A 56796-nucleotide genomic window follows, 5' to 3' on the forward strand; every position below is an offset into this window, starting at 1 on the left:
CCTTATCAGTCACGATCGCCACATGGTCGAACTGACTGCGGATCGGCTGATCCTTGTCGATAGCGGCACTGCGACCGAGTACGCTGGAAGCATGCAGGACTACATCGATTTCGTTCTGGGTCGGAACCAGCCCAAGGGAGATCGGCGCAGTGGCGGCGGAAAATCGCGCGGCTCGCGCGGGAATAAAACCGCGGCTCAGTCCCGCGAGGCCAAGTCCGAACTGGCCAAAGCGGAAAAAACCATGGAGCGGCTCACAGCGGAAGTCGAAAAACTCGACCGTTCGATCCTCGAAGGCAGCGCGAAGACATCCAACTTGGATGGTGTGTCGATAGAGAAGCTGTTGAGGAAACGAGCCGACGCGGTCGATTCCTTGGCGGTAGCAGAAGAAGCATGGCTGGCAGCCGGGGCCGCTCTCGAAGCGATCGGGCAGGTTTAGGGCCGTCCATTCCGGACGTCTTTTTCGAAACTTAAAGTGCGGTGCTTGAGCTGCGCGTTCCTGGATTGGCGATATGTAAGATTTTCGTGGTCACACGTAGAACGAGAGCAAGTCCGGCCGTATGGATCTGCCAATCGCCTAAAATGGGTTACTTGGGCGGCATTCTTATCGCCCCGTCGAGCCTGAACTGGTGACCGTTGATATAGCTGTTGCGGGCGATTTCGCAGATTAGCGAAGCGAATTCTTCCGGGTGACCGAGGCGTTTGGGGAAGGGAACGCTCGCATTAAGCTGGTCCCACATCTGCGGATTACGTTCTCTCATACCAAGCATCAGCGGGGTGGCGAAGATGCCAGGCATCACGGAGTTCACGCGAATGCCGATGTCCATCAAATCGCGTGCCATCGGCAGGACGAGCCCGTTGACGCCGGCCTTGCAGCTACCGTAAATCACTTGGCCGATTTGCCCGTCCTGCGCCGCCACGCTGGCCGTTAGGATGATGCAACCCCGCTCGCCATCTTCGTTGAGCGGCTCGGAGTTTGCCATGCCCAGCGCGGACAGGCTGGCAATACGATAGGATGACACGAGGATGCCTTCGGCGCCAAAGGCATAGTCCTCCGTTTCCAGTCGCTTGTACCGACATGCGTCCTTGTCCCAGCCCAGCGTTTTCCCGCGCCGGCTGGTCATTGCGCAATGTACGGTGACGCGTTCCTGCCCATAGGTCGCACGGGCCTTTGCCAAGCCATTTACGACCGATTGCTCATCGGTGATGTCCACCAGCACGAAGTTTCCACCGATCGCTTCGGCGTGGTCTTCGCCCGCCTTTTCGTTCACATCGAAGATTGTGACTTTCAAGCCAGCGTCCGCCAGTGCCTGTGCGCTCGCCTTGCCGAGCCCCGAAGCGCCGCCTGTGACCACTGCCGCCATGCCGTCTGCGAGTTCCACATCGCTCTCCTGTTCGTTTTTCTGTGTGCCGTGCTATCGCAAGCCTGGACGCTTAGGAAGATGGACGGGAGCGAGGATGACGGCACTGCTATTCGCCATGGTTGCCAGCTTCGTGGCCGCGATTGGTGCGCGCGACCAGCTGCTGGTGTCGCGCCTTGCGGGTGCTCTGGGTGCGGCGAATGGCTTGCTCGTGGTGGCATTGACGAGTTCTACTGTGACCGCGATTACCGCGGCTTGGTTGGGAAGCCTTCTCGCGAGAACCATGTCTGGAAGTGCGGCAACCATGTTCGTGGCCCTCGCGCTTCTGCTGGCCGCCTTCGAGTGCGCCTGGCCCAATCGGGAGCGAGTGCCGCGGGAACCGACACGTTCGCTGGGGGCTGCGTTCATCGTCTTGTGCTTCAGGCAAATGACCGACGCCTCGCGCTTCCTGGTAGCGGCGATGGCCGTAGTTTTCGCCTACTGGCCGCTGGCGGGATTAGGCGGCGCGATCGGGGGAGGGGCTGCAGTCACTATGGGATGGCTTTCCGGCACAGCACTGGAAGCGAGACTGCCGCTACGGCGGTTGAGGATCGGCCTGGCTGTCCTGCTTTTCGGCCTTGGCGTGATTACCGGGCTCAACGCGAGAGGGATCATCGCCTGACCCGATCACAGCAACCGCCGTTAATCGGGAAACCGGAGTGGCGGAGGGCCGTTGATGAGGTGAACTTCAAAACGACGAAAGGGGTAAATACCATGGCAGAATTGGGCAACAACGCGAAAGCCGGACTGGTAAGCGCTCTCAACGGCGCACTGGCCGATACCATGGCGCTATATTTCAAAACCAAGAACTTTCACTGGCATGTGGCGGGGCCGCGTTTTCGCGACCTGCATCTGCTCTTTGACGAGCAGGCAGCGCAACTTGTTGGCACAGTGGATGCTATTGGCGAGCGCGTCCGCAAAAATGACGAGTTCACGCTCACATCGATCGGCAGCATCGCCAAGCAGACAAAGATTGCCGATCAGGATGATGTGACAATCACTGCCGACGCGATGGTGGCAGAATTGCGTGATGATAACCGCAAGCTGCACACACGGCTCAATGAGGTAAAAGACGCCGCGGAAGAAGTGGGTGACAACGCCACCAGCGGTATCGTCGACGATTGGATCGATCAGTGCGAAGAACGCGTCTGGTTCCTTAATCAGACTACCAAGTAAGCACATACCTATTCGTGTGCGCCTATGCCGCCTTTCCCCTTGGGGACGGGCGGCATTGGTGTATCAATACAGTATGGAAAATTTGACTATCATCGAGGGTCAGGGCGATGCGGCCATTGCCGAATGGCTGGCGTCCCAGCTGCGCGAACGGATGGATCAATCCGATGGGCCGGTGACGATCACGGTTCCCGGGGGATCCACTCCCTTCCCGATCATGGATCAATTGCTTGGCCACGACCTGGACTGGACGCGGCTGGTTGTGTGGCCGGGGGACGACCGTATCGTTTCCGAAGATCATGCCGCATCGAATACGGGGAAGCTGCGCAAACTGTTCGAGCCTGCGGGGGCTGAAGTCGTCACTCTGAACGAGATGGAAGCCGTGCCGCCTTTCTCTCTTGCCTGGCTTGGCATGGGCGCAGACGGGCATGTCGCTTCGCTATTTCCGAATACGGATCCCAAGGTCGACGACGCGCGACCGGTCGTGCGTTTGACGCCCGATCCGCTGCCTCCCGAAGCTCCGTTCGATCGGATCAGCTTGACCATGCCATCGCTTCTCGCAAGCGACCGGTTGGTCTTCGTTCTTCGCGGTGCGGAGAAACGCAGCGTACTCGATCAGGCTATTGCAGGTAATAACGATCTTCCGATTGCGCGATTGCTCGCTGCGGCCCGGCAACCGGTGACATGTTTCACCTGATCCCCAGGCGGCTCCACCGAGTGGCACTGAAGGTTGCGCACCGGTTGCGCCATCACTGGCGCAAATTAAGCGGGATCACGGCAGAGGGTGTCACTATCATTGCGTCCAATCCGCAGGGTGAAATCCTTTTGGTGCGGCATAGTTACGGTCCGCAAGGGTGGTATTTTCCGGGCGGTGGTATCGGGCGGAAAGAAACGCCGGAGCACGCGGCGCGGCGGGAAATGCGCGAAGAAACAGGCTGCCGCGTGACCGATCTGAAACTTGTCGGCATATTGAACGAGGAAATTTCGGGCGCACCGCACTGCGCTCATATTTTCAGCACTGTCGTGGATGCGGCACCGGAACCGGACGGGCGAGAAATCGTGGAAGCGCGTTTCTTTGCGATACGCCTGCTTCCCGAAGCAATGAGCGCACTCACCAGAAGGCGGCTGGAATTATGGCAGTCCTGCGTAAACTAGAGCAGCGATAACTGCGCATCGGGTCGCGGTTGCTGGTCACTGTTCCCCTCCAGTTTCGAAAGCGTCAGTCCCATTAGGCGGATCGGCATGGGCAGGGGGAGGACCTCCTCCAGCAGGGCGCGGCCGATTGCCGCAAATTCCTCTTTGTTCGCGATTGGCCGATCCATCGTCCTGGCGCGGCTGAAAATCTGAAAATCGGTGAATTTCATTTTGAGTGTGACGGTGCGACCTTCTGCTTCCGCGCGCTCGATATAGCCCCAGACGATATCGATGATGTCCTCCATTGTGTCGCGCAACTCGCTACCCGACGAAAGGTCGCGGCTGAACGTCCTCTCGCCGCCAACGGATTTACGGATACGGCTTGATCGAACGGGCCGCAAATCGATGCCTCTCGAAGCGCGATAGAGATAATCGGCGAAGCTGCCGAAATGAGCGCGCAGCCATTCGATGTCCTTTTCCGCCAGATCGCCACCGGTCTCGATGCCGAGCCGCGCCATTTTTTCGGCGCCCTTGGGACCGACGCCGTGGAAGCGCCTGATCGGTAGGTCGGCGACAAAGGCGGCCCCTTCGCCGGGACGGATCACGCACAGGCCATCGGGCTTGTTCTGGTCGCTCGCGATCTTGGCGAGAAACTTGTTGTAGCTGACCCCTGCGCTGGCGGTCAGTTTCGTCTTGGCGCGGATTTCCTGGCGGATCAGTTCCGCTATCCGGGTGGCGCTGCCAATGCCCAGCTTGTCTTCGGTGACATCCAGATATGCCTCATCAAGGCTGAGCGGTTCGACCAGGTCGGTGTGGTGACGAAAGATTGCGCGGATTTGCTGACTGACCTCGCGATAGACGTCGAAGCGGCTCTTGCAAAAGATAAGGTCGGGGCATTTGCGCTTGGCCGTGACAGAGGGCATGGCGCTGCGCACACCGAACTTGCGCGCCTCGTAGCTGGCAGCAGCGACAACGCCGCGCCCGCTCGATCCACCCACGGCAACGGGCTTGCCGCGCAATTCTGGATGGTCGCGCTGCTCGACGCTGGCGAAAAACGCATCCATGTCGACGTGAATGATCTTCCGCAGCCCATCGGCTTCGCTGTCATCCGCATCGGTACGCACTTCGCCATCGTTCATGAGAGAATAGATAGCGACGCGGGTTGCAAATCGGAACCTTGTCGGCCAACTGCCATTTTGTGCAGATGCGAAGCGAACAGTTGGCCGGCGGCGAGCGCCCGATTTCGAGCGCTGCGCGCGGCAAGAGCATCGGCGAGCGCGAACTGATCTGGATGATGGCTCTGCTGATGGCGTGCAACGCCTTCGGTATCGATGCAATTCTTCCTGCGCTCGATGCCCTGGCCAGCGATCTCGGCGTGGAAGGCAACAACCGTCAGTTCGTGGTCGGCGCGTATCTGCTCGCCGCGGGCATCGGTACGCTCATTCCTGGGGCTTTCGCCGACAGGTTCGGCCGACGCCCGGTGCTTTTCACGGCCTTGTTCTTCTACATCGCCCTGTCGATTGCCTGCGCCTTGGCGACGAGCTTCGATATGCTGATCGCTCTACGCGCAGCGCAGGGTTTCTTTGCTGCAGGGATCATCGCTCTGCCGCCCGCCATCATTCGTGACCGTGTGGGCGGCGATAAAATGGCCCGCATGATGAGCCTGATTTTCGTGATTTTCCTGCTGGTTCCGGCGGTCGCACCGAGCATCGGGCAGGGCGTCTTGATGCTAATGGGCGACTGGCGCTGGATTTTCGGCGTCATGGCCCTGGCGGGTGTTGCGATGACGGCCTGGGTATACGTGCGCTTGCCGGAAACCCTGCATGAATCGGACAAGCAGCAGATTCACCTGCCCACGATCACGCGCAATATGGCAAGTGCCGTGACCTTGCGTGAAACCATCGGTTATACCCTTGGCAGTGCGCTGGTTTTTGGCGGCTTGTTCGGTTTCATCAATTCCAGCCAGCAGCTCATCGGCGAAGCCTTCGGCGCGGGCGACAAATTCCCCATGATCTTTGCCATTTGCGCTGGTTGCATGGCGATTTCAAACTGGTCGAACAGCCGCATCGTCGAGCGGTTCGGTGCACGGCGTGTCAGCCATGTGGCGCTGTTCGCTTTCATCGCCGTGGCCGCTGCGCAGTACTGGTTTGCGAGCCAGCCGGATGAGAGCCTGTGGACGTTCGTACCTCTGATGGCCGCGAATATGAGCCTGCTCGGCTTCATCGGTGCGAATTTCGGGTCCATCGCTCTCCAGCCTTTCAAGCATATCGCCGGTGCAGCTTCGTCGGCGCAGGGCTTCTTGCGCATGACGAGCGGAGCGGCGCTGGGGGCTTATATCGGCTATCTTTACGACGGGACGGCGCGGCCGCTCGCAATCGCTCTTCTGGGTACGGCGGTGCTGAGTCTCGTGTTCGTGCTGATCAGCGAGCGCGGCACGCTCTTCGGGCCGCCCGAGCCGGAAGAAGACTAGGCTTCGGCGTACAGCTTGCGCCACGCAAGATCGGCGAATTCGCATAAGAGCGGGCGGGTGTCGCGTGGAGCGATTATATCTTCGACGTTGAAGCGTTCCGCGCTGCGGAAGGGCGAGGTGACCTTGTCCAAGCGCTCGCGGATCGCTTCGAGTTCCGCTGCCGGGTCGTCGGCGGCTTCGAGATCCGATTTGTAGGCGACCTCCAGCCCGCCCGCGATGGGGAGCGACCCCCAGTCGCCCGAGGGCCAGCAATAGCGATACTGGAAATTCTCGGCGTTACTCATCGCGCTGCCGGCGATGCCGTAGGCGCGGCGTAAAACCACGGAGGCGAGGGGCACGCTTGCCTTGTAAATCGCGGTCATGGCCTGGACGCCGTAGCGGATGGTGCCGGCCATTTCCGCTTCGCGACCGATCATGAAGCCGGGGTTGTCGACCAGGTGGACGATGGGCAGGCGGAACCGATCTGCAAGCTTCACGAAGCGTTCCACTTTTTCACTGGTCTTCGCTTCCCACGAGCCGCCCAGGTAGGACGGGTCGCTGGCCAAAACCATCACGGGCCAGCCGTCGAGGCGGGCAAGAGCGGTGATGCAGGCGCGCCCCCACATGCGACCAATCTCGAAAACCGTGCCCTGATCGAAGACCATGTCGAGGCAGCGGCGCATGGAATAAACCTGCTTCGGATCGCGAGGCACAAGTGAATCAAGCGTATGATCGCGCCGCCGAACAGGGTCCGAACAGTCTGTCCGGCGGGCAAGCTGGCCAACATGTTCGGGCATGAACGATAGGAAATGCCGCGCGCGGGCGAATGCTTCGGCTTCGCTCCCCACTTCGTCATCGACCACGCCGTTGCGCGTATGAATCGCACTGCCGCCGAGATCTTCCTTGGCCTGCTGGTGATCGGTCGAGCCGCGATAGCTGTCGCCAAGGCCATCGACCACGGCAGGCCCGGCGGCGAAGAGCTGGCTGAGACCCTTCACCATGATCGAATAATGGCTGGCGACGGTGCGGGCGGCGCCGAGACCGGCGGTCGGGCCGAGCGCCAGTGCGACCACCGGTACCGTGTCTAGATTCTTCACCACGTCCGACCAGCCGGGCACGGCGGGGATGTATGTGGCGCCGATCTGTTCCAGCGTCTTGACGCTGCCGCCGCCGCCAGTGCCGTCGATCATGCGGATGATGGGGAGCTTGAGCTCGTGCGCCATCTTTTCCGCCTGCACCATCTTGCGGCTGATCCCGGCATCGGCCGCGCCGCCGCGAATGGTGAAATCGTCCGCCGTGGCGACGACGGGGCGGCCGTTTATCTCCGCCTTGCCGAAGAGGAAAGGAGCCGGAAGAATATGTTCGAAATTGCCGTCCTGGTCATAGGAAGCCTTGCCCGCGATCTTGCCGATTTCGCGAAAACTGCCGGGATCGACCAGTGCGGCGAGCCGGGCGCGAGCGTCCATCTTGCCGCGCGCATGCTGACGCGCGACTTTTTCCTCGCCGCCCATCTGCTCGGCCAGTCTTTCGCGGTGGCGGAGTTCCTCAAGTTCCTTGTCCCAGCTCATTCGTGCCCTCTCTCTTCGAGGGACACGCTCGCAATGAGGAGAGGTTTTGTGAAGCCTTATTCTTCTTTCGGCTCGACAACTGCCAGAACGGCTTCGACCTGCACCTGCCCGCCCTCGCTGGCGGCCAGTTCGGTTACGGTGCCGTCGAAGGGCGCGGTGAGGGCGTGTTCCATCTTCATCGCTTCGAGTACCATGAGGCGCTGGCCCGCGGTGACCGTATCGCCTTCGGCAACATCGACCGCGATGACTTTGCCCGGCATGGGGGCAAGGATGGCGCCGTCTCCCGCTGCTGCGGCACCCGATCCACGGGACTGACGTTCGAAAACGAAGCTCTGCCCATCGGCAAAGACCACGGCCCTGGCGGGATCGACAAAGCCCGTCGCGAAGCTTTCCGTGCCGGCACGAGCGGCGGAGACGGTGCGGGTTTCGCCCTTGTGCGTGAGCGTTGCCGACAGCACGCCGGGGGCATTGAGGCGCAGGCCGATGGGCAGGTCCTCATGGTCTTCGGTTTCGGCCAGAGCGATGAAATCGGCCGCGCTCTGCCAGATATCGTCGTCTGCTTCGTCGGACGACACGAGATCGTCGAGCTTGGTTTCGATGAAGCCGGTGTCGAGATTGGCCTGTTCGAAATTCTCGTCGCGAAGGCAGTTCGCGATGAACGCGGCATTGGTCTTTACCGGCCAGATTTCGACATTTTCCGCAATCCCGGCGAGCTGGTCGATAGCATCGCCGCGGGTTTCGCCCCAAACGACCAGCTTGGCCACCATGGGATCGTAGAAAGGCGAAATCCGATCGCCTTCCTCGACGCCGGTTTCGATGCGGCCTTCAACGCCGAGGTCGAAGTGATCGAGCGCGCCGGTCGAAGGGAGGAAGCCACCAGCCGGATCTTCTGCGTAAAGGCGCGCTTCGATGGCATGACCGTCGATGAAAAGATCCTCCTGCGAGAGCGGGATTGGCTCCCCACTTGCGACGCGCAGCTGCCATTCGACCAGATCGACGCCGGTGATTTCTTCGGTCACGGGGTGTTCGACCTGAAGGCGCGTATTCATTTCCATGAAGAAGATGCGGTCGGCGCGCAGGCCTTCGCTGGCATCGGCGATGAATTCGATCGTACCTGCGCCTTCGTAATCGACCGCCTTGGCCGCGCGCACGGCAGCCGCGCAGATATCCTCGCGCGTTGTATCGTCCATTCCGGGAGCGGGTGCTTCCTCGATGACCTTCTGGTGACGGCGCTGCAGCGAGCAGTCGCGTTCGAACAGGTGGACGACGTTGCCATGGCTATCGCCGAACACCTGCACTTCGATATGCCGGGGCGAGGTGATCCATTTTTCCAGCAGCACCTCGTCATTGGAGAAGCTGGCCTTGGCTTCGCGGCGGCAGCTTTCCAGCATCGCTTCGAAATCGGCTGCAGCATCGACCTTGCGCATTCCCTTGCCCCCGCCGCCGGCGACGGCCTTGATGAGTACGGGGTAACCGATGGCGTCGGCTTCCTGCTTGAGGCGTTCGACCGACTGATCCTCGCCCTCGTAGCCTGGAGTCACCGGCACGCCTGCTGCGCGCATCAGCTTCTTCGCGGCATCTTTCAGACCCATCGCTTCGATGGAAGAAGGCTTAGGCCCGACCCAGATCAGCCCGGCATCGATGACGGCCTGCGCAAAGCCTGCATTTTCGCTGAGGAAGCCGTAGCCCGGATGGATCGCTTCCGCCCCGGTCTGCTGCGCCGCGGCGATGATCTTTTCGCCCAGCAGATAGCTTTCGGCAGCAGGCGAAGGGCCGATATGGACCGCTTCATCGGCCTGACGGACATGGAGCGCCCGGGCATCGGCATCGGAGTAGACAGCGACCGTGGCGATCCCCATTTCGCGCGCGGTGCGGATGATACGGCAGGCGATTTCGCCGCGATTGGCGATGAGAAGCTTCTGGATCATGGGCGGGGCGCTAACCCATTTTTCAAGTCATTGCGAGCGGTAGGCGAAGCAAACCAACGTCAGCCCTGTCGGCGCCACAGGAAGCTGCGTCATGGATTGGCGCGACGGCCCATGGGGCTTTCTTGCAATGACTGCTGCGACAGCCCCGGGCCTTACCAGCCGGTGACCGGCCTGAAATCGTGGCGGCTCCACAGGATCGGCTCCGACGGACCCTGCGGCCGGTTCACGATCGCTTCGAAGAAGGCGGCCGTCATGTGCCACAGTTTTTCCGGGCCACTGACCCTGGTGCGGCTGTCCCATGCGAGCTGCCCGCGGGTAAGCACCTTGCGCCCGATGGCGCCATATATGCGGGCGGCGGCCAGCACGGCCCAACGCTGACGGAAACGCAGGCGCCTGGCGCCGAGCTTCGACGCGGCTTCGTATTTTTCCATCATGCCGATGAGGCGCGGCATCAGGCTGGCCAGGCGGAAACGGTTTTCGGGCAATGCGTGATCGCCCTGTTCCCAGCCCATTTCGTCGAGCCAGGTGCGGGGCAGATAGCAGCGCCCGGCCTGCGCATCTTCGACGATATCGCGCGCAATATTGGCGAGCTGGAAAGCCAGCCCCAGATCGCAGGCGCGGTCGAGCGTTTCGCCATCGTCGGGATGAACCCCCATGATACGCGCCATCATGATGCCAACGGCACCGGCGACATGGTAGCAATAGCGCATCATGTCGGTTTCTGTCTTCGGGCTCCACCCGGTGGCGTCGAGCGCGAAACCGGCAATCACGTCGTTCGCTTCTTCCAGCGTCAGGCCGCATTCGTCCGCGACAAGGCCAAACGCATCGAAGGCGGCATCCGCCGTCGGCTGTTCTTCGAACGCACGGCGGGTCAGCACGCGGATCGCCTGGACGCGGTCTTCCGCATCCTTTGGCGTGCCCTGATCGCCCAAGGGGCCGCCCTTGTCCTGGTTATCGGCAATATCGTCGCACCGGCGACACCAGGCATAGAGCAGCCAGCTGCGTTCGCGCGTCGTGCGATCGAACAGCTTCGAAGCCGCGGCAAAACTGTGCGAACCCTCTTCGATCGATTCGAGCGAGCGATCGACGAGCACGGCACGATCGCGCCCGCCGCCAGCCCTTGCGGGGGTGGGGCGCAAATAGCGCGACTGCACGAGGGTACGGGGCTTGTTCAGAGGTCGTCGGCCTTCATCTGGAAGATGGGGGTATGGGGTTCGTATGCTTCCATACGGTTAAGCAGCCCATCCAGAGTTGTATCATGGACCAGGATATTCTGGTGCACGGGCCGCACGAAGCCGACTTCGGCCATGTGGCGATTGAATGCGATCAGGTGATCGTAGAAGCCGAAGGCGTTGAGCAGGCCCACCGGGTTATCGTGATAGCCAAGCTGCGCCCAGCTCATCGCTTCCCACAGTTCATCCATGGTGCCGACGCCGCCCGGAATGGTGACGAAGCCGTCACTCAGGTCGGTGAAGCGCTGCTTGCGTTCGTGCATCCCGCCGACCGTGTAGAGTTCGGTGCAGTCGTGATTGGCGACTTCGCTATTGGCCAGTGCATCGGGGATAACGCCGATAACTTCGCCGCCCGCTTCCAGCGCGCCGCGGGCCGTGGCGCCCATCAGGCCCAGTCGTCCGCCGCCATAGACCACCCCGATGCCGCGCTGCGCCAGCCCCTTGCCCACATCGTAGGCAAGCTGGATGAACCGCGGATCCTGCGGCGAGGCGGAGCCGCAGTAGACGGCCAGACGGTTCATAGTTCGGGTCATGCCAAATCCTCCAGCATAAGTCCGGCAGTCGCCTTGGCGCTGCCGACCACGCCGGGGATGCCGGCGCCGGGGTGGGTCCCTGCCCCGACGAGATAGAAATTGTCCAGCACGTCATCCCGGTTGTGCCCGCGGAAATAGGCGCTTTGCGTGAGGACGGGTTCAAGGCTGAAGGCGCTGCCCATATGCGCGTTGAGATCGGTGGCGAAATCGCTGGGCGCATAATGGAATTTGGTGACGATCCGATCGTGCAGGCCGGGAATGAGGCGGCGTTCGAGTTCGTCGAGAATGCTCTTTTCGAGCATCGGCCCCATTTCTTCCCAGTCCACCGCCAGCTTGCCCATATGGGCCACCGGAACGAGGGCGTAGAACGTGCTCATCCCCTCGGGCGCCATGGACGGATCGGTGACGGTCGGGTGGTGCAGATAGATCGAGAAGTCCTGCGGCAGCACGCCGTGATCGTAAATGTCTTCCAGCAGGCCTTTGTACCGCGGGCCGAACAGGATCATGTGATGGGGGATGCCGGGCCAGCCCCCCTCGATCCCGAAGTGGACCACGAACAGGCTGGGGCTGAAGCTCTTGCGTGACAGCCGCTTGGCGTAATCGGCACCGCGCTTCGCGCCAGCGAGCAGATCCTTGTAACTGTGCATGATGTCGGCATTGCTGGCGATGGCATCGAAGCGCTGTTTCCAGGCCGATCGCGTTTCCACCTCGGTCACCTGTTTGCCGAGCGTGTGGATCTGGACCACCGGATCGTTCAGCCGGACGGTGCCGCCAAGACGTTCCAGATGAGTGACCATGCCCGCGATCAGGCGATTGGTGCCGCCCCTGGCCCACCACACGCCGCCGTCGATTTCGAGCTTGTGGATCAGCGCGTAAATGCTGCTGGTCTTCATCGGATTGCCGCCGACCAGAAGCGTGTGGAAGCTCAGCGCTTCGCGCAGCTTTTCATTATCGACATAGCTGGAAACGACCGAATAGACGCTGCGCCACGCCTGCTGTTTCGCGAGCGCCGGAGCAGCCTTGATCATCGACTTGAAGTCGAGGAAGGGCACGTGGCCGAGCTTTACATAGCCTTCCTGATAGACCGCTTCGGAATATTCGAGGAAGCGCTGGTAGCCGGCGACATCGGCCGGGTTGAGCTGCGCGATTTCGCGGAACAGCTGCTCTTCATCGTTGGAATAATCGAACTGCGTTCCGTCCGGCCAGGCGAGCCGGTAGAAGGGCATGACCGGCATCAGATCGACATCTTCGGAAATGTCGTGGCCGGACAGTGCCCATAGTTCCTTCAGGCAGTTCGGATCGGTGATGACGGTGGGACCCGCATCGAAGGTGAAACCGTCTTTCTGCCAGTGGTAGGCGCGGCCGCCGGGCTTGTCGCGCCCCTCCACCACGGTGGTAGCGATGCCGGCAGATTGCAGCCGGATGGCGAGAGCGAGCCCGCCGAAGCCCGCGCCGATGACGCAGGCGGTGCGGCCCGGCGGAACGGGCGCTGGGGTTTGGGCCGCCTGGGGGGCAGGGCTTGTCTGTGCGGTCATTGGGGCTTCTCATGGACGAGCGGGCTGCCCTTGCCAAGCAGCGCGCGGACGGCATCGGTCACGGGGACGGGGGGCTTGCCGGAAAGGATGCGCAACTTGTCCCCATATGTCGGGGCTCCGGCATAGAAGCGTTCGATCAGCGGTTCACGCAGGCGATAGAACCGTTCGAAGATGCGATAGCGTTCGTCCGGGCGGGCGGCGTCGAACAGCATCCGGCCAAGCCGGCGGAAGAACCGCATTGTCCGCCAGTGAGCATGCGCGCGTTTTTCGAACAGGGCGGCAAGCTGTTCGCCCGGCAACATGGCCTCGCGGGCCAGCACCAGCGCATTGGCAACGGCAAATGGCAGCGTGTAGCTTGTGAGGGGATGCGTAAATCCGCCGCGCGCGCCGATCTGCACCACGTCCGGTTCGCGCAGGTCGCGCCGGTATGCGGCAAAATCGCCACCGGTAATGACGGGCAGGACGCCCGTTTCGCCGCCGAGGATATCGCCATGCCAGCCCATGGCGGCGCAATAGCGGTCGATCCGCCCCGAAAGCGCGTTGCGGTCCAGCACGGGGCTGTCTGCGTAATAGGTGTCTTCGACGAACAGCTCTTCGGCGCCGAGCGGTAGCGTGTAGACGAAGCGATAGGCATCGTGCTGCGCAACGCGCGCATCCATCACGATCGGCCGGGCAAGGCCATGCGGCGTATCGGTGCGCAGGTGGCGGCCCATGAAGACCTGCCAGCCTCCGAGCAGATGGGGCGAAGGTTGGAAATCCCGGCAATCGACCACTGTCCGGGCGGAAATATGCTCGCCATTATCGAGCGTGATGAAGTTTGCTGCCAGTGCGACCACACGGGACCGGGTGCGGATCGCTTCCTGCGGCAGCTCGCGCCGCAGCGCAGCGTCGAAGTCCGGGCTGGCGAGCGAGCGATAGGCCGAGCCCAACGTCCGGCTGTGGGCGGGGAAGGCGACGTCGTAGCCGCCGGGCCATTCGGTCTTTCGAAAGGGTGCGAGCAAATCGGTGCCGGCGGCATCCAGATCGCTGGCAAACCAGCTCCAGCGGTGATTCCCGCCGAAAACCTCCCCCGCTTCGAACAGGGCAAGGCGCAATTGCGGATGTGCTCGGTGGACTGCCAGCGCGGTAAGCCCGCCTGCAAGCCCACCTCCGACGATTGCGATATCGAACATGCGCTCAGTCATCGCCAAAAGGCTTAGAGGCGAAGCGCACAGGGGACAATCGTCTTGACGATGCTGGCGGGAACAGGAGCGCGAACCGGGTGTTTCAATGCAAACAGGGAACCTCGAGGGAAATCACATGAAAGCCATTCTTGCCGCTGCGGGCGCTGCCGTCGCCCTGTGCGCATCACCTGCCGCCGCCCAGGAGGCGGACGAAATCTCTGCGGCTAGCGGCAATGCCGAGCCCACGGTGTTCGACGGCGACTGGCTGAGCGTCGGCGCCGGCGTGATCTATGGGCCGAGCTACAGAGGTTCGGACGACTACGTCTTTTCCCCGATCCCTGTGGTTCAGGGCAATCTGGGCGGGGTCGGCATCAGTCCGAGAGCCGGCGGCATCGCGCTCGATTTCATTCCCGACCGGGACGGCGAAGTGTCCTTTTCCGCCGGCATCGCTGCAAAGCTGAGCCGCAACCGCGCTGCCCAGATCAAGGATCCGGTGGTGAGGAGCTATGGCGAGCTGGAAACGGCGATCGAAGTGGGACCGAGCGCAGGCGTCAGCGTTCCGGCGCTGCTCAACCCCTATGACAGCCTGAGCTTCAACATCGATGCGGTGTGGGACGTGGCCGGCGCGCATAACGGCATGTCGGTCAACCCTTCCATTACCTATTTCACGCCGCTGAGCCGCGGTATCGCCGTATCGCTGTCCGTCAGCGCAAAGCATATCGACGATGACTTCGCAGACTATTATTACTCCGTCCCGGCTGGTGGGCCGCTGCCCGAGTTTCAGGCGGAAGGCGGTTTCGAAAGCGCCGGGGTCAACCTGCTGGGTGTCTTCGACCTCGATGGCGACGTGACCAATGGCGGGCTCGCCCTGATCGCATTGGGCGGTTATTCGCGCATGCTTGGCGACGCGAAACGCACGCCTTTCACTTCGATCCGCGGCGATGCCGACCAATGGATGGGGGCGGTAGGCGTAGGCTATACGTTCTGACACCTGCTTTTGCTTGCCCTCGCCGATGAGGGCAGGCATCCCCTTGCGCCAAAGGGGAGAAACATATGAGAATCGCCGCACTGCTTGCGCTCGGCGCAGCAATCATTGCAACGCCTGCGCTGGCGGACACGACGGTCATCCATGCCGGTGCGGTCGTGGTGGATGCCGACAGCCAGCCGCGGGGGCAATCGACCGTTACGGTCACAGACGGGCGGATCGTCAGCATAGAGGACGGTTTCGCCGATGCTCCGACAGGAGCGACGGTGGTCGACCTCAGGAACAAGACTGTGGCGCCCGGCCTGGTCGACCTGCACGTTCATTTGACCGGTGATCCTGGGGGCGACTTCTGGAAAGAAGCCGTCGAACCCGACGAATGGGGCGTGGTCGTGGGCGCCAAGAATGCCCGACTGACGGCATTGGCCGGGTTCACGACCGTGCGCGAGGCAGGCAGCGGCCGCGAATCCGCTTTCGCCCTGCGGCGCGGCACCGAAGAAGGCTTCATCGCCGGACCGCGTATCGTGGCGGCGGGCCCCCCACTGGCGATTGTCGGCGGACATGGCGATGTCAGCGGCTTCCGTCCCGAAGTGAACGAGGTTCTCGACACGGGGTTCACCTGTACCGGCGCAGTGGAATGCGCCGAGAAAGTGCGCCTCGCCAGCCAGAACGGTGCCGATGTCATCAAGATCACCGCCACCGGTGGGGTGTTAAGCCAGCAGGGGCGCGGGCTGGAAGCGCATTTCAGCGATGCCGAAATGAAAAGCATCGCGGATACCGCTCATTCGCTGGGTCTGCAGGTCATGGCACACGCCCACGGTGCCCGCGGTGTGGAGGCCGCGAGCCGAGCGGGCATCGATACGATCGAACATGGTACGTATCTGGACGAAGCGGCTGCCAACGAAATGAAGAAAAACGGCACGGTGCTGATCCCCACGCTCATGGCTTTCCAGGGTGTGACTGAGCGGCTGGGCAAAGGAATTTACACCCCCGTTGTCGAAGAGAAAATCCGGGCAGTTGCCGAAACGGCGCGGGTATTCATGGGCAAGGCGATGCGTTGGGGCGTGCCAATCGCTTTCGGGACCGATGCCGGCGTTTTCGGCCATGGACGCAATGCCGGCGAATTCGCGCTCATGGTGGCGCAGGGTATGGGCCACCGCGAAGCCTTCGCCACGGCGACGACAAATGCCGCCAAGGTGCTCGGCATGGAAAATGAAATCGGTCGGATCGCGCCGGGATATTCCGCCGACCTGATTGCGATCGATGGCAACCCGCTGGAAGACACGGCTACGCTCGAAAATGTGGGTTGGGTAATGGTTCGCGGGCGCGTGATCGACTGACCTACGCGTCGGGGGACACCGACGCCGGCGTTCGGCCGATGCGTTTACGCCATCGGTCGCAAACCCTGCTTGTCCGCCATATCAAACCAGTGTTGTAACGGAACTCAGAGGTTTCAGGGGAATTGCGATGAAATACGTCAGCCATGCATTCGCTTCAGGTGCAGCTTTTGCGCTCGCGCTCTCGGCAGTTCCGTCCATCGCACAGGACCGGCAGGATGATGCTGCGGTTGCCGCCGAGGCTGGCGAACATGATAAACTGTTCGCGCTTTTCGCCGATGCGGACGAGCGCGAACTGAAGTTGAACCCTGTCGGCGCCCTGTTTCGTGGCGATATGCGGTATGCCGACCGGCTGGGCGATTACCTGACCGACGAATTTCTCGCTGCGAGCAAGGCGGATAATGCGAAGAACATCGCCATGCTGGCAGAAATCGACCGCAGCAAGCTTTCGGCCACGGACCAGCTTGCTTATGACGTGTTCGCCTACAATCAGCAAAGAACGCTGGCAGGCTTCGCCCCGGAAATCCTGGCTGTTACACAGGTGCGCCCGATCAATCATTTTTCGGGTTTCCACACGTTCTACCCGAACTTTGCCAGTGGACAGAGCGCGGCTCCGTTCAAGACAGTTACGGATTACGAAAACAATCTCAAACGGCACAAGGACTATATCGCGATCACCGACCGGGCGATCGACAGGTTTCGCGAGGGAATGGAAACCGGCGTTTTAGAAACGAAACTGACCATCGGCAATGTCGTCAGCCAGCTTGACACGCAACTGGCCATGCCGGTGGAAGAATCGCCCTTCTTCATGCCGGTGAAGAATTTCCCCGAAGATTTTTCAGATGAAGACAAGGCCCGGCTGACCGAGGAATACAGAGCCGGGACCGCTGAAATCTATGCAGTTCACGCTCGCCTTCGCGATTTCCTGCGGGACGAATATATGCCTGTCGCGCGCGACACGGTGGGCCTGTCGCAGATGAAGGGTGGAGCTGAACTCTATAGACAGCTTATCGAAGATACGACCACGCTGCCCCTGGAGCCGGACTATCTGCACAATCTCGGTCTGACCGAAGTCGCGCGGATCAAGAACGGGATGGAAGAAATCAAGCGAGAGGTCGGTTTCGCAGGCACGCTCAACCAGTTTTTCGACTACGTTCGCACCGACGCGAAGTTCAAGCCGGAAAGCCGCGAGGCGCTGACGCAGCCTTACTACGATATCGGCAAGCAGGTTGATGCGAAGATCGGCGACTATTTCTCGCTCGTTCCCAAGACACCGCTCGAGATCAAGCCATACGAAGAGTATCGTGAAAAGTTCGAAGCAGGCGGATCGTACAATTCCGGCGCCCCGGATGGATCGCGCCCGGGCACGTTCTATTTCAACGCCTATGATTTGCCGAGCCGCCTGACGACCGGCAATGTCACGGTGTATCTGCACGAAGGCGCGCCTGGCCACCATTTCCAGATCAGCCTTGCGCAGGAAAATACCGATCTGCCCGCCTTCATGCGGTTCGGCGGTAACACGGCCTATGTCGAAGGCTGGGCGCTCTATGCCGAAACACTGGGCTACCCGATGGGCTTCTTCGACGATCCCTGGAATCGCTATGGCACCCTGCAGGACGAACAATTGCGCGCCATGCGGCTGGTCGTCGATACCGGCCTGCATGCGAAAGGCTGGACCCGGCAGCAGGCAATCGATTTCATGCTCGAGAACAGTGGCATGACCGAAACCGAGGTGGTGGCGGAAGTGGAACGCTATATTGCGATCCCCAGCCAGGCGCTCGCCTACAAGGTCGGAGCGCTGAAAATTCAGGAACTGCGCAAGCGCGCGGAGGAACAGTTGGGTGACAAATTCGACATCCGCGATTTCCACGCCGAAGTGCTAGGCACCGGCAGCCTCCCCATGCCGGTACTGGAAGCGAAGATCGACCGCTGGATCGCAGCCAAAGCCGGATAGGCGAAAGTGGATTGGCTGCGCAAAGCCGAATGGCTCACCGGGGACCGGGTGCGCGGCTATGCGTGGCTGGTTGCGCTGGCGGGCCTTGCACTGGTGGGTCACGCATACCTTCAGGCAATGGGCCCTGTCGGTACGGATTTTCTGGCATTCTGGGGTGCGGGCCATGTGACGGCCGCCGGCGATCCGGCGGCGGCATACGATCTCGCGGTTCAGGAGCAAGTGCAGATTGCCACCGGCAGCGATGGGTGGTTCGCGTTCGTTAATCCACCCCCGTTCCTTTTCGCGGCGGTGCCATTCGGGGCACTGCCGTTTCCGATCGCATGGATCGCCTGGGTCGCCGCGACATGGGGACTATGGGCATGGGCAAGCCTGCGGGCATTTCCTCGCCTGTGGCCGCTGGTAATCGCGTATCCCGGTGCAGTGATTGCGGCAACGCATGCGCAGACGGGGCTGCTCACTGGCGCCCTGTTGGTTTTTGGCGCCCATGAACTGGGCAAGCGTTCGGCATTGTCCGGAGCAGCGATCGGAGCGCTGGTAATCAAGCCGCATTTAGCGGTGCTTGCCCCGATCTGGTTTGCTGCCGGTGGGCGGTGGCGCGCCTTCCTGTCGGCAGGGGCGGTGACACTGGCATTGCTTGCCTCTTCCGTGCTGGTTTTCGGAAAGGGCATCCTTGGCGATTACGCCACGAGCTGGCGCGCGAGCCGGGCGCTAATGGAAGTTGTCGAGGTCGATTTCCTCCTGCGGATGGCGACGTTCTTCTCACAAGTACGGCTTTGGGCGGGGGATTTAGCCGCGAGTATTGCCGGGCTGGCATCTGGCGGCCTGGCTGTCGCCTCGGCGATATTCGCATGGCGGCGGTTCGATGGCGATGCCAGGGCAACGGGCGCGGTCGTGCTGGCGGCGACCGCTCTCGCGTCGCCTTATCTCTTCAACTACGATTTGCCATTTCTGGTCTTTCCCACGCTGTGGCTGGTCACTCAAGGTCTGGAACGAGGATTCCGGCCATTTGAAAAGCTTGCATTGGTCATCCTTTACTTCGCGCCCTTCGCCACACGGGCTCTGGCATTCCCGCTGGGTGTAAACCTGATGCCGCTCGCAGCGCTGGCGTTGCTGGCGCTGGTCTGGAGCCGCGGAAGCCGCCCACCGGGAACAAGCGTGCAACCCTAGGGTTTTTACTCATCAGGACGGTGGGAGAGATTTCATGGAGGTTTGCCATGTCAAGTTTGTCCTTCCACAGCAGTAGCCCGGATCGCTGGGCCAAGCCGAAACCCTATAGCGACAGCTCGCTGCGTTATCAGATGCACGGCAAGATCCTGCCCATGGAGGAGCCAGGTTTGATGGCTCGCCTGTTCGGGCTGCGCTGAGGGTTCAGTCGTACCAAGGACGAGGGGCCGGAGGTCTTTTGACCCCCGGCCCCTTTTTCGTGCCAGTCTAACGACCGTCAGTATTCTTCCGGTTCTTCCGGCGTGTCTTCCGTATGGGTAGGTCCTGCGTCACGCTCGCCCTTGGCAAGCTTGAACACGACGCCGCTCAGCAGTGCGAGAGCCAGCAGGTTGGGCAGGGCCATTGCCGCATTGGAGATATCGCCCAGACGCCAGACGAGCTGCGAAGGTTGGGTCGCCCCGACGAAAATGCCGATGCACCAGATTACTCGCCAGATGATGTGCAGGATCTTCTCGCCGCCGCGGGTGGATCCCGGAATACGGTCGTAAAGGAAGGTAATCGCCCGCTCGCCGTAATAACTCCACGTCAGCAACGTGGTGAAGACGAACAGGATCAGTGCCACCGAGGCCACGAGCGTGCCGAGCGGTATGCCGGCGATGAGCGTTGGAAACGCCGCGGCGAATGCCCCGGAGGTGGTAACGAAGCCCGACATCTGCGTCGTGCCGAGATCCGATTGCCAGACATGCTGCACTGCCTGCCCCTGATAGGTGAAATCGCCTTCCACCGTCAGGATCACGAGTGCTGTCATGGTGCAGATGACGATCGTGTCGATGAACGTGCCCAGCATTGCCATGCGGCCTTGCTGCTCGGGATCATTCGTCTGCGCGACTGCGTGTGCAATGGCAGTCGAACCCTGACCTGCTTCGTTGGAGAATAGGCCGCGAGCAACGCCAGCACGGATTGCGATAATGATCATCGCCCCGGCGAAGCCGCCGCTTGCGCTCTGCATGTTGAATGCACCGCCGAAGATACGGCCGAACGTTTCGGGCAAGTCCTGGAAGTTCAGGATCAGCGCGATCAACGCCATCGCGATGTAGGTTGCGGCCATGAAAGGCACGACTTTTTCGGCAACGTTGCCGATCGACTTGATGCCGCCGATAATGACGATGAAGACCAGAATGGCGACGATCAGACCGCCCATCCAGCGTTCGATCCCGAACAGTTCGTTGAGGCCACTGGCCACTTCGTTCGACTGGATCGAATTACCGGTTACCAATGCGGAAAACAGCGTGCCGAGGCAGAAAAGCACGGCGAGCCATGTCCATTTCTTGCCAAGACCCATCATGATGTAGGTCATCGGGCCGCCGCGCAGCACGCCATCACTCGTCTTTTCGCGGTAGCGGATGGCAAGGCTGCCTTCCGCAAACCCGAGCGCCATGCCGAACAGGGCGGTAATCCACATCCAGAAGATCGCACCGGGTCCGCCGAGTGCGATGGCCGTCGCCACACCGGCAAGATTACCGGTTCCGACCTGGCCCGAAAGCGCCGTCGACAGGGCCGCAAATGGCGAGATTTCGCCCGCACCCGCGCTTTTCCTGCCTTTGAAAAGGCCGGCAAATGCGTTGCCGAGATTGCGGATGGGGTAGAATTTCAGTCCGACCATGATCCACAGGCCGATGCCGAGCAGTACGATCGTCATGGGTGGGAAGGGCAGTACCTCCGCGCCGTTCCATGTGCCCACCCAGATAAAATCGGAAATGTTGGTGACCGGCTCGATCAGCCGCTCGCCCAGACTTGCCGTCTGGCCTGTTGCCATGTCGTAAATTCCCCTCATGCGTCCCGTTAACTGGAAAGCGGGCAGGCTAGTCGCGCTTGCCACGCTTGCAAAGGGGGGCTTTGAACTTCAGTCCCCGGCTTGCCTTTTTGCGCGCGGCAAACTAGACGCTGCACCGTCTTCCGACATTGGGATCGATAAAAGCCCCTCCCGGACTTGAACCGGGGCGGCGAGAGACCCTACCTGAAAGGGACGTGGCGGAAGGCGGCACGATTTTTACGCGAGAGACGTGAGCGATGGCAGACGAAAAGAAAACCAGCCCGGCGGAATTCCTCCGGCAGGTCCAGGCCGAAGGGCGCAAGGTCGTATGGCCGACGCGCGAGGAAACGGTACGCACGGCGATTTTCGTCTTCATTATGATGGTCATTCTCTCGGTCTTCTTCCTCGGCGTCGATTCGCTGTTCAGCGCCGTGGTGCGCTGGCTGCTGACAGTCGCCTGAGCAGTAATTCGACAGGGTAGTTAGGAACACATGGCACGCTGGTACATCATCCACGCTTATTCCGGATTCGAGAACAAGGTCCGCGATTCGATCATCGCCGAGGCCGAGCGTCTGGGCCTGTCGGAAGGCGTCGAAGAAGTTGAGGTTCCCACCGAGACCGTCACCGAAGTGAAGCGCGGCAAGAAGGTCCAGATTGAGCGCAAGTTCATGCCCGGCTACGTGCTGGCCAAGCTGAACATGACCGACGATATCTACCACCTCGTCAAGAATACGCCCAAGGTCACCGGTTTCCTCGGCAACAACAACAAGCCGCAGGCGATCTCCGAGAAGGAAGCCGCGCGCTATTTCGGCGGTGTGGAAGAAGCGAAGTCGGCACCCAAGAAGGACATCAGCGTCGATTACGAGATCGGCGATCAGGTCAAGGTTCTCGACGGACCTTTCGCCAGCTTCAACGGCCTTGTCGAGGAGCTCGATTTCGACAAGCAGAAGGTCAAGGTTTCGGTTTCGATCTTCGGTCGCGCCACGCCGGTCGAACTCGACTTCGAACAGGTCGAACTGGTCAAGTAAGACGGCTGACAAACGCGTTTGAAAGGCCCCGTCCGGATCTGCCGGGCGGGGCCTTTCCGTTTGCGCTGTCCGGTTCCGTGGCTGCCGCCGGAATTAGCGTTTTGCCTTGGCGAACAGATCGATCAGTTCGCCGAATTTCTGTCGTTGCTCGTCCGCATCGCCAGATGCGATAGCTTCGGCCACACAGTGCGAGGCGTGATTCTTCAAAATTTCGTCCTCTGCGCGGGCCAGAGCGGACTTCACCGCTTGCAACTGATGCAGGATGTCGATGCAATAACGATCGTCTTCCACCATCTGCGAAATCCCGCGCACCTGACCCTCTACCCTGCGAAGCCGGTCGACGATCCGGTGCTGTGCTGACTTTTCCGGCATGGGAATTCCTGCTTGTGTGATACCCCCTGGGGGTATAGCTGCGCTGCAAGACGAGAGTTTGCAACGGTAATGAGCGCATTATTTACTACCCGCCGGGCGATGCTCAAGGGCGCAGTTGGTCTTGGGGGTCTTGCAGCAATTCCTGCGTGGGCCCGGGCGATGCCGCATGGACCAATCCGGCAAGGCTTCGACGAAGTATCCGGCAGAGTGATCGACCTTGCGGTTGGACAGGGGACAATCGAGGTTGCCGGGCGAAGTGGGCACACTTTTGCTGTGAACGGCAGCGTGCCTGGCCCGCTGGTGCGGCTGAAGGAAGGCGAAGCCGTTACCCTGCGCGTGGCCAATCATCTCGCGCAGGACACGTCCATACATTGGCATGGCCTGCTCCTCCCGTTTCAGTTCGACGGTGTGCCCGGGGTAAGCTTTCCGGGCATCAAGCCCGGCGAAACCTTTGTCTACGAACTGCCGGTGCTACGCCAGTCGGGCACCTACTGGTGGCATAGCCATTCGGATCTCCAGGAACAGGCGGGCCATTACGGCCCGATCATTATCGATCCTGCGGGTCCCGATCCGGTGCAGGCCGATCGCGACTATGTGCTGCTGTTGAGCGAGTTCAGCCCGCTTCACCCGCATACGATCATGGCAAAGCTCAAGAAGGGCGAGGAGTATTTCAACCGTCAGAAGACCAGCTGGACGGACGATTATCGCCTGAGCGGCAGCGATCGCAGGATGTGGGCGGGTATGCGAATGATGCCAACCGACATCGCCGATGTGACCGGATCGACATACACTTATCTCATCAACGGCCATGCGCCCGAAGACAGCCTCGAATATCTTTTCAGTCCGGGCGAACGCGTTCGACTGCGCATCATCAATGGCAGTGCGATGAGTTTCTTCAACATCCGCATTCCCGGGGTGCGGATGAGCGTGGTTCAGGCGGACGGGAAGAACGTGCGTCCGATAGAGGTGGACGAGTTTCAGATCGGAACGGCAGAGACTTATGACATCGTCGTCGACCCGACGGCCGAAGCGCATACTATCGTTGCCGAGGCAATGGATCGGTCAGGCATGGCTGTCGCCACGCTCGCATCGCGGGCCGGTGCGCGGGCACCGGTGCCATCGCTGCGGGATCCGGTTCTGTTGACCATGACGGACATGGGTCACGGCGGGATGGACCATTCGGGTGGCGATCATTTGAACATGGGCCATGCCCTATCGACCGGGCGAATGGACCATGGCTCGACGAAAATGCGCGATACATCCAGCCTGCCGCCGGACGTGGCTGTCGGCCCTGGGGTCGACATGGTCAGCGCAAATCCTGCCGACCGGATGGGCGACCCGGGTCTCGGGCTCGACAATGTCGGACACAAGGTGCTGACGTACCGCGATCTCACCGCGCTGGAACCCAACGACGATCCGCGCAAACCCAGTCGCCACATGCAAATCCATCTCACCGGAAACATGGAACGGTATATGTGGTCGTTCGATGGACGGAAGTTCAACGCTGTCGCCGACCAGCCCATTCGTTTTGCCTATAATGAGCGGATCCGTGTGAAGCTGGTGAATGACACGATGATGGCCCACCCCATCCATCTGCACGGCCATTTTTTCGAACTGGTCAACGGCGCTGATCGCATGCACCAGCCGCAAAAGCACACGGTGATCGTCCAACCCGGCGGCAGCGCGACATTCGATCTCACTGCTGACGAGCCGGGGGACTGGGCGTTTCACTGCCATTTGCTCTATCACATGCATGCCGGCATGTTTCAGGTAGTTACGGTTGCTTCGCCGGATGGCGAGGCATGAGATACGCGCTTATCCTTGCGCTCGCCTGCGCCAATGTCGGCACTGCAGTTTTCGCCCAGCACGAAGGGCATTCCGACCATTCCGAACCTAAACATGTGCAGCCGGTAGATCGTGAGCAAGTGGACCATTCCGAAATGGACCATGGCCACCAGCATTCGCAAAACGCGGCCGAGCCGAAAATGCTGGCGCGGCCCCCTGATTCGGCTGGCAATGGGCCTCCGCAGGCCGCAGATGCGATCTGGGGAGCGGACGCAATGCAAGATAGCCGCGCAGCGCTCGCCCGTGAGCATGGTGGCATGCAGTTGCTCTGGGTACAGGGCGACCGGCTGGAATTGCGGACACGCGAGGGGCGAGACGGATTTCTGTGGGACCTGCAGGGCTGGTATGGCGGCGACATCGACAAAATATGGGTCAAAAGCGAAGGGGAGGGTGAATGGGGCCGCCCGCTGGAACAGGCCGAAGTGCAGGCACTCTGGTCGCACGCCATTGGCCCCTGGTTCGATTTTCAGGCAGGCGTCCGGCAGGATCTGAATAGTCCAGCGCGAACTCACGCAGTGATCGGCGTGCAAGGGCTGGCACCATATCTCTTTGAATTGGACGCCGCAGCCTTCGTTTCGAACAAAGGGGACGTAACCGCGAGAGTCGAGGCGGAACTCGACCAGCGTATTACACAGCGACTAATTCTGCAGCCTCGCACAGAATTTGCGCTGTCGGCGCAGGACATTCCCGAACTGGGTGTGGGAGCCGGCATCGATCATATCGAAACGGGCCTTCGTCTGCGCTATGAATTCGTCCCGGAATTCGCGCCTTATGTCGGTGTCGAACAGGAATGGAAGGTTGGCAGGGGTGCCGATTTTTCGCGTGCGGATGGCCGGGATGTATCGGTCACCAGCGTTGTATTCGGACTTCGCTTCTGGTTCTGACTAGCGGGCGCAGGCGCTTTCCTCGGTCGTGCTGATCCGTGTTGCCCGCGCAGATCGAAGAATGGTGCTGGTCTGTCGGCATTTACGCAATTGAAAGCGGACCTTCCTGTCCTTGAAGTCGAGCGACACGCGGCGGAAGCTCTCCATCAGATCCATACCGAGCAGCAGTGCGGGCTTCTTTTCGAGACCGAAGACGGCGAACGGCGGGATGTCGGCGAAGGCGATCGGCACATTCTGCAGAGTTGTCGGGCCGAGCTTCAAAGTCGGAATGACTGCGAATTCGATTTCGATTTCTTGCCCTGTTACACCGAACACCTTGATGGTGGCGAACGCCTTTTTGCGCTTGCGCAGGAGCTTGTCCCGCAAGGCAAGATTACCGATCGTGACCTCTGAACCCGTGTCGACGACCGCTTCGACTTTCTGACGACCGGCCGTGACCTGCGTAAGAATGAGCTGGCCGCGCCGAAGCCGGCCTGTCACGACGATTACTCCGTCCCTGATCTCCCCCAAATCGACCTTGTCATCGACCGTGATGGTGCGCTCTTCCAAGTCGATCATCAGCCGTTGGTTAACGAGGGCGTCCAGGCCGACCATGCCATCGCCGCCCATTGCCCGTTCGTCGAGTATCGGCACTTCCAGTCCGGTGGTAACCGTAGGCCCCAACTGCAGTTCGTCTATGACCACCCGATCGACGTAGCTGCTACCCGTTACACTGTGCAACAAGGCGCGATCGGTTGCTGGAAGAGCCAGCTTGCCCGCCAGGGCCGATCCTATCGCAGAACTGTCGGCACCGCTGTCGACCACGAACTCGTAAGGACCTTCGCCGTTGATCTTCACCTCGACAGTCATTCGGTTGCGTAGCTTGCTTGCCGCAATTTCCTCGCCGCCGATCTCAAGCGCTTCGTCGATGACGGCCGTGGGAGGTTTTGGGAGACTGCCGGAAGGCGCTGCCGAATTCTGCGCAAACCCAGGCGAAGCTGCGCTCACAAGGGCAGCCATTATCGCTGAGTTTGCAGATCGTTTCATCCCAGTTCACACTATACCGGCGAAATGTGGCACGCGATGGGCTTTCGACAAAGGCCGGACGCGAAACGACTGCTTGCATTGAGACGCGAAAACGCTATGTGCGCGCCTTCCCAAGTCATCTTCGGGAATCGTGCGGGAGGCTTGCAACAGCAGGCCGCTGACCGCTTACCATGAGCCTTGGTTCGAAAGTGTCGGGGCGACAGTGAGAAAGGAGGCCAGTTATGGCCAAGAAGATCGACGGCTATATCAAGCTGCAGGTGCCTGCGGGCACCGCCAATCCCTCGCCGCCCATCGGCCCTGCGCTGGGTCAGCGCGGCGTGAACATCATGGAATTCTGCAAGGCGTTCAACGCAGCGACCGACAGCCTTGAAAAGGGCATGCCGATCCCGACGACGATCACCGTCTATGCGGACCGTTCGTTCACCTTCGTCACCAAGAGCCCGCCGGCCAGCTTCCTCATCAAGAAGGCCGCCAAGCTCAAGTCGGGCTCGAAAGAGCCGGGCAAGGTTTCGGCCGGATCGATCAAGCGTTCGGCGCTGAGCGAAATCGCCGAACAGAAAATGGCCGACCTGAACGCGAACGACATCGAACAGGCTACCAAGATCATCGAAGGCAGCGCGCGGTCGATGGGCCTCGACGTGGTGGAGGGCTAAGATCATGGCAAAGCAGACCAAGAAGCAGCAGATCGTCGCCAAGCTCGACGCTGAAAAGCTCTATAGCGTTGACGAAGCTCTCGCCACGCTGCGTGAACACAAGGCAAAGTTCGACGAAACCGTCGAAGTCGCGATGAACCTTGGTGTCGATCCGCGCCACGCCGACCAGATGGTCCGCGGCATGGTTTCGCTTCCGAGCGGTACCGGCAAGGACGTCAAGGTTGCCGTGTTCGCCAAGGGCGACAATGCCGAGAAGGCCCTGGCCGCAGGTGCGGACAAGGTCGGTGCCGAAGATCTCATGGAAGACATGCAGAACGGCAATCTCGACTACGATCGCGTGATCGCAACGCCCGACATGATGGGCGTCGTCGGCCGCCTCGGTAAGGTGCTGGGCCCCAAGGGCCTGATGCCGAACCCGAAGCTGGGTACGGTTACGCCGAACGTGGAGCAGGCCGTTAAGGACGCCAAGGGCGGCCAGGTCGAATTCCGCGTCGAGAAGCAGGGCATCATCCACTCCGGCATCGGCAAGCTGTCGTTCAAGGATGAAGACCTGAAGACGAACTTCAAGGCTCTGACCGATGCGATCGTGAAGGCGAAGCCTTCCGGCGCCAAGGGTAAGTATGTCCGCAAGGTAACGCTGACCTCGTCGATGGGGCCTGGCCTCAAGGTCGACCTCGAGGAAATCGAAGGCGCGTAATTCCCGCGTTGACGGATCGCCGATCAAGGTCGGCGGAGACAGATCAGAAAGGGCCGGCGGGTGCGAACCTTCCGGCCCTTTTCTTATGTGCGTAGAGCGCGGCGCAGGAGGTGCTCGGCCCCGGTTCGCGCTGCCAGTGATCGCGCATTTCCCACCGCCGCGTCGAAGGCCTTGAGGCTCGACAGCAATGCACGGTTCGCCAAGGTGGGGCGCAACAGAAGAAAGCTTGCGCAAGTTGCGCTGTGAGTGCCGAACAGGCTCTTGTGTGCCCCCTCTCCTTCGGTGAAGTCGAAGTAGCGGTAGCGTTGCTCTGCAAACAGGCTTTGGAGTGCTGCCATTTGCAACACAGTTCCGGGCGAAAGGTTGGCGTGGGCCGGATCGTAGCCGAGATAGGCATAGACGAGAGTTTCGCCGATCACCGGTAGATAGAGATAGGCAACTGGCTCGCCATTCAGGAAGAGCAGAAAGGCGCGGACGCGATCTTGCCAGGCGAGCTCGCGCATTTCGGCGCGGGCTATCTCGCTTTCGGGCAATCCTGCGTCGAGCAGGCGTGCCTGATAGGTAAGCCGCGATAGCGGAACGGCATGGTGGACGAACTCGTCCATTTCCTCAGGTCGGGAATAGAGGCGCAGGTCGAGCGATCCGCCGCTTTCACTTTCCATCTTGCGTCGTTTGCGCCGCAAGGTCGATCGGGTCTTTCCCGAAAAGCGTGCCAGGTAATCATCGTAACTACCGGTCATGTCGATGTAATGGCGCTCGTAATCTTCCCGCCCGCCTATGAGAAATCCCGGCATGGCGTCGCGCAGTTTTGCTTCTGCTGCCGGCGGCGCGGAGAGAATCCGGAACCCATCAGCATGAGTAATGGATGGGATCGTAGGAATCCTGCCTGCAAGCACATCCGCAAGCGAAAAGGCAACTGGGACGACATTGCGTCCGACTGTGATCAGGCGACGCGAACCGATGGTATAGGAAATCCGGTGCGGTGCAGCCTGCGGCTGCGAACCAGTCACGAGGCCCCGTAGATAGCGTTCGATACAAGTTGTTCGGCAACGCGCGCGGCACTGCGAAGTTCGCTCTGCGGCAAGCAGGCCGCACCTGTCGTTTCGCCGATACGCGGCGGCTTGCTGGCGAAGGTGGCCCCTTTGGCGCCGGGCGTTTCGGCGATGGTTCGACAGAACCTCTCGAACCGTGCGCGAACGATGGCGTTGGCGCGCTTGCGTTTGCGGCACATCAGTTCGAAGCTGTGGCACACGATGTTGAAGAGGGGATAGTCCTTGCGCAGGCAATGGTTGAGTGCGGCAGCCATCTCCCAATGGGAAAGGGCGGTAATCTGCGCATGACGCCTGCCGCGAAAGCTTCGAATGGCTCCGACGGGCACTTCGATGGTTCCTTGATGTTCGACCACGCGCTGGTCGGTTTCCCTTAGCGAGATGCGGCATTCGGACCGGCTGATCCCCGGGACATGACTGCTGTCATAGCGGATGCCCACGCGTGCCAGCGCGCGAAGGGTGGCATCGTTAGCGCCGTAATTGCCTGCCCGAAATGCGGTAGGGGCGGGCGCCCCGGCACGCATGAGGTGGTCACGCGCGATCTCGAGCAGTTCGACCTGCTCTTCTTCGGTAAACTGATGCATGTTGCGGCCCGTCCGGCCGGGCAGGGGATTGGCGTCTCCTGCGATTTTCAACCATTCGGGATGCAGGTGGAGTTGGATTTCGTGACCGCGCTTCAGGATCGGCTCGACAACGGCTGCGATGGCTGACGTGCCCCAGACAAGTGCCGGCATTGGATCGACGAAGAAGATTCCCTTCATGCCGTACTCTTCCATCACGTCCATCTGGTAACCGATGCCTACGTCGCCGAAGTCCGTCACGCAGGTAATCGAGCGTTCGAAGACTTCCTGACGCGCGTGCAGGCCCAGGCGCGTGGCAAGTCGCGCGGAGTATTCGGTATCGATCGTCATGTAGACTGCAGTCATTCTCGATACCTACAACAGGGGAGTTAACAGTTACTCCAGACCGGTAAGTTCTTAAATTCCGCCTGGAGTAAAATCAAACCCCGCCATCGCGAGGCCATCGCAGAGGCTGTCGACGCAGCTTTTCAGTTCTTGTGCGCTGGTCGAACGAACCACGAAATTGGCACCCACACGCCCATCGCGGAAGAAGGGGTAGCTGCCGATCTGGCAATGTTCGTGCGCCTTCTCGACCTGCCGGAGAATGTCTGCGACTTCGCTTTCGGGGGTCCAGCAACCCACCGTTTCCGACAGGAGCGGGGCGCCGCCTTCCAGCGTTCCGGTAAGAGCATCGAGCATGCCTGCAGTGATGTGCGGGACGCCGGCCATCAGGTGGACATTGCCGATCTTGATGCCGGGCGCCCCCGACATCCGGTTCGGTATCAGGTCCGCTCCTTCGGGCACGCGCGCCATGCGCAGGCGCGCATCCGTCAAACCGCCGGGCTTGTCGGCATAGTACTTTTCCAGGATCGCGCGTGCCTGCGGATGGACGACCACGTTTACACCGAGTGCTTGGGCCACGGCATCGACGGTAATATCGTCATGGGTGGGGCCGATGCCGCCCGTGGTGAACAGGTAATCGTTGCCTTCGCGCAGCGCGTTCACAGCTTCGACGATCCGTTCCATCACATCCGGCACGACGCGCACTTCGGCGAGCCTGATGCCCTGGACCTGAAGCCAGCTTGCGATCTGGGCGATATTCTTGTCGTGCGTTCGGCCCGATAGGATTTCATCACCGATGATGACAAGTCCTGCGGTAAAGATGCGTTCGGTCATGGGAAGGGCGTAACGCGGTCGGCGGGCGAATGCTACTCTGCAGCTTCCAGTTGCTGATCGGCAAATTTCGCATTCGCCCCGTGACGACGGAATTCGAGCAACCCGTCATCGACCGGGTCCTGCTTCATACGCTTGCGGTCCAGCACATATTCCTGATTGAGGCGCCAGGGATAGGCCACTGCGTTCCGCGGCATGATATGCTTGCTGCGCTGGATGTAGCCCGATGAGAAATCGAAAATATCGTCTTCTTCGATCGCGGCTTCCGCTTGCGGCGTGAGTATCGGTTCGGCCACGTCGACACCCTGTTTGCGCGTTTCGTTCAGAACACGGCAGATGAAATCCGAATTGATGTCAGCGCGCAGCGTCCAGCTGGCGTTGAGATAGCCGAAGACCACTGCAAGGTTCGGCACGTTCGAGAACATGCAGCCCTTGTAGTAGAAGTGCTGGGCGAGATCGATCGGCTGACCTTCTTTCGAAAGCGCGATCTTGCCCGCGACAGCCAGCTTCAACCCTGTCGCCGTAACGACGATGTCGGCGGGTAGGAAGCGATCGTCCTTCAGGCGCACGCCTCCCTTTTCGAAAGCCTTGATGTGGCCCGTCACAACTTCGGCTTTCCCGTTCTTCATCGCCTGGAACAGATCGTCGTCCGGAACGAGACAAAGCCGTTGGTCCCACGGATTGTAGGGCGGGGTGAACGGCGCCAGATCGTAATCCTCGCCCATGGATTTGCGAATGCGCTTGTGCAGCCCTTCCTTCACCTTCTCCGGCTTGTTGCGCGCCATCTTGAAGGCGAAATCCTGCATCGTGATGTTTTTCCACCGGGTCAGCCGGTAAGCCAGTTTCTCGGGCAGGATCCTCCGCAGGAAATTCGCAAGGGCATCCTTCGCCGGACGGCTGAACATCCAGGTCGGGGTGCGCTGAAGCATGGTGACCTTCGCCGCCTTGTCCGCCATCGATGGAACGATGGTGACGGCAGTCGCGCCCGAGCCCACGACGACGACATCCTTATTCGAATAATCGAGATCATCCGGCCAGAACTGGGGGTGGAGAACCTGCCCTTCGAACCCGCCCAGATCGAACCCCGGATCGTAAGGTTCGTCGTAATCGTAATAGCCCGAACCGAGATACAGCCAGTTGGCGGTCAGATGCTTGCGCTCGCCTTCACCGGTTTCCAGCGTGACATGCCAGCGTGCATCGCTTTCGCGCCAGTCGGCGGCAAGGACCTTGTGTTCCAACCGGATATGGTCACGGATTTTACGCTCATCCACGATCCGTTCGAGATATTCGAGAATCGCGGGACCGTCCGCGATCGATTTTTCATGGCGCCACGGTTCGAAATCGAAGCCAAGCGTGTGCATGTCGCTATCGGAGCGGATGCCGGGATACCGAAAGAGGTCCCAAGTCCCGCCGAGACTTTCGCGGCGTTCCACGATGACGAAACTGTGGTCGGGCGCCTTCTCTTTCATGTGCGCAGCCATACCGATGCCGGAAATGCCCGCACCGACGATCAAAACATCGAAATCGGTCGCCGTGTTCTTCATGTCACTCTCCCAAGTGTGGAAGAGCCTAACCCAGACTTCGCTTCAGCGCCAGCCTCGGTTGCAGTGAGAAACCTAAATGCTTCCCGGTCGCCCACGCGGATGTGCCGGGACGATGCGAGAACATTGGGACGCCAGAGGTCTATTCTTCGCCCTGATCCATTTCGCGGATGATATGTTCGAGCACGCTGGGATGCAGCGGCTGTTCGAATTCCGCGCCGACGACATGACCCTTGCGCCATTTCACGTCAGCCGGGATCGGCCCGACGTTCCCGACTTTGACGAGGATTCCGGCTTCCGTCTGAAGAACCGAGAACTTGTCGAAAAACCGGCAGCCATATTCGGAGATGTCCTTGATCCAGACATCGCGCGCGCCGCCTTGCCGCGCACGATAGCGCCCTGCAACAGTGACGGTATGCCGCGTTTCTCTACGATACTCCTTGGACATTTCCGATTCTCGTAGTGACCCTTTTTTCCACGATAGCGACAGCAGAAGTATTTAGACAAGAAATGCTTCGCTATCGCTTTCGTGAAGCGGCTGCGTTAGGGCATCGATCATAGGGGAGAGCCGGTTAACAATGAATAATAACGACAAACCCCCTTTACGTAGAGTGACATCGATCGATGTTGCCGAGCGGGCCGGGGTCAGCCAATCGACCGTCAGCCGTGCCTTGTCGGGCAGCGAGACGATCACCGAAGCGACCCGCCGCCGTGTCGAACTGGCAGCCGAGCAATTGGGATATCATGTCAACGCGCGCGCTGCCGGTCTGAGGCGCGGGGAAACCGGAACGATCGCCATTGTGGTGATCGGCCGCGAAGGGCAGGGGCCGGCGGCAATCAATCCGTTCTATTACAGCCTGCTGGGCAGTACCTGTGCCGCCGCAGCGGAGCGGGGATACGAGGCGCTGGTATCGTTTCAGGCGCGACCGGAGGAATTCTTCGGCCATTATGTGGCCCGCAGGCAGGCGGACGGCGTGGTGGTCATCGGGACCGCGACCAACGAGGCGGCATGGGATTATTTCCGCACCTGCGCCGAGCAATCGGAAGGCATGGCCTTTTGGGGATCACCTTTCGACGACAGCGTCTGGGTACGTTCCGACAATCGGGAGGCCGGGCGCCTGGCGGTCGAGCGGCTGGCGCGTAGCGGGGCGGAGCGGATCGTTTTCGTCGGCGATACGGCGTCATCGCAGCGTCAGTTCCGGGAACGGTACGAAGGGTATCGCGACGCCATGGAGCAGGCTGGCTTGTCGCCGGTCGAGCCGGTGATCAGCGACGGCGAGGATCGCGTGTCCCAAGGACGCAACGCGATCAAGCAGATGGCTGACAGCGGCGCAGGGTTCGACGGGCTATTTTTCGCCTGCGATGCCATGGCGCTCGGTGCGCTGGAGGAACTGGCCTCGCTGGGGATCGCAGTGCCCGATCAGGTCGGCGTGATCGGATTCGACGGACTGGGATCCGGCGAATTCAGCGCTCCCCCGCTCACCACCGTACAACCCGATTTCGCTCAGGCCGGCATGACGCTGGTCGATACGGCTCTCGCATCCGGGGAAGATCGCCCCGAACGACGTGTCAAGGTTCACCTCGTCGAACGCGCCAGTGTGCGTTGATCGTCGCATTCGCTTTCAGGGGAATATCATGAAGACAAGTATTGCTTCCGTTCTTGCCGTCCTATTCGCGGGACAGGCTGCGTATGCCCAGGATTCCGAACCGAGTCCCAATCCCGTCGAGGAGCAGGAGGTCGAGGCGTCTTCGCAGGATGGACCCGCAGAAGGCAGCGGCCAGACAGTCCAGGCGGCCGCGGCGACCGCCAACCCTGCAGCCGAGCGCACGGATGAAGCGAAGTGGGACGTCACTGCGCCACGCGGCGCCAATATCCGCCAGGTGCCGATCCGTACCGACGAGGGTACGTGGATGGATGTCGATGTGTCCCCCGATGGCCGAACACTGGCATTCGCACTGCTGGGCGACATCTACACCATGCCAGTCACGGGCGGAACGCCAACCCGTGTGGCGGAAGGTCTGGCATGGGAAGTGCAGCCGCGGTTTTCACCCGATGGCCGCCGCATCGCCTTCACCTCCGACAGGGGCGGCGGCGACAACATCTGGATCATGAATGTCGATGGTTCGGACAAGCGCCAGCTGACCAAGGAGGATTTCCGCCTCATCAATCAAGCAAGCTGGTCGCCCGACGGCAATTACATCGTCGCCAAGAAGCATTTCACCACCCAGCGTTCGCTCGGCACAGGCGAGATCTGGATCTACCATGTTTCGGGTGGGGGCGGTGTCCAGCTGGTGAAGCGGGCGAGCGACACCTTGCAAAAGGAACTAGGCGAGCCCGTCTATTCGCCCAATGGCGATGCGGTATATTATTCGCGCAACGTCACATCCGGGCCGATTTTCGAATATGCGCAGGATTCCACGCAGGGAACCTTCGCCATCGAGCGTTACGATCTGGCGACCGGCGAAGTGACGACGGCCGTCAGCGGATATGGCGGCGCGGTTCGCCCGCAGCCTTCGCCCGATGGCAAGAACATCGCCTTTATCCGCCGGGACAAGGACAAGACCGAGCTCTGGGTCAAGGATCTGGCGAGCGGTCAGCAGCGCATGATCTATGGAGACCTCGACATGGACATGCAGGAAACCTGGGCCGTGCATGGCTTCTATCCCTTGATGGACTGGATGCCGGACGGCAATTCCATCGTGCTGTGGGCAGGCGGCAAGTTACAGCGCGTCTCCGCCGATGGCAGCGGCGCCAGCGTTATTCCCTTTACCATCGACGATACGCGCGGCGTTGCCGATGCACCCCACCCGGTAATCCCGGTTTCGCCCGACAGCTTTACGGCCAAGATCCCGCGGTTCACGAGCGTATCGCCCGACGGACGAACAGTGGTGTTCGAAAGCCTGGGCAAGCTGTATTCGAAGCCGGTGGCGGGCGGAACGGCGCGGCGAGTGACGTCCGCCGATGACGATGCACTCGAACTGTGGCCGTCATGGTCCCGCGACGGGCGGCGGCTTACTTATGTGCGCTGGACCGATGCGGGCCTCGGGCAAATCATGACCGCCAATGCCAATGGATCCAATGCGCGCGTGGTCACCAGCATGCAGGGCCACTATGCGCAGCCCAGCTTTTCGCCGGATGGCAGCACGATCGTTTTCGAAAAACGTTCGGGAGGCTATTTAACCTCGCCAGAGTTTTCGGAGAATGCCGGGGTTTACCGCGTCAGCGCGAGCGGCGGCGTACCGGAACTGATCGCGCGGGATACGACCAATCCCCAGTTCGGTGCCCAGAACGACAGAGTGTTCATGCTTGGCAGGCAGGACGGCAAGCTCCAGCTTCTGTCTGCCGATCTCGATGGCGATGCGAGGCAGGTCCATGCCGAAGGCGAACTGGCGACGGAATATCACGTCAGTCCGCGCGGCGATTTCGTGGCCTTCCGGGAGAATTACGAAGCATTCGCCATGCCGCTGCTGCCGGGCGGACAGGCGGTTACGGTCGGCGAGGAAGCAAGCTCGCTACCGGTCGTGCGCGCATCCAAAGGCGGAGCGGATTATATCGGGTGGACCGAAGGCGGCGATATGCTGACCTGGTCGATGGGACCCGTGCTCTATCGCGCCAGCCTGGCATCGATGTTCGCCAGCGCACCGAAGGACAAGGACGCACCTAAGTTCGTGCCGCCGACCTCTGGCACGTCGCTGGAGCGTACGGTCAGCGCGGACAAGCCGCGCGCAACCGTGGCGATCACGGGTGCGAAGATCCTCACGATGACGGGCGACGGTGCGGGCGAGATTGCCGATGGCACCATCGTCATCGTCGGCGACAGGATTGCCGCGGTAGGTCCAGCCTCGTCCGTCCAGATACCGCAGGGCGCGACGATGATCGACGCTGCGGGCAAGACCATCATGCCGGGGCTGGTGGATGCCCATGCGCATGGTCCGCAAGGTGTGGGCGACCTGGTGCCGCAGCAGAACTGGTCGCTCGTCCAGAACCTGGCGATGGGTACGACCACCATCCACGATCCGTCTTCCAGCGCCAGCATGATCTTCTCCGCCTCGGAGCGGCAGCAGGCCGGCAACATGCTGGCACCGCGTATCTTTTCGACTGCGGAAGTCGTGTACGGGGCCAAGGCCCCCGGCGTTTATGCCCGCATCGACAGTTACGAGGATGCGCTGGCGCACATCCAGCGGATCAAGGCGCAGGGCGGTATTTCGATCAAGAACTACAATCAGCCGCGGCGTGAACAGCGCCAGCAGGTCGTCGCCGCTGCCCGTGCGGAAAACATGCTGGTGGTGGCAGAGGGCGGTTCGCTTTTCGGCATGGACATGAACCTCATCGCCGATGGCAATTCGACCATCGAACATAATGTCCCGGGCGAAGTCTTTTACGAAGACGTGCTGCAGTATTGGGCCGGATCGCAGTCCAATTACACGCCCACACTGGTCGTCACCTATGGCGGGCTGGCGGCCGACCCCTACTGGCGTCAGGCGACCGATGTGTTCGATAATCCCCTGATGGTCCACACCCCGCCGCGGCAGCTGATTGCGGAAACCGCGCGCAGGGTGACGGCCCCCGAATGGGCCTTCGTCGATGACGAGGCGGCGCGCGAAGCCAAAAAGCTGGCGCAGCGCGGGGTGAAGGTGAGCATCGGGGCCCATGGCCAGCAGGCCGGTGTCGGCTCGCACTGGGAGCTGTGGAGCTTCGTGCGCGGCGGCATGACACCCGTCGAATCGCTACGCGCAGGGACGATCGAATCCGCACGATCGCTGGGCATGGACCGCGATATCGGCAGTCTCGAGGCAGGCAAGCTGGCCGACCTGATCGTACTCGATGCCGATCCGAGCGAGAACATTCGCAATTCGGACAAGATCGAGCGCGTGATGATCGGCGGGCGGCTGTACGATGCCCGGACCATGAACGAGGTCGAGACGGGCGACGCGCGGCGCCTGCCGTATTGGTGGGAGTGAGATATCAGGGGCGGCGCGCAGCTAGCTACGCGCCGCTCTGCTTCAGGCTGCGCGGATCTGGCCGAGAAACGAGTCGACGCGGCTCTTGAGAGCGCCAGCCTGCTCTTCCAGCTCGCTTGCGGAATTGAGGACCTGGCTCGCGGCGGTTCCGGTCGCAAGGCTGGTCTCGCGGACCTGTCCGATGTGAGACGAAACTTCGTCGGTCGAACGTGCGGCAAGATCGATGCTGCGTGCCAGGTCCTGGCCTGCCACGGATTGCTGATCGACGGCACTGGCGATCGAGATGGCGGTCGATTCCAGTTCCTTGATCTGCCCGGCGATCGAACGCAGGGCGCCGACACTCGCTCCGGTGGATTGCTGCATGGCACGGATCTGCTCGGCGACTTCCTCGGTCGCGCGGCTCGTCTGGGCGGCCAGTTCTTTCACTTCGCTGGCAACGACTGCAAAGCCGCGGCCGGCCTCCCCGCCGCGTGCAGCCTCGATTGAGGCATTCAGCGCGAGAAGGTTCGTCCGCTGCGCGATCGACTGGATAAGCTCGACGATCTTTCCGACTTGTTCAGCCGAAGAGGCCAAGGCGGAAATGGTTTCGTCCGCCCCGTTGGCAGTATCGGTCGCTCGCCGTGCAAGGTCTGCGGAATGTGAGGCCTGGCGGCTTATTTCGCCAATCGACATGGCAAATTCGTCGGACGCGGCAGCGGCAGCAGTGGCGCCGTTGTTGGCCTGCTCCATGAGCGAGGTGACCAGTTGCGATTTACTCGAGGCTTGTTCCGCCGATGTGGCCATGCCCGATGCGGTAGCATTGAGCTGGCTCGCGGCGGCGGCGACACCGCCTACAACGTCGCCGATGCCATTTTCGAATTCCTTCGCCATGCGCATCAGTTCTTGCTTGCGGGCTTCCGCGTTTGCCTTGCGGCCGGCAAAGAGTTCGTCGAGTTTGTGACCAGACCTGAGAAAGACCGCGAACGTGCGGGCAAGATCGCCAATCTCGTCCGGGCGATGGGTATTGGATACGGTGAAATCGCGATCGCCGTTCGCGAGGCGGGACATGTCCGCGGAGATTTGCAGATAAGGTTCGATGACATGCCTGAGCACGAACCGGACGCTGGCAATTCCACTGACGAATGCCGCACTCAATATAGCGATCATGAGTATCTGTGCGGTTGCCGCAAAGGACGGCACGCAAAATCCAGCCAGGGCGAGGGCGGTGATTACCGTCATGCCGCCGAGCGAGAAGGTCGCTGCAAGCTTCGCCTTATTTGCAAGCGGCTGTTCCATCAGCCAGCGGCTCCATCCACGCATTGCGCGGACGTCCGCGGCGTTCACGATCTCGACATCTGCGATTTCGCGCGCGAGTTCCTCGTCGTAGATCAGCGAACTATGAGCATTCATCCCGGCATCCCCCTCAACGTCAGGTAAACTGTACGGGGCGAATGCTTGAAATCGCGTTAAGCCGCTTTCACGTGCAGGAGGAAGTCGGCTGCCTGCGATTTCAAGGTACGCGCCTGAGCCTCGAGTTCCGTGGAGGAATTAAGTACCTGACTGGCAGCAGCACCGGTCGCCAAACTCGTCTCGCGCACATGGTCGATATTCGACGCAACTTCATCGGTCGAGCGAGCCGCAAGATCGATGCTGCGTGCCAGATCCTGACCGGCAAACGACTGCTGATCCACAGCGCTGGCGATCGACACGGAAGTTGTTTCGAGTTCCTTGATCTGGCCTGCGATCGAACGCAGCGCGCTGACGCTGGCCCCGGTCGAATCTTGCATCGAGCGGATCTGACTGGCGACTTCCTCTGTCGCTTTGCTCGTCTGAGCGGCCAGTTCCTTAACTTCGCTGGCAACGACCGCGAAGCCCCGGCCGGCTTCTCCGCCCCTGGCAGCTTCTATCGATGCATTGAGGGCCAAGAGGTTGGTGCGCTTTGCGATCGACTGGATAAGTTCGACGATCTGCCCGACCTGGTCTGCGGATACGGCAAGCGCGGAGATCGTCTCGTCGGCTCCATTTGCTGCGTTTGCCGCATTGCGGGCAAGTTCTGCCGAATGGGCAGCCTGACGACTGATTTCCCCGATCGACATGGCGAACTCGTCGGACGCGGCAGCCGCTGCGGTAACGCCGCCGGATGCCTGCATCATGGAATCCGACACAATCGCTGCCTTCGAAGTCGTCTGTTCGGCGGCGGTTGCCATCGACCCCGCAGTTGTCTGCAACTGAGCGGCTGCAGCGGCGACACCATTGACGACTTCGCCGACGGTGGCTTCGAAACGCTGTGCAAGGCGAACAAGCTCTTGTCCGTGCTCACGGCGCGATGCTTCTCGCTCCTGAGCAAACTCTTCGATCTGGCGCGACGTATGAAGAAATACCTCGAGCGCCCGCGCGAGTTCGCCGATCTCGTCCTTTCGGTGCGTTGCGGGAATATGCATGTCTTTTTCGCCTTCGGCCAAGCGGCCGGCAACGTCGGTCATCTGGCGGAGGGTGCCCGATACGTCGCGCGCGAGAACGCGATGACTGATCCAGGCGACCACGGTTCCCACGACTGCGGCCAGGAGGAGCCCGACCAGCAACCACGTTATCATCGCGCGCGCTTCTGTGTCGGCAATATTGCCGATACGTTCGATCTCTTCGCGAGACATAACGGCCAGATCGACGATCTTCTGGCCATCGGCGTCAATCGCATCAGCGAAGGCATGTCGACTAGCGTCCGAGAAGCGCAGGCTCAGCGCCCCCGTGATCCGAACCCGCAGTCGTTCAAGCATCGCGCCCTGTTGCCGCAATTTCGGCAGAACCGTGGCAGCGTGACTGACGGCTCGATCTTCGAAGAGTTCGACGTCGCGATCAGCGCGGTCGAGCGATCGCAGGGCCGAGGTCAGATTGTCCCGGTCACCGGAAATGGCGTAACGCTGGACGAAGAGCCTTCCTTCATTGGTGTCGGCCACGAGCCGCTCAGCCGCAATGGCCGCCGAAGACAACGCCATGCGTTCGATGCGGGCACTGATTGCGAAGTACGCGCAGACCAACACCACAAGCAGGGTAGCCAGAACGATTCCGGCGTTGATGAACGAAATGGCTCGCAGCTTCTCCCCTACCGATTGCCGGTTCAGCCATGCAGCAACGCCACCTGCCCTGCCAGGATCGGATCTTTCCGAGGTGTGCGGGGTCATGCCAACTGTCGCAATTTCAGGCACGTGCTCTTCGGGCCGAACGCTACGTTCGGCCACCAAGCCATTTGCCATATCCTGAAGCGCACTCATGCGACTTTGCTTTCCCTGTCTTTCGTCTTGAGCGGAAGTCCGATTGGCTTGCCCAGATGTTGCGTGATTTCCTCTGACGGCATCGCTTTGAAATAGAGCCAACCCTGGATCTGGTCGCACCCGGCGGCACGGACCATATCGGCCTGCTCTTCGGTCTCGACCCCCTCGGCGGTGACCCCCATCTTCATGGCACGAGCTACCGTTATACTGGACAGCATCATCGCGCGGCTGCCATCGTCCTGACCTGCCTGAACGACCAGGCTGCGATCGAGTTTAAGCTTTTCGAACCGGAACTGGCGCAGAAAGCCGAACGATGCATAGCCGGTTCCGAAATCGTCGAGCGCTATGCGCACCCCAAAGCCCCGTATGACGGCCAGGCTGCGCTCTGCGACAACCGGATCCAGAACCAGGCACGTTTCCGTGATTTCGAGTTCCAGCCTTCCAGCGGGAAAGCCGGTTTCTTCGAGAATGTGGCCAAGTTGAATTGGGAATTCGGGATTGCGTAGCTGTGCTGCCGAAATATTGACCGACAGCGAGATGCCATCCCATTCGAGCGCGTCGCAACATGCCTGCCGCAGCACCCAAAGGCCGATCGAATTGATCAGACCGCTTTCTTCTGCAACGGGGATGAAGACATTCGGCCCGATGCGTTTGCCGTCCGGCCTGTCCCAGCGCATCAGGCATTCGGCGGACACGATCATGCGCGTCGTGCTATCCACCAGCGGTTGATAGTGAAGCCGGAATTCCTTGTTGACGAGCGCGCTACGTAACTCGTCGTCCATTTCCTTGAGCTGTTCACGGCTCTGGTCGAACGCCGGGTTGAACCACGTACAACGCATCTTGCCGCCGCGTTTGGAGGCATACATTGCGATATCCGCGCGGCGTAGCAGTTCCGACGACGTGGCATCATCCTGTGGAGCGCGGCGGGCCAGCCCGATACTGGCGCCGATCGTCAGACGCCTGTCTTCGACGTGGATCGGCTTGGCGAGCCGTTCGATGATCCGGCGGCTCAAGCCTTCCAGCAAGGTGCCGGCGACTGCCCCCCCGATCATCATGGCGTATTCGTCACCGCCCAAGCGGTAGACGCGAGCTTCGCCATCGCTGATCTGCTTGAAGATTTCCGCGCACTGCCGGAGGGCGGCATCGCCGACGAAATGCCCGTAGTGATCGTTGGTCAGCTTGAAGCCGTCGAGGTCTATCATCGCCAGCGCGACTTCGTGCCCCTGGCGGATTTCATCCTGAATATCGCTATGCAGCGCACGCCTGTTGGGCAGCTGGGTGAGGCTGTCACTTCGTGCAAGTTGATCGATAGCGCGCAACTGGCGAAGACCGAAACAGGTGCTGAGCGCTGTCGTTGCAGCAAACAGAACGGTACCGACGCCAAGGACGGCATAGGGCGAAGTGAAGCCGTAAAGCCGGTTGGCAACAGCAACCGCCCAAGTCAGGACGAATATGCTGGCTAGCGCCGCAATCGGACCGAAGATGACGGTCCGCAAGCCTGCTCTATGGACAGAAGTTTGCGAACCCGCAGTCATTTTTCGCTATGCGCCCCACGTTTGCGACCTTTTCGAAGGGGCTAGAGTGCATTCGCTAAGGAACGGTAAAACAAGACTTAAGGCTAACCGTTGTCCCGCCGGTCCCTCATCGCACGGCTGCCCGCAGACTTGGCTGCGCCATCGACAGATCGACGTGAATGGGCCGGTATAGGGACGAACCACAATTGGCCGGCCTGAAGCGTTCGGTCTGGCCGACAACCGTTTCGCCGGCCCCAAGCATCAGCCAGCCATCGCTGGCGATACCAGTGGCCACGCGGTCAAACGCAGCTGACCGTGTCGCAGGATCGAAGTACAGCAATACGTTGCGGCACATGACCAGATCGAACCGGCCAGGCGATGGCGGATAGTCGAGGATATTATGCTGCTGGAAACGCGTCATCGACCGAATCTTGTCGGACGCCTGCCAGTGGCCGCCGCAATCCGCGAAGAAGTTCAGCATCTGCGCCACGCTGATGCCGCGTTGAATTTCGAATTGGGTGTAAAGGCCGCTGCGCGCAGTCTCGACGGCCTTCCCCGAAACGTCGGTACCAAGGATTTCTATCGTCCAGTTTTTCCAACGGGGCGACTGTTCGGCAAATATCATCGCGAGGCTGAGCGCCTCCTGCCCGGTCGAGCAACCGGCCGACCAAATCGATAGTCGCTTCGACCCGGCCCGGCTACGCGCCAGATCAGGCAGGACATGATTAGAAAGCTGCGAGAAATAGGCCTGATCGCGGAAAAAATAGGTCTCGTTATTCAAAAGCGATTCGACGACCTTTGTCGCCAGACGCTGTTCGCCAGGTCGTTCGAGCATGCAGGCGAGCTGGTCCACATTCTCGATACCCAGTTCGCGGAAGAGGCCGGACAAGGCGCTCGACACGCGCCAGCGACGGCCTTCCGTCAGTTGCTGACCGGTGCGCTGGGTAAGAAGTTCGCCGATGATGCGGTGCGAAGCATCATTTATTTCCACGCTCCGGCTCCTGCGTTGTCCACGAGCGCATCGGCCAGTTCCGCAGGCGGCAGGACGGCCGTCGCAAGTCCCAGCTCCGTTACCGCTCGCGGCATTCCCCAGACAGCGCAGGTTTCCGCATCCTGGGCATACATCGAGCCGCCTGCGTTTACGATCGACTGGGCGCCATCTGATCCATCGCGGCCCATTCCCGAAAGAAGCACCCCGGCGACTTTGCCATCGAACGATTCGGCAATGGTTTCGAACATGGGATCGACCGAGGGCATGCAGCCGCTTTTGACGGGGTGATAGGCGAGCCCGAGTACGTGTCGCCCGGCGGATTTGCGTACGACCATATGGCCGTGGCCCGGAGCGATATAAATCTTGCCGCGCAGTATTTCGACGCCCTCGTCGGCCAGGATCGCTTCTCGACCTGCGGCCATTTCCATCTGCTTGGCAAAGACCGGAATAAAACTCGACGGAAGATGCTGCGTGATCAGGATCGGGAGATCGAAATTCTTCGGCACGTTGCGCAGGAACAGGTTCAGGGCATGAATGCCGCCGGTCGACGCGCCTATGGCGACGACCTGGGGCGATTTGGTTGCGCGAGTGGAGAGAGGCTTGCTTGCAGCCGTGGCTGCCTCTGCTGGCCTGATCCCTTTCAGCGCGCGTATCTTGCCAAGCAGGCTCGCCTTGTAATCATCGTCGAAGCCGCCGGGGCGCGGCTTGAGCATCGTGTCGGCTGCGCCAAGCGAAAGCGCCTTTATGGTCGCTTCGGCTCCATCAGCAGTGAGCGAAGATATTACGAGCACCTTAGTATCGGGTGCCGCTTCCATAATCTTGGGGAGTGCCTCGATACCGCCCATGCCCGGCATTTCGAGATCGAGGAGCATGACGTGCGGGCTGGTTGCGGCCAGCTCTGCAATGCCGCTTTCCGCAGTGCTGGCGGTCCCGACGACAATCATGTCGTCTGCCAGCTTGATCATGCGAGAAAATACGGTGCGCACGGTCAGCGAATCGTCGACGATCATGACCCGCACCGGGTCGGCGCCAATCCGGGAAGATTGATCCGCCATTACGTGATCGGAGTGGAGAAGCACGCCCATGTCACGCTACCTCAGGCCATGCCGACAAGCTGAAGCTTGATCTGCAGAGTCTCATGGTCAAACGGCTTCATGACATATTCGTCGGCGCCGGCACTGATGGCTTCCCGAATATGAGCGACGTCGTTCTCGGTAGTGCAGAAAACCACCTTGGGCTTGTCGCCGCCTTCGCGCACACGCAGCTGCGTGATGAACTCGATGCCTGTCATGACCGGCATGTTCCAGTCCAGCAGAACCACATCGGGCATCGCTTCGGTGCAGCGATCGAGCCCTTCCTGTCCATTCTCCGCTTCCTCGACCTGGAACCCAAGCGTTTCGAGAATGTGTCTCGATACCTTGCGGATTACGCGCGAGTCATCGACGATAAGGCAGGTTTTCATTTCAAATGACCTCTGGTGCTTTCACGCGATTCGTACCTTCGGGAGGTAACTATTCGCTTAAGCTGCCTGTGCGACCCGCCCCTTCACGAGCACTTCCACATCGATAAGCACGGCCGGGCCTCCATCGGTTTCGACCATGCCGCGTGCTGCGGCCTGCCAGCCCGGGCCGAAGCCGCCAGGAACATCGACTGGTTCGCTGCGCGCTTCGCCGACATCATAGGCCTCGTCCACCAGCAGCGCATAAAGATGCCCTTCGACATCGACGACTGCGGCGCGCCGTTCGGTGATGTCGCCGCAGCTTTCGAATCCGAGCGCTGCCGAGCAGTCGATCACAGTCAGAGCCTGACTGCGCAGGGCCGTAAGCCCGAGAATAAACGACGGCACGCCGGGGATCGGAGTGATCTCTTCGATTTCGATGACGGATTGCACGCGGATGGCAGGGATCGCTGCGCGATGCCCGCCGATGATGCACATCAACAAAAGTTCGCTCATGCTCTGGTCCCCGTGCGAGCTTGTTTAAGCGCGGCCAGCAGAGCATCGCGATCGTAGCGATAAATGCTGCCGAGGTCATTTTCGCCAACCTCGGGCTCTGGTCGCAAATGGATCACGCGGCGTGCCGGTCCGAACACTTCTGCAGTATTTTCCGCCAGACGGATCGCCACGTCCGTTTCCTCGCTCTCGTCGGTCGAGATGCGGTAACCGGCTGCTTCGACCAGGGGTTCGAGAATGGTGCGTACCCATTCGCTGTCGGTCGGAAGGCGGCAAGACAGCGGCTGGCAACCACGGTCGGTGGGACGATGAACTGAAAAGAGGGCGTGCCCATCGATAACGGGAACCAGCCCGTAATCGATAAGGGTCGTTCCTTCGATCAGCGGCTCGTCGTTCGAGGGAACGATCTCGCCATTAATGTTCGCTGCGTCCAGCACTTCGCGCACGATATAGGCGATTTCGCATTCACCGTCCGACAAGCGCAGCAAACGGCATTTTTCCTCTGGTAGCGCGCCAAATTCATGCCCGACCAGCGTAAAGATCGAGCCGTCGATGACGGCCTGTGCACGTGCGCCTTCGATATCGAGAGCATCTCGCGAGACAGTGTCTATTCGCCGCACTAGTTCCAGGCGAACGGCGCGCCGCCGTCCGTCAAGGCCAAGGAAGAGCATGACGGGGAGCGTTTTGCGCTGCTCGACCTGATCCTGCTCGGCCACTCGCGCCGTGCTTCGCATCTCGTTCACAAGGCGATGCGTCTGGGCGATATTCGGCAGGTCGAGAAGCATCATCGGCCGTCCATCGTCTAGCAGGGTCGTGCCGGCGTAGAGACCGGTTTCCATGATGGCCGGTGCGATGGGCTTAACCACCACGTCTTCATGATCGTAAACCCTGTCGACGGTGAGGGCGAAGACGTCATCGGTGGCAAGGCGAATGAGGACGAGAGTGGTGTTCTTCCACTCGACCTCGTCGTTAGCCTCGGTGCCAAGAATATGGCCAAGCGACAGACACGGCACGCGTTTGCCGCGGAAGGTTACCAGACGACGGTCGCCTGCATCGGCGAAATCGACATGGTCGCTCGATCCAAAGACGATTTCCTCGATGTAACTGCGTGGGATGGCATAGCGCTGACCGCCACTGCTGACGGTCAGAGCGGCAATAATGCTGAGGGTGAGGGGCAGCCTCAGAAAGAAGCTCGTCCCTTCGTCCGGCTTGCTCGACACGGCGATCGAGCCGCCGACGCGCTCGATATTCGCTCGCACGACATCCATGCCCACGCCGCGGCCCGACACGGAACTGACCTGTTCGGCTGTGGAGAGGCCCGGTTCGAAGATCAGATAATGTCGACGGCGCTCGGACATTTCGTCGACTTCGGACTGGGTGTAGATTCCTGCCGCGACGGCCTTGGCCGCAAGGCGGTCTGTATCGATACCGCGACCGTCATCGGTGATGACGATCGTTATCTGATTACCAGCCTGGCGCGCGGCGAATTTCAGTAGACCGATTTCCCGCTTGCCGGTTTTCAGGCGTTCGCCCGGACCTTCCAGTCCGTGATCGATTGCGTTGCGGATAATGTGCGTCAATGGATCGCGCACCATTTCCACCATCTCGCGGTCGAGTTCGACCTCGCCACCTTCGAAATCCACCATGACTTGCTTGCCGAGTTCGGTCGACAGATCCCGTACCAGTCGCGGGAAGGTGGTGAAGAGATGCTCCAGTCGCTGCATGCGCATTCGAGTGATCGATGCTCGAACATCGGTCAGGATAGCGCTGAGGCGATCGAACGGTCCATCGATGCCAGGCTGTTCGCCCGCTTCGCGCAACCGGCGAGCGAGGTCGTTTCTTGCCAGGACCATGTCGGAAACCCCCTTCATCACCTCGTCAAGCAATTCGGTCGAAAGGCGGATTGAACGCTGGACGGATGTGCGCGCAGTCTTGGGTGTGGACGGATCGTCGCCGATCTCGGTGGTCAGGTGATCCGCTTTTGCCGAGGCAAGTTCACCCACGATGTCGATGGTTTCCCTAGGCTGCAGTGCATTGATCAGCGCATCGTCGCCGCCTTCGGGAAACTCTTCGCCGGCCCCGATAGCATCGGTCATCTCGCTGATGCGATCGATGATGGCGAGGACTGCCGAAACGAGCGTGCTGTCCGGCTCGCGGCGCTCGGCACGGCATTCGGCCAGGGCATCCTCGGCAGCGTGGCTAAGCCTTTCCAAGCGAGGAAAATCGAAGAAGCCGCAATTGCCCTTCACGGTGTGCACAAAACGAAAAATTGTATCGAGCCGCGTCCGATCCGTGGGATCGGCTTCCCATGCGACGATCTCGCCGCCGCTCGCTTCCAGCATCTCGCGGGTTTCTGCTACGAAATCCGCCAGCAGGTCATCCATCATGTAACGCCCCTCGTACGATCGGGAGAGGCTATGGACGACGATGGTTAACGTTTGGTTTGGCGCTACCCGACCTTTTCGGGTCCGGCGCGAAGGATGCGCCAAACGATGAAGGCGGCCATTGCGCCGCCTGCGAGATTGGCGATCAGTTCGGCGGCATAGATGGCATCGGAACCATAGCTCGCTCTCAACAGCCAGCCGAAAGGCAGCATTACGAGAAAGACGCGTGCCGCGCTCTGCGCGAGGGCGAAACCTGCCTTGTCGACTGCATTGAGTGCACCGTTGGCTACTATGAGCAAGCCGAAGCCAGCGTAGCCCCAAACCGAGATTACGAGATAGCGATCAAATTCCTCGATGACGGCTGGATTGTCGGTGAAGAAATCGGCGAACCAATTACCGGTTAGAAACAGAACGATGGCCGTTGCCAGCCCGTATACGACGCAAAATAGGCCCGACCACCACATGGCTCTTCGCGCGCGGTCCGGTCGGTTCGCGCCCCAATTCTGCCCAACGATTGCACCAATCGAGCCAGAAAGCGCCAGTAGCGGCACGACAGCGAAGCTTTGCAGACGACCGGCAGCGCCAAACCCCGCAACTGCAGCTTCTCCCTGACTTGCAAGCAGGGCGGTGAGTACGGACAGGCCGACCGGGTTGATGGCGTTGGAGAAGGCAGCGGGGCCCGCGACTGACAAGATCGCCTTGCTCGAAGCGCGCATATCACATTCGCGGATCGTTCCTGGATGGATCTGAAGCTGAGCGCCCTTGATCAACCACAGAGCCACCAGGATGGCGATGAAGAAGCCGATGATGGTGGCATAGGCCGCGCCAGCCACGCCGAAGCCTTCAAAACCGAATGCACCAGTAATCAGGATCGGGTCCAGTATCCAGTTGGCCACCGAGTAGGTCAGCGAAACGTAACTCGTTTTCCTTGCTTCACCCTGTCCGCGAAGAACGCCGTTGAGGCCCATCTGGAGAAGAAGGACAGGGAGGCCAAGGGCATAGGGGCGCATATAGTCCCCGATCAGTGGCAACAGCGCGTCGGATGCCTGCATCAATCGGAATAGCGGATCGAGCAATACATACAGAACCAGCCCCAGGACGACGCCGGTAGCGAGTGAAAAGATCGCTCCGAAGTTCGCCCGTCGTTCCGCGCGCGCGACGTCGCCTTCGCCGAGCGCCCGGGCAATGACCGAGTTGATTCCGACCATCACGCCGACGCCAAGGCTGGAGAGCGCGATGGTTATAGGAAAAATAAAGCTGACGGCTGCAAGTTCGCGTGCGCCCAGCTTGCCGATAAAATAAGCGTCGATGAGGCCGACCGACATGATGGCTGCGACGCCAAATATCATCGGCAGGGTCTGTCCCACGAGATGGCCGCGAATACTCCCGCGGGTGAGTTTGGCCGTCTCGCTCATCGGTCGGAGCGTTAGCGGGGTGCGGCAGGCTTGCCTAGCGCGAAGTCGGCTCGCTTGCGCTAAGGTGCGACGCCATGCGATACAGGTCCCGAAACAAAACCTCTTATGGAGAGAGCGCCATGGCAACCCAGATGAAGACACGCGATTTCGAATGCAGCGATGCGGAATGGCAGGCGCGTCAGGACCTTGCGGCCTGCTATCGCATCTTCGACCATCTCGGCTGGGGCGAGAGCATCTACAATCACATTTCGGTTGCCGTGCCGGGCGAGGAGGACGTGTTTCTGATCAACCCGTTCGGCCTGCTGTATGACGAAGTTACGGCTTCGAACCTCGTCAAGATCGACGTGGAAGGAAACAACGTCGGCCAGTCGCAATATATGGTCAATAAGGCCGGCTTCACGCAGCACGCCTATTTCCATAAACATTTGGGCCGCCGCGCAGACGCGATCTGCCACGTGCACACTACAGCGACCATGGCGGTCTGCAGCCATAAAGACGGACTGGTTCCGACGAATTTCTATGCCTGCAACTTTCAGAACCAGATCGGTTATCACGATTTCGAAGGTGTCACGGTGCGCGCAGAGGAAGGTGAGCGACTTGTCGAAAACCTCGGCGATCATTCGATCTTGATGCTGCGCAATCATGGCCCCGTAGTCATGGACAGGACCATTCCAGGTATGTTCGTGAAGATGTGGGCATTGCAGCGGGCCTGCGAAATCCAGGTGGCTACGCTCAGCCAGGGCGAGGCGAACATCATCTCGCAGGACGTGGTCGATGTTCATCAACGCGACCTTTCGGTCATGGCATCGCAGGGCGGTGCTGGCGTGTTCGATTTCGAAGCGTGGAAACGCCGCGTGTCGAAGATCGACGATAGCTGGAAATATTGATTTCCTGAGCTAAGCCCGTTTCATGACCAGCATGACTGTCAATGGGAAACCGGTGCGTTTCCTACTGGAACCGGATACCCCGCTCCTATGGGCGTTGCGTGATGCGGCAAACCTGACCGGCACCAAATATGGGTGCGGTGAGGGTGATTGCGGTGCCTGCATGGTACACGTCGATGGCGAAGCGCTGCGTTCCTGCCTGATCACCATCGCCGAAGCCGAAGGTCGCTTCATCACGACGATCGAAGGGCTCAGCCGCGACCGATCGCACCCTGTCCAGCAGGCTATGGTAGCAGAGCAGGCGATCCAATGCGGATATTGCACGCCGGGGATAGTCATGGCGGCCAGCGCTCTACTGGCAAAGAACGGCTCCCCGTCGGAGGCAGAGATAAAGGCTGCAATCCCCAACCTATGCCGTTGCGGAGTCTATCCGCGGTTAGTCCGGTCCATCCAGCGCGCGGGACGGGTCGCCCGGCGGCAGGAGATCATCAGCGCGGCACCGGCGCCTGGAATAAGCGCGAGCGACGCGGCACGCGAGATTCCGGCATTGTCGGACCCAAGCGAGAACTGAACAGAACCATGGAGATCAACGCGTGAAAGCGACCATCTGGCATAATCCGAAGTGTGGCACATCGCGCAAGACGCTGGCCATTCTTGAAAACCTGTCTTCAATCGATGTCGAAGTGGTGGAGTATCTGAAAGACCCGCCCAGCGCGGAAAAGCTAGCACAGCTGTACCGGGATGCAGGGATCGCACCGAGAGACGGTTTGCGAATGCGCGGGACCGATGCCGAAGAACGCGGACTTCCCGATGCTTCGGACGAGGAAATCCTGGCGGCAATGGCGAGCGATCCGATCCTGATCGAAAGGCCGCTGGTGGAAACGGAAAAGGGTGCGCGTCTGTGCCGTCCGCAGGATCTGGTACTCGAAATCCTCTAGCGGCGATCCTGTGTCAGCGTGCTGTCGGCCTGCAAAGCGGTCCAGCCGTAAACCAGTACGATGCTACAGAACGCTACGATCAAACCAAAGCCGAGCCAGTCGGAATGGTTGTAGAGCCAGACCCCTAGAGCCGGCGCGTAGATGAAGCTCGCACCGGCGACCGACGCCGTAATGCCGCCCGCTCGCCCCTGCTCCGCACGGGTCAGGGCCAAGGATGTTCCGGATGTGGTACCCGGGCGAAAAAGTCCGAAGCCCAAGGAAGCGATGGAATAGCCGAGCGCGATCGTGTGCAGATTCTGCCCCAGAGCGAGAACGATCGTGCCGACCGCGGCAATGGCGATGCCCGAAAGCGAAGCTGCCCGGGGGCCGAGATTAAGGCGCGGTATCAGACCCCATTGCGCAAGAAGCGTGGCGATTGCACCAGCCATGAGAACCAGGCCCACCGGCCCCGCGCCCGCCATCGGATCGCTGCGGAGGTCCAACCTGTCGAGGACCAGAAACCCTGCAATGCCCAAAACCATTGCCTGCGCATGTCCGCCAAGAAGACCGCAGATGACCCAGGGGCGCAGCCGCGGCTCGAACCAGCGTAATTTGCCTGGTTCGGGCCCGTAATCCTCATCCTCGTCGTCATCGCGGGCTTCCTCCGAAACTTCGGATGTAGGGCTGCCGGAATAGGGCGATTCATACGCGCTACCGCGAGCGGCGAACTGGGGTTCATCGTTCGGAAGGCGCAGCCTCAGTGCGATCAGGGTGACCGCCCCGATCAGGGCAAAAACGAGAAACGGCCCGGCAAGGCCAAGCACCGGCATAACCATCAAAGGCGCGAGCGCCGGCCCGATCACCGTTCCAAGGCCGAAGCTGGAGGCGATAAGGGAAAGCGCCTGCGTGCGTTCCGACCTTGGCGTGCGGCTAGCAACATAGGCCTGGACCGCAGGCGGCGCAGCACTGCCGAAACCGCCGTACAAACTGCGCGCTGCGGCAAAAAGCAGCAGCGCCCAGAACGCGGGGAGAATCCCGGCAAGGCCCAGCCACAGCATCAGCCCGCACAGCAGGAAACTGGCAATGAAGCCCGATATGCCGAGCGCCATCATCGCCTTGCGTCCCCTTCTGTCCGAACGTTCCGCCCAGATCGGGGCGCAGACCACCCAAAGCAGCGCCGACCAGCTGTAAGCCAAGCTGATCCACACATCGTCCACGCCGAGCGAAGTGCCGATCGAAGGCATGACAGATTGCATGGCGGTATTGCCCGCGGCCGTCGTCAGCATGACCATAAATAGCAGCGCCATGCGCGAACGCGGGATAGCGTGCGAACGCGACGCTGGAGGCGCGGTCCTGGTTTTCACGGGGTCAAAGTCGGCCATGGTACCGGCGGTACGCCGCCGTCAGCGACCTTGCAATGGGTTGGACAGGCTGGCACAGGCGGGGTTCGATGAAACAGTCACAGGGTACGCAATTTTGACCGGACATCACGGTGCTGGTGCCATCACACGGCCGAGTTTGCGCAAGCGGGCTTCGCGGCTTTTCGGGCAGTGGGGCGTATTTTTTCGCGGGTTCGTCGAAGAACCGCGGATGGTGGGTTCAATTATCCCATCCTCGCGCTTTACGATCAACAAGATGCTGGCGCCGGTGGATTGGCAACGCTGCGAGGTGTTCGTCGAATACGGCCCCGGTGTCGGAACGTTCTGCCAGCCTGTGCTCGACCGGCTTCGGCGGGATGGTTCGCTGATCGTCATCGATACCAACCCGCTCTATATCGACTATCTGAAGAAGCATTTCCGCGACAGCCGGTTTCATGCCGTACATGGCTCTGCTGCCGATGTAATCGACATCGTGAAGGCGCACGGTCATGACGGCGCGGACTACGTCCTGTCCGGCTTGCCTTTTTCGACGCTCCCCGATGGCGTGGGCCCCGCCATCGCCGAAGCGACGCATGAAGTCCTGCGTCCAGGCGGCGCATTCCTGGTTTACCAGTTCTCGGCCAAGGCGCGCGATTTCATGGCGAAGCATTTTCGCAGGATCGACCGCGGTTTCGAGCTTTGGAACGTGCTCCCCTGCCAGCTCTTCTGGGGCTGGAAAGACGCTAAGGACTAGTCCTCCGCGCCTGCCGGACCATGGCTGGCAAATCTCGATAGCTGGGTGTGCACCGCCGCCATGACGCAAACCATGGCGATGATCATCGCCGCGTTTACAATGCCCGAAACTACGGCGTCGCCGAACAGTGCCGCCTGTTCGCCCGCAAACGCGAAGGCCAGCCCCAGTACGAGCGAAATGACCGCGGAGAGAACGACGAACGCGACCAGAAGCAGCAGATAGAAGAAAAACAGGCGAACGCTGTTGCCGCGTGTCAGCGCCCAGGATCGCTTCAGCACCTTGACCGGGTTCAATTCCCCTTCGATTGCAATGATCGGTGCCGCTAGCGACAGTTTGACCACGACGTAACAGATCACGACAAAGGCGATTATGCCGCCCAGCGCCGCGAGCGCAGAGACGCCCGTCACCGCGCCGATACCAACGAGCAATGCGGCTATGATGGCGATCAGGGCCGTCTGCAGAAGCTGCGCAGCGATATAACTCGGCACCGATCGCAAACCGGTGGAGAGCGCCTCTCCCACGGTCGGATTGGCGCGGCGTCGCACCAGCGCGAGCATCGAAAGAAGTCCGATCCCCTGAAGAATCGCGATGATCAGGAATGCCCACCAGTAGGTTTTATAGAGGTCGGTGACAGCAGCCATCATGGCATCGACATTTCCGCTCGCCTGTGCCGCTTCGAGTTCGCCCATCCCGGGTAGCGCGATGGCGATCCCAGCATAGGGAATGAAGAAGAAGACCCCGGCTATGACTGCCAGAAGCCCGAGGTTCCGGGTCAACAGGCTGGTGGTGTCTTTCCAGGCGGTGTCGAGATCGAATTTCATGCAGCTTCCCTCTGTTTGCCCCTTGATAAGCGCTTCGTCAGTCGCCACGCAATCGCACATGTCGACCATAGCCCCCGAAAACGTCGAATGGCGGAGCGAGATAGCGCCTGTAGGCTATCGTGAAGCGCTAGACCAAATGACTGTACGCAACCGCGCCATTGCCGAAGGGGAGGCGCGGGAAATGGTGTGGCTGTTAGAGCATCCCCCCGTTTATACGGCAGGAACAAGCGCGACCGGTTCCGAACTGCTCGATCCCAGATTTGAAGTTGTCGAGGCGGGCCGCGGGGGGCGCTACACCTATCACGGGCCCGGTCAGCGGGTTGGATATGTAATGCTCGACCTGAAGGAGCGCGGGCGCGACGTGCGCTGCTTCGTTCATGCGGTTGAAGGATGGGTGATCGACACGCTCGCCGACATCGGTGTCGAAAGCTGGCGCAGTGAAGGGCGGATCGGCATCTGGACGCGTGACATCGATGGGCGCGAGGCCAAGATCGGTGCCATCGGCGTGCGTGTCCGCCGGTGGGTCACCATGCACGGCTTTTCCGTCAATCTCGCCCCGGATCTGTCCCATTTTACGGGAATCGTCCCGTGCGGCATCGAAGAGTTTGGCGTGACCAGCCTGCAGAGGCTTGGAATCGATCTTGCACCCGCAGCCTTCGATGAGGCATTGCGGGCGCGCTTCGCGGATTTTCTAGGAGCGCTCGATGGAAAGGCCTGTGCGCAGCCATGAATTACCGTTCGACACTTTGTCTCATCGCAGGTGCGATCTTGCTGTCTGCCTGCGGCGACGATGCGCCACCCGAAGAAACCGAGGCGGAAGCCGGACGAGGTGCGAAAGGGGAAGTACTCGGCGGAACGATCAGCGACGCTATGATCCCGCTCGATCAACTGCGTTCTCAATCGCCGCCCATGCCGGAAACTCCGTCACGCCCCCGTGAAGGGACAGCGGCTGAAGCGAGCGAGTCGACAGAACCGGGTGTCGATCCGGAAACGGATGCCGCATCGGCTTCGATCGAACCGGATGAGGCTACCGAGCCGGCCGAGGATTGAGATCCCCGACCGGCAAGGGAGATCATTCTGCGGCGGTCTGCTCCGCTTCGCTCAACGCCGGATAATCGACATATCCTTCAGGCCCGCGACCATACCAGCTATGCGGTACGTTCACATTGGGGCTGATTTCCGCCCCGATCCGGAAGCGGGTCGGTAAGTCGGGGTTCGAAATGAAGTCCCGGCCCCAGCTTACCGCATCGGCACGTCCGGCATCGATATCGGCAGTCGCTTCCTCGGGCGAATAGTCGCTGTTGAGGATAAGCGCGCCGGAATAGATTTTGCGAATGAGCGGGCTCTGCTTTGGCACGTCGGTGCTACCAAAGGTGCCGTCTGGACCCGGCTCGCGAAGTTCCAGGAACGCGAGGCCGAGCTCTTCCACGACCTTGGCAGCCGCACCGAAAGTCGTCGCGGGATCGCTGTCGTCGCAGCCTTGCGTTTCGCCATTGGGCGACAGACGGACGCCGACGCGATCGGCACCCCACACATCGACAAGGGCGGTCAGCACTTCGCGCAGGAATCGAGTGCGGTTTTCGGCACTGCCGCCGTATTCATCGGTCCGCAGATTGGTGCTGTCCCGCAGGAACTGGTCGACGAGATAGCCATTCGCTCCGTGCAGTTGCACTCCATCGAACCCGGCCTTTTTGGCGTTTTCTGCGGCGTGGCGATAATCTTCCACGATACGCGCGATGTCTTCCTTCGTGGCTTCGCGCGCCTGTTCGTAATCCTTACGTCCTTCGAAAGTATGCGCGTGGCCGGGCGCTTTGGTTGCGCTGGCGGAAACTGGCGGATTCCCGCCGAGGAACAGGGGGTGCACCAGTCGGCCCATGTGCCACATTTGCAGGACGATCAGACCGCCTTCTTCATGAACGGCACTAGTGACCTGCTTCCAGCCTTCAACCTGCTCATCGCTCCAGATACCAGGCGCAGCGGGCCAGCCAAGGCCTTCGACGCTGATACCAGTAGCCTCGGTGATGATGAGCCCTGCGCCGGCACGTTGACGGTAATACGTTGTCATCATGTCGTTGGGGATGGATCCGGGCTGGGTCGATCGACCGCGGGTCAGCGGGGCCATGAATATGCGATTAGCGGCTTCGAGCGAGCCCATGGTGAGTGGTTGAAACAGACTTTCGTGCATGCGGGGCAAATCCTTTTTGCTGGCGCGACTTGGCCTTTGAGCTAGGGGCGCGTCATGGACGAGACAAGCAGCCGGCCGGACAAGAATGGCTTTCAGGCAAGTGCATGGCACTTTGCAGCGTTGCTGGCGGGAAATGCGGCATTGGCGCTCGGCCCATGGCTGGTTCGTCTGTCCGATACCGGACCGGTATCGGCAGGGTTCTGGCGTCTCATCCTGCCGGTCCCGATACTGGCTTTTTTGACCTGGAGGTCCCGTTCGCCCGAGCCATTGGACAAAAAGCTCACTGTGCTTTGCCTGATCGCCGGAGGTTTCTTCGCGGTCGATCTGGCAAGCTGGCACATCGGGATCGAGCGAACCCGTTTGGCAAATGCCACATTGTTCGGAAACGCCGGCAGCATCATATTGATGGTCTGGGGCCTGATCGCTGCCCGTCGCGCTCCTTCGGGCCGGGAAGGAGTGGGCGTAATTGCTGCCATTGCAGGAGCAGGAATCCTGCTGGGCCGTAGCATGGAGATTTCGGCAACGACCTTTATCGGCGACCTGTTCTGTCTAGCTGCCGGCATATTCTATGCGTTCTATCTGTTGCCTGCCCAGCGGGCGCGAGCGGTCCTCGGATCCTGGTTTGTCCTGTTGCTGGTCAGCCTGACTGCAGCGCCGATATTGCTGGGCATGGCCGTCGCGACAGGCGAACCCGTTTGGCCCGGTGCCGCTGGCTGGACACCCATTCTGGTGCTCGCCCTGAGCAGCCAGGTCATCGGCCAGGGGTTGCTGGTATTCTCTCTTCGAAATTTCCCGCCGCTGGTCATCGGCATGGCGCTGCTGACCCAGCCTGCGATCGCGGCAACCGTGGGATGGCTGGCATTCGGCGAATTGCTCGAGCCGCTCGATATTTTTGGTATGGTGCTGGTCGGCGCAGCACTTGTCTTGGCAAGAGCCCCCGGCAAGGCTGGGCGCGTTCGGTAGGATTACCAGAAGGCCTTGTTGAAAGTGCTTACGTGGCGTTCGAAACGGTCGAGGTCGGGCCCGACCAAAGATAGGCGAGCCTGACCTGCAAGCTTGTCCGCCTGGTCTTTCAGAAGGGCGCGACGGCGCTCATCCTGAACCGGGATGGCTGCGTTGGCGAGCGTATCGAGCATCACTTCTGCTGCAATCGGGGAATCCGCAACCGCGCTGCGGATCGCTCCGAAACCGCGACTAACATAATGGGCGAAATCGTCGGGCA

Annotated in this window: 54 protein-coding genes and 1 pseudogene (1 of these 55 only partly in view); 26 read left to right on the forward strand and 29 right to left on the reverse strand. The window is 60.8% G+C overall.

Annotated elements, in window-relative coordinates:
- Positions 1-436 (forward strand): annotated as a pseudogene (locus AC13F2_RS11000) (ABC transporter ATP-binding protein); the annotation flags it as partial.
- A 148-nt stretch (positions 437-584) separates the two neighbouring features.
- Here the strand turns inward: AC13F2_RS11000 and AC13F2_RS11005 are convergent.
- Positions 585-1379 (reverse strand): SDR family oxidoreductase, encoded by a 795-nt coding sequence (locus tag AC13F2_RS11005; protein WP_482965231.1) that lies wholly within the window; start codon positions 1377-1379, stop codon positions 585-587.
- Positions 1380-1455: 76 nt separating this feature from the next.
- On the opposite strand from AC13F2_RS11005, the gene AC13F2_RS11010 reads away from it, so the two are divergent.
- The 4 genes from AC13F2_RS11010 to AC13F2_RS11025 all read left to right on the forward strand — a co-directional run bounded on the left by AC13F2_RS11010 (position 1456) and on the right by AC13F2_RS11025 (position 3725).
- Positions 1456-2019 carry a TMEM165/GDT1 family protein gene (locus AC13F2_RS11010; RefSeq protein WP_482965232.1) on the forward strand — a complete coding sequence of 188 codons (564 nt, stop codon included), beginning with the start codon at positions 1456-1458 and terminating at the stop codon, positions 2017-2019.
- Between the two features lie 92 nt (positions 2020-2111).
- Positions 2112-2573, forward strand: coding sequence for a Dps family protein (locus tag AC13F2_RS11015; RefSeq protein WP_196846845.1), 462 nt, complete (start codon positions 2112-2114; stop codon positions 2571-2573).
- A gap of 73 nt (positions 2574-2646) precedes the next feature.
- Complete coding sequence (locus AC13F2_RS11020; RefSeq protein ID WP_482965233.1) at positions 2647-3267, forward strand: 6-phosphogluconolactonase; 621 nt, start codon at positions 2647-2649, stop codon at positions 3265-3267.
- Between the two features lie 20 nt (positions 3268-3287).
- Positions 3288-3725, forward strand: coding sequence for an NUDIX domain-containing protein (locus tag AC13F2_RS11025; protein WP_482965234.1), 438 nt, complete (start codon positions 3288-3290; stop codon positions 3723-3725).
- Here the strand turns inward: AC13F2_RS11025 and dinB are convergent.
- Positions 3722-4843: a DNA polymerase IV gene (dinB, locus tag AC13F2_RS11030; RefSeq protein ID WP_482600711.1), complete on the reverse strand. Its 1122-nt coding sequence runs from the start codon at positions 4841-4843 to the stop codon at positions 3722-3724. The two genes, AC13F2_RS11025 and dinB, sit on opposite strands and share 4 nt — an antisense overlap.
- A 65-nt stretch (positions 4844-4908) precedes the next feature.
- Between dinB and AC13F2_RS11035 the strand changes: the two genes are divergently transcribed.
- A complete protein-coding gene (locus AC13F2_RS11035) occupies positions 4909-6174 on the forward strand; it encodes a multidrug effflux MFS transporter (RefSeq protein WP_103022399.1) in 1266 nt (421 codons plus the stop codon).
- On the opposite strand, the gene AC13F2_RS11040 is transcribed toward AC13F2_RS11035, so the two are convergent.
- The 6 genes from AC13F2_RS11040 to crtY all read right to left on the reverse strand — a co-directional run bounded on the left by AC13F2_RS11040 (position 6171) and on the right by crtY (position 14121).
- Positions 6171-7721, reverse strand: coding sequence for an acyl-CoA carboxylase subunit beta (locus AC13F2_RS11040; protein WP_482965235.1), 1551 nt, complete (start codon positions 7719-7721; stop codon positions 6171-6173). The genes AC13F2_RS11035 and AC13F2_RS11040 overlap by 4 nt on opposite strands.
- A 56-nt stretch (positions 7722-7777) precedes the next feature.
- Positions 7778-9649, reverse strand: coding sequence for an acetyl/propionyl/methylcrotonyl-CoA carboxylase subunit alpha (locus AC13F2_RS11045; RefSeq protein ID WP_482965236.1), 1872 nt, complete (start codon positions 9647-9649; stop codon positions 7778-7780).
- 152 nt (positions 9650-9801) lie between these two features.
- A complete protein-coding gene (locus AC13F2_RS11050; RefSeq protein WP_482970469.1) occupies positions 9802-10803 on the reverse strand; it encodes a phytoene/squalene synthase family protein in 1002 nt (333 codons plus the stop codon).
- Positions 10804-10820: 17 nt separating this feature from the next.
- Positions 10821-11402, reverse strand: a complete 582-nt coding sequence (locus tag AC13F2_RS11055; protein ID WP_103022403.1) for an LOG family protein — start codon at positions 11400-11402, stop codon at positions 10821-10823.
- 8 nt (positions 11403-11410) lie between these two features.
- Positions 11411-12949: a phytoene desaturase gene (locus tag AC13F2_RS11060; protein WP_482965238.1), complete on the reverse strand. Its 1539-nt coding sequence runs from the start codon at positions 12947-12949 to the stop codon at positions 11411-11413.
- On the reverse strand, positions 12946-14121 hold the full coding sequence (crtY, locus tag AC13F2_RS11065; RefSeq protein WP_482965239.1) for a lycopene beta-cyclase CrtY: 1176 nt from the start codon (positions 14119-14121) through the stop codon (positions 12946-12948). The genes AC13F2_RS11060 and crtY overlap by 4 nt, the downstream gene beginning before the upstream one ends.
- Positions 14122-14248: 127 nt before the next feature.
- On the opposite strand from crtY, the gene AC13F2_RS11070 reads away from it, so the two are divergent.
- From AC13F2_RS11070 to AC13F2_RS11090, 5 genes are all read left to right on the forward strand, one after another.
- Positions 14249-15100: a MipA/OmpV family protein gene (locus AC13F2_RS11070; RefSeq protein WP_397489072.1), complete on the forward strand. Its 852-nt coding sequence runs from the start codon at positions 14249-14251 to the stop codon at positions 15098-15100.
- Between the two features lie 65 nt (positions 15101-15165).
- Positions 15166-16434 carry a metal-dependent hydrolase family protein gene (locus AC13F2_RS11075; protein WP_222828314.1) on the forward strand — a complete coding sequence of 423 codons (1269 nt, stop codon included), beginning with the start codon at positions 15166-15168 and terminating at the stop codon, positions 16432-16434.
- 127 nt (positions 16435-16561) lie between these two features.
- Positions 16562-18385: a DUF885 domain-containing protein gene (locus AC13F2_RS11080; RefSeq protein ID WP_482965240.1), complete on the forward strand. Its 1824-nt coding sequence runs from the start codon at positions 16562-16564 to the stop codon at positions 18383-18385.
- Positions 18386-18391: 6 nt separating this feature from the next.
- On the forward strand, positions 18392-19552 hold the full coding sequence (locus tag AC13F2_RS11085; protein WP_482965241.1) for a glycosyltransferase family 87 protein: 1161 nt from the start codon (positions 18392-18394) through the stop codon (positions 19550-19552).
- Positions 19553-19599: 47 nt separating this feature from the next.
- Positions 19600-19749: a hypothetical protein gene (locus AC13F2_RS11090; RefSeq protein ID WP_482965242.1), complete on the forward strand. Its 150-nt coding sequence runs from the start codon at positions 19600-19602 to the stop codon at positions 19747-19749.
- 77 nt (positions 19750-19826) lie between these two features.
- Here AC13F2_RS11090 and AC13F2_RS11095 read toward each other — a convergent pair whose 3' ends face one another.
- On the reverse strand, positions 19827-21365 hold the full coding sequence (locus AC13F2_RS11095) for an alanine/glycine:cation symporter family protein (RefSeq protein WP_103022410.1): 1539 nt from the start codon (positions 21363-21365) through the stop codon (positions 19827-19829).
- A gap of 254 nt (positions 21366-21619) precedes the next feature.
- On the opposite strand from AC13F2_RS11095, the gene secE reads away from it, so the two are divergent.
- Positions 21620-21823 (forward strand): preprotein translocase subunit SecE, encoded by a 204-nt coding sequence (secE, locus tag AC13F2_RS11100; protein ID WP_103022411.1) that lies wholly within the window; start codon positions 21620-21622, stop codon positions 21821-21823.
- Between the two features lie 30 nt (positions 21824-21853).
- Positions 21854-22390, forward strand: coding sequence for a transcription termination/antitermination protein NusG (gene nusG / locus AC13F2_RS11105; protein WP_103022412.1), 537 nt, complete (start codon positions 21854-21856; stop codon positions 22388-22390).
- A 93-nt stretch (positions 22391-22483) separates the two neighbouring features.
- On the opposite strand, the gene AC13F2_RS11110 is transcribed toward nusG, so the two are convergent.
- Complete coding sequence (locus AC13F2_RS11110; protein WP_103022413.1) at positions 22484-22762, reverse strand: metal-sensitive transcriptional regulator; 279 nt, start codon at positions 22760-22762, stop codon at positions 22484-22486.
- 69 nt (positions 22763-22831) lie between these two features.
- Between AC13F2_RS11110 and AC13F2_RS11115 the strand changes: the two genes are divergently transcribed.
- Both AC13F2_RS11115 and AC13F2_RS11120 read left to right on the forward strand, forming a co-directional pair.
- Positions 22832-24568 (forward strand): copper resistance system multicopper oxidase, encoded by a 1737-nt coding sequence (locus AC13F2_RS11115; protein ID WP_482965243.1) that lies wholly within the window; start codon positions 22832-22834, stop codon positions 24566-24568.
- Positions 24565-25491 (forward strand): copper resistance protein B, encoded by a 927-nt coding sequence (locus AC13F2_RS11120; protein ID WP_482965244.1) that lies wholly within the window; start codon positions 24565-24567, stop codon positions 25489-25491. The genes AC13F2_RS11115 and AC13F2_RS11120 overlap by 4 nt, the downstream gene beginning before the upstream one ends.
- On the opposite strand, the gene AC13F2_RS11125 is transcribed toward AC13F2_RS11120, so the two are convergent.
- Positions 25492-26478 carry a retroviral-like aspartic protease family protein gene (locus AC13F2_RS11125; protein WP_482970470.1) on the reverse strand — a complete coding sequence of 329 codons (987 nt, stop codon included), beginning with the start codon at positions 26476-26478 and terminating at the stop codon, positions 25492-25494. It lies immediately after the preceding gene.
- 260 nt (positions 26479-26738) lie between these two features.
- On the opposite strand from AC13F2_RS11125, the gene rplK reads away from it, so the two are divergent.
- Entirely contained in the window at positions 26739-27170 is a 432-nt protein-coding gene (gene rplK, locus AC13F2_RS11130; protein ID WP_103022417.1) for a 50S ribosomal protein L11, read from the forward strand.
- Between the two features lie 4 nt (positions 27171-27174).
- Positions 27175-27867 carry a 50S ribosomal protein L1 gene (rplA, locus tag AC13F2_RS11135; RefSeq protein WP_103022418.1) on the forward strand — a complete coding sequence of 231 codons (693 nt, stop codon included), beginning with the start codon at positions 27175-27177 and terminating at the stop codon, positions 27865-27867.
- A gap of 83 nt (positions 27868-27950) precedes the next feature.
- Here rplA and AC13F2_RS11140 read toward each other — a convergent pair whose 3' ends face one another.
- The 5 genes from AC13F2_RS11140 to AC13F2_RS11160 all read right to left on the reverse strand — a co-directional run bounded on the left by AC13F2_RS11140 (position 27951) and on the right by AC13F2_RS11160 (position 32638).
- Positions 27951-28877 (reverse strand): GNAT family N-acetyltransferase, encoded by a 927-nt coding sequence (locus AC13F2_RS11140; RefSeq protein WP_482965246.1) that lies wholly within the window; start codon positions 28875-28877, stop codon positions 27951-27953.
- Positions 28874-29842, reverse strand: a complete 969-nt coding sequence (locus AC13F2_RS11145) for a polysaccharide deacetylase family protein (protein ID WP_482965247.1) — start codon at positions 29840-29842, stop codon at positions 28874-28876. The genes AC13F2_RS11140 and AC13F2_RS11145 overlap by 4 nt, the downstream gene beginning before the upstream one ends.
- A 51-nt stretch (positions 29843-29893) precedes the next feature.
- The gene (locus tag AC13F2_RS11150) at positions 29894-30652 is read right to left on the reverse strand and encodes a competence/damage-inducible protein A (RefSeq protein WP_196846828.1); all 759 of its coding nucleotides are present in this window, start codon (positions 30650-30652) and stop codon (positions 29894-29896) included.
- A gap of 32 nt (positions 30653-30684) precedes the next feature.
- Positions 30685-32193, reverse strand: coding sequence for a flavin-containing monooxygenase (locus AC13F2_RS11155; protein ID WP_482965248.1), 1509 nt, complete (start codon positions 32191-32193; stop codon positions 30685-30687).
- A gap of 139 nt (positions 32194-32332) precedes the next feature.
- The gene (locus AC13F2_RS11160; RefSeq protein ID WP_196846826.1) at positions 32333-32638 is read right to left on the reverse strand and encodes a hypothetical protein; all 306 of its coding nucleotides are present in this window, start codon (positions 32636-32638) and stop codon (positions 32333-32335) included.
- A 130-nt stretch (positions 32639-32768) separates the two neighbouring features.
- On the opposite strand from AC13F2_RS11160, the gene AC13F2_RS11165 reads away from it, so the two are divergent.
- Positions 32769-33797 carry a LacI family DNA-binding transcriptional regulator gene (locus AC13F2_RS11165; RefSeq protein ID WP_482965249.1) on the forward strand — a complete coding sequence of 343 codons (1029 nt, stop codon included), beginning with the start codon at positions 32769-32771 and terminating at the stop codon, positions 33795-33797.
- A 28-nt stretch (positions 33798-33825) separates the two neighbouring features.
- The gene (locus tag AC13F2_RS11170; RefSeq protein WP_482965250.1) at positions 33826-37152 is read left to right on the forward strand and encodes an amidohydrolase family protein; all 3327 of its coding nucleotides are present in this window, start codon (positions 33826-33828) and stop codon (positions 37150-37152) included.
- Positions 37153-37194: 42 nt separating this feature from the next.
- Here the strand turns inward: AC13F2_RS11170 and AC13F2_RS11175 are convergent, their stop codons facing one another.
- From AC13F2_RS11175 to AC13F2_RS11215, 9 genes are all read right to left on the reverse strand, one after another.
- The gene (locus tag AC13F2_RS11175; RefSeq protein ID WP_482965251.1) at positions 37195-38541 is read right to left on the reverse strand and encodes a methyl-accepting chemotaxis protein; all 1347 of its coding nucleotides are present in this window, start codon (positions 38539-38541) and stop codon (positions 37195-37197) included.
- 56 nt (positions 38542-38597) lie between these two features.
- On the reverse strand, positions 38598-40400 hold the full coding sequence (locus tag AC13F2_RS11180; RefSeq protein ID WP_482965252.1) for a methyl-accepting chemotaxis protein: 1803 nt from the start codon (positions 40398-40400) through the stop codon (positions 38598-38600).
- Positions 40397-41896 carry a putative bifunctional diguanylate cyclase/phosphodiesterase gene (locus tag AC13F2_RS11185; RefSeq protein ID WP_482965253.1) on the reverse strand — a complete coding sequence of 500 codons (1500 nt, stop codon included), beginning with the start codon at positions 41894-41896 and terminating at the stop codon, positions 40397-40399. The genes AC13F2_RS11180 and AC13F2_RS11185 overlap by 4 nt, the downstream gene beginning before the upstream one ends.
- Positions 41897-42041: 145 nt before the next feature.
- Positions 42042-42905 (reverse strand): CheR family methyltransferase, encoded by an 864-nt coding sequence (locus tag AC13F2_RS11190; RefSeq protein ID WP_482965254.1) that lies wholly within the window; start codon positions 42903-42905, stop codon positions 42042-42044.
- Entirely contained in the window at positions 42896-43990 is a 1095-nt protein-coding gene (gene cheB, locus AC13F2_RS11195; RefSeq protein WP_248284409.1) for a chemotaxis-specific protein-glutamate methyltransferase CheB, read from the reverse strand. Before cheB ends, AC13F2_RS11190 begins: the two co-directional genes overlap by 10 nt.
- Before the next feature lie 11 nt (positions 43991-44001).
- Positions 44002-44367 carry a response regulator gene (locus tag AC13F2_RS11200; protein WP_103022429.1) on the reverse strand — a complete coding sequence of 122 codons (366 nt, stop codon included), beginning with the start codon at positions 44365-44367 and terminating at the stop codon, positions 44002-44004.
- Between the two features lie 57 nt (positions 44368-44424).
- Positions 44425-44859: a chemotaxis protein CheW gene (locus AC13F2_RS11205; RefSeq protein ID WP_103022430.1), complete on the reverse strand. Its 435-nt coding sequence runs from the start codon at positions 44857-44859 to the stop codon at positions 44425-44427.
- Entirely contained in the window at positions 44856-47243 is a 2388-nt protein-coding gene (locus AC13F2_RS11210) for a chemotaxis protein CheA (RefSeq protein WP_482965255.1), read from the reverse strand. Before AC13F2_RS11210 ends, AC13F2_RS11205 begins: the two co-directional genes overlap by 4 nt.
- A 62-nt stretch (positions 47244-47305) precedes the next feature.
- The gene (locus AC13F2_RS11215; RefSeq protein ID WP_482965256.1) at positions 47306-48655 is read right to left on the reverse strand and encodes an MATE family efflux transporter; all 1350 of its coding nucleotides are present in this window, start codon (positions 48653-48655) and stop codon (positions 47306-47308) included.
- 119 nt (positions 48656-48774) lie between these two features.
- Between AC13F2_RS11215 and AC13F2_RS11220 the strand changes: the two genes are divergently transcribed.
- The 3 genes from AC13F2_RS11220 to arsC are packed head-to-tail and all read left to right on the forward strand — an operon-like array spanning position 48775 to position 50477.
- Positions 48775-49542, forward strand: a complete 768-nt coding sequence (locus AC13F2_RS11220) for a class II aldolase/adducin family protein (protein WP_482965257.1) — start codon at positions 48775-48777, stop codon at positions 49540-49542.
- 22 nt (positions 49543-49564) lie between these two features.
- The gene (locus AC13F2_RS11225; protein ID WP_103022433.1) at positions 49565-50110 is read left to right on the forward strand and encodes a (2Fe-2S)-binding protein; all 546 of its coding nucleotides are present in this window, start codon (positions 49565-49567) and stop codon (positions 50108-50110) included.
- Positions 50111-50132: 22 nt separating this feature from the next.
- On the forward strand, positions 50133-50477 hold the full coding sequence (gene arsC / locus AC13F2_RS11230) for an arsenate reductase (glutaredoxin) (protein WP_221597976.1): 345 nt from the start codon (positions 50133-50135) through the stop codon (positions 50475-50477).
- On the opposite strand, the gene AC13F2_RS11235 is transcribed toward arsC, so the two are convergent.
- The gene (locus AC13F2_RS11235) at positions 50474-51838 is read right to left on the reverse strand and encodes an MFS transporter (protein ID WP_482965258.1); all 1365 of its coding nucleotides are present in this window, start codon (positions 51836-51838) and stop codon (positions 50474-50476) included. The two genes, arsC and AC13F2_RS11235, sit on opposite strands and share 4 nt — an antisense overlap.
- Positions 51839-51959: 121 nt before the next feature.
- Between AC13F2_RS11235 and AC13F2_RS11240 the strand changes: the two genes are divergently transcribed.
- On the forward strand, positions 51960-52568 hold the full coding sequence (locus AC13F2_RS11240; RefSeq protein WP_301643071.1) for a class I SAM-dependent methyltransferase: 609 nt from the start codon (positions 51960-51962) through the stop codon (positions 52566-52568).
- Here AC13F2_RS11240 and AC13F2_RS11245 read toward each other — a convergent pair.
- Positions 52565-53389 carry a glycerophosphoryl diester phosphodiesterase membrane domain-containing protein gene (locus AC13F2_RS11245; protein WP_482965259.1) on the reverse strand — a complete coding sequence of 275 codons (825 nt, stop codon included), beginning with the start codon at positions 53387-53389 and terminating at the stop codon, positions 52565-52567. The two genes, AC13F2_RS11240 and AC13F2_RS11245, sit on opposite strands and share 4 nt — an antisense overlap.
- 58 nt (positions 53390-53447) lie before the next feature.
- On the opposite strand from AC13F2_RS11245, the gene lipB reads away from it, so the two are divergent.
- Positions 53448-54119, forward strand: coding sequence for a lipoyl(octanoyl) transferase LipB (gene lipB, locus AC13F2_RS11250; RefSeq protein WP_222828334.1), 672 nt, complete (start codon positions 53448-53450; stop codon positions 54117-54119).
- Entirely contained in the window at positions 54116-54439 is a 324-nt protein-coding gene (locus AC13F2_RS11255; protein ID WP_482965260.1) for a hypothetical protein, read from the forward strand. The genes lipB and AC13F2_RS11255 overlap by 4 nt, the downstream gene beginning before the upstream one ends.
- Before the next feature lie 22 nt (positions 54440-54461).
- On the opposite strand, the gene AC13F2_RS11260 is transcribed toward AC13F2_RS11255, so the two are convergent.
- Complete coding sequence (locus AC13F2_RS11260) at positions 54462-55574, reverse strand: alkene reductase (protein ID WP_221597970.1); 1113 nt, start codon at positions 55572-55574, stop codon at positions 54462-54464.
- 54 nt (positions 55575-55628) lie between these two features.
- Between AC13F2_RS11260 and AC13F2_RS11265 the strand changes: the two genes are divergently transcribed.
- A complete protein-coding gene (locus AC13F2_RS11265; protein ID WP_482965261.1) occupies positions 55629-56537 on the forward strand; it encodes a DMT family transporter in 909 nt (302 codons plus the stop codon).
- Between the two features lie 2 nt (positions 56538-56539).
- Here the strand turns inward: AC13F2_RS11265 and AC13F2_RS11270 are convergent, their stop codons facing one another.
- A protein-coding gene (locus AC13F2_RS11270) for a DUF2254 domain-containing protein (RefSeq protein ID WP_103022706.1) crosses the window boundary here: on the reverse strand, positions 56540-56796 show its 3' end. The gene runs 1060 nt beyond the window's last position; 257 of the gene's 1317 nt are visible here — the last part of the coding sequence; its start codon lies beyond the right edge, outside the window — the gene reads right to left on this strand; the stop codon is at positions 56540-56542.

The sequence above is a fragment of the Qipengyuania sp. L-5Y genome, assembly GCF_056859455.1.

What these genes read in the sequence shown, in the direction of transcription:
- AC13F2_RS11010 (WP_482965232.1), top strand. Translation starts at nt 1,456, where the DNA reads ATGACGGCACTGCTATTCGCCATGGTTGCCAGCTTCGTGGCCGCGATT.
- AC13F2_RS11015 (WP_196846845.1), top strand. Translation starts at nt 2,112, where the DNA reads ATGGCAGAATTGGGCAACAACGCGAAAGCCGGACTGGTAAGCGCTCTC.
- AC13F2_RS11020 (WP_482965233.1), top strand. Translation starts at nt 2,647, where the DNA reads ATGGAAAATTTGACTATCATCGAGGGTCAGGGCGATGCGGCCATTGCC.
- dinB (WP_482600711.1), bottom strand. Translation starts at nt 4,843, where the DNA reads ATGAACGATGGCGAAGTGCGTACCGATGCGGATGACAGCGAAGCCGAT.
- AC13F2_RS11035 (WP_103022399.1), top strand. Translation starts at nt 4,909, where the DNA reads ATGCGAAGCGAACAGTTGGCCGGCGGCGAGCGCCCGATTTCGAGCGCT.
- AC13F2_RS11040 (WP_482965235.1), bottom strand. Translation starts at nt 7,721, where the DNA reads ATGAGCTGGGACAAGGAACTTGAGGAACTCCGCCACCGCGAAAGACTG.
- AC13F2_RS11045 (WP_482965236.1), bottom strand. Translation starts at nt 9,649, where the DNA reads ATGATCCAGAAGCTTCTCATCGCCAATCGCGGCGAAATCGCCTGCCGT.
- AC13F2_RS11055 (WP_103022403.1), bottom strand. Translation starts at nt 11,402, where the DNA reads ATGAACCGTCTGGCCGTCTACTGCGGCTCCGCCTCGCCGCAGGATCCG.
- AC13F2_RS11060 (WP_482965238.1), bottom strand. Translation starts at nt 12,949, where the DNA reads ATGACCGCACAGACAAGCCCTGCCCCCCAGGCGGCCCAAACCCCAGCG.
- crtY (WP_482965239.1), bottom strand. Translation starts at nt 14,121, where the DNA reads ATGTTCGATATCGCAATCGTCGGAGGTGGGCTTGCAGGCGGGCTTACC.
- AC13F2_RS11070 (WP_397489072.1), top strand. Translation starts at nt 14,249, where the DNA reads ATGAAAGCCATTCTTGCCGCTGCGGGCGCTGCCGTCGCCCTGTGCGCA.
- AC13F2_RS11075 (WP_222828314.1), top strand. Translation starts at nt 15,166, where the DNA reads ATGAGAATCGCCGCACTGCTTGCGCTCGGCGCAGCAATCATTGCAACG.
- AC13F2_RS11080 (WP_482965240.1), top strand. Translation starts at nt 16,562, where the DNA reads ATGAAATACGTCAGCCATGCATTCGCTTCAGGTGCAGCTTTTGCGCTC.
- AC13F2_RS11090 (WP_482965242.1), top strand. Translation starts at nt 19,600, where the DNA reads ATGTCAAGTTTGTCCTTCCACAGCAGTAGCCCGGATCGCTGGGCCAAG.
- AC13F2_RS11095 (WP_103022410.1), bottom strand. Translation starts at nt 21,365, where the DNA reads ATGGCAACAGGCCAGACGGCAAGTCTGGGCGAGCGGCTGATCGAGCCG.
- secE (WP_103022411.1), top strand. Translation starts at nt 21,620, where the DNA reads ATGGCAGACGAAAAGAAAACCAGCCCGGCGGAATTCCTCCGGCAGGTC.
- nusG (WP_103022412.1), top strand. Translation starts at nt 21,854, where the DNA reads ATGGCACGCTGGTACATCATCCACGCTTATTCCGGATTCGAGAACAAG.
- AC13F2_RS11110 (WP_103022413.1), bottom strand. Translation starts at nt 22,762, where the DNA reads ATGCCGGAAAAGTCAGCACAGCACCGGATCGTCGACCGGCTTCGCAGG.
- AC13F2_RS11115 (WP_482965243.1), top strand. Translation starts at nt 22,832, where the DNA reads ATGAGCGCATTATTTACTACCCGCCGGGCGATGCTCAAGGGCGCAGTT.
- AC13F2_RS11120 (WP_482965244.1), top strand. Translation starts at nt 24,565, where the DNA reads ATGAGATACGCGCTTATCCTTGCGCTCGCCTGCGCCAATGTCGGCACT.
- rplK (WP_103022417.1), top strand. Translation starts at nt 26,739, where the DNA reads ATGGCCAAGAAGATCGACGGCTATATCAAGCTGCAGGTGCCTGCGGGC.
- rplA (WP_103022418.1), top strand. Translation starts at nt 27,175, where the DNA reads ATGGCAAAGCAGACCAAGAAGCAGCAGATCGTCGCCAAGCTCGACGCT.
- AC13F2_RS11145 (WP_482965247.1), bottom strand. Translation starts at nt 29,842, where the DNA reads ATGACTGCAGTCTACATGACGATCGATACCGAATACTCCGCGCGACTT.
- AC13F2_RS11150 (WP_196846828.1), bottom strand. Translation starts at nt 30,652, where the DNA reads ATGACCGAACGCATCTTTACCGCAGGACTTGTCATCATCGGTGATGAA.
- AC13F2_RS11155 (WP_482965248.1), bottom strand. Translation starts at nt 32,193, where the DNA reads ATGAAGAACACGGCGACCGATTTCGATGTTTTGATCGTCGGTGCGGGC.
- AC13F2_RS11160 (WP_196846826.1), bottom strand. Translation starts at nt 32,638, where the DNA reads ATGTCCAAGGAGTATCGTAGAGAAACGCGGCATACCGTCACTGTTGCA.
- AC13F2_RS11165 (WP_482965249.1), top strand. Translation starts at nt 32,769, where the DNA reads ATGAATAATAACGACAAACCCCCTTTACGTAGAGTGACATCGATCGAT.
- AC13F2_RS11170 (WP_482965250.1), top strand. Translation starts at nt 33,826, where the DNA reads ATGAAGACAAGTATTGCTTCCGTTCTTGCCGTCCTATTCGCGGGACAG.
- AC13F2_RS11175 (WP_482965251.1), bottom strand. Translation starts at nt 38,541, where the DNA reads ATGAATGCTCATAGTTCGCTGATCTACGACGAGGAACTCGCGCGCGAA.
- AC13F2_RS11180 (WP_482965252.1), bottom strand. Translation starts at nt 40,400, where the DNA reads ATGAGTGCGCTTCAGGATATGGCAAATGGCTTGGTGGCCGAACGTAGC.
- cheB (WP_248284409.1), bottom strand. Translation starts at nt 43,990, where the DNA reads ATGGGCGTGCTTCTCCACTCCGATCACGTAATGGCGGATCAATCTTCC.
- AC13F2_RS11200 (WP_103022429.1), bottom strand. Translation starts at nt 44,367, where the DNA reads ATGAAAACCTGCCTTATCGTCGATGACTCGCGCGTAATCCGCAAGGTA.
- AC13F2_RS11205 (WP_103022430.1), bottom strand. Translation starts at nt 44,859, where the DNA reads ATGAGCGAACTTTTGTTGATGTGCATCATCGGCGGGCATCGCGCAGCG.
- AC13F2_RS11210 (WP_482965255.1), bottom strand. Translation starts at nt 47,243, where the DNA reads ATGATGGATGACCTGCTGGCGGATTTCGTAGCAGAAACCCGCGAGATG.
- AC13F2_RS11215 (WP_482965256.1), bottom strand. Translation starts at nt 48,655, where the DNA reads ATGAGCGAGACGGCCAAACTCACCCGCGGGAGTATTCGCGGCCATCTC.
- AC13F2_RS11220 (WP_482965257.1), top strand. Translation starts at nt 48,775, where the DNA reads ATGGCAACCCAGATGAAGACACGCGATTTCGAATGCAGCGATGCGGAA.
- AC13F2_RS11225 (WP_103022433.1), top strand. Translation starts at nt 49,565, where the DNA reads ATGACCAGCATGACTGTCAATGGGAAACCGGTGCGTTTCCTACTGGAA.
- AC13F2_RS11235 (WP_482965258.1), bottom strand. Translation starts at nt 51,838, where the DNA reads ATGGCCGACTTTGACCCCGTGAAAACCAGGACCGCGCCTCCAGCGTCG.
- AC13F2_RS11245 (WP_482965259.1), bottom strand. Translation starts at nt 53,389, where the DNA reads ATGAAATTCGATCTCGACACCGCCTGGAAAGACACCACCAGCCTGTTG.
- lipB (WP_222828334.1), top strand. Translation starts at nt 53,448, where the DNA reads ATGTCGACCATAGCCCCCGAAAACGTCGAATGGCGGAGCGAGATAGCG.
- AC13F2_RS11255 (WP_482965260.1), top strand. Translation starts at nt 54,116, where the DNA reads ATGAATTACCGTTCGACACTTTGTCTCATCGCAGGTGCGATCTTGCTG.
- AC13F2_RS11260 (WP_221597970.1), bottom strand. Translation starts at nt 55,574, where the DNA reads ATGCACGAAAGTCTGTTTCAACCACTCACCATGGGCTCGCTCGAAGCC.
- AC13F2_RS11265 (WP_482965261.1), top strand. Translation starts at nt 55,629, where the DNA reads ATGGACGAGACAAGCAGCCGGCCGGACAAGAATGGCTTTCAGGCAAGT.